Annotated in this window: 48 protein-coding genes, 2 tRNA genes, 3 rRNA genes and 2 pseudogenes (2 of these 55 running past the window's edge); 46 read left to right on the forward strand and 9 right to left on the reverse strand. The window is 37.0% G+C overall.

Annotated features, from left to right (window positions below; translation table 11 throughout):
• From rrf to rsmI, 10 genes are all read left to right on the forward strand, one after another.
• Positions 1-94 (forward strand): 5S ribosomal RNA (rrf, locus tag QN089_RS00155); it begins 22 nt to the left of the window's first position.
• A gap of 561 nt (positions 95-655) precedes the next feature.
• Positions 656-1,288 (forward strand): dTMP kinase, encoded by a 633-nt coding sequence (gene tmk / locus QN089_RS00160; RefSeq protein ID WP_087682564.1) that lies wholly within the window; start codon positions 656-658, stop codon positions 1,286-1,288.
• 66 nt (positions 1,289-1,354) lie between these two features.
• The gene (locus QN089_RS00165; protein ID WP_068456806.1) at positions 1,355-1,684 is read left to right on the forward strand and encodes a cyclic-di-AMP receptor; all 330 of its coding nucleotides are present in this window, start codon (positions 1,355-1,357) and stop codon (positions 1,682-1,684) included.
• Positions 1,685-1,701: 17 nt separating this feature from the next.
• Positions 1,702-2,139 carry a YaaR family protein gene (locus QN089_RS00170; RefSeq protein WP_068456804.1) on the forward strand — a complete coding sequence of 146 codons (438 nt, stop codon included), beginning with the start codon at positions 1,702-1,704 and terminating at the stop codon, positions 2,137-2,139.
• A gap of 54 nt (positions 2,140-2,193) precedes the next feature.
• Positions 2,194-3,198, forward strand: coding sequence for a DNA polymerase III subunit delta' C-terminal domain-containing protein (locus QN089_RS00175; RefSeq protein WP_285216395.1), 1,005 nt, complete (start codon positions 2,194-2,196; stop codon positions 3,196-3,198).
• Positions 3,191-4,009, forward strand: coding sequence for a PSP1 domain-containing protein (locus QN089_RS00180; protein ID WP_068456798.1), 819 nt, complete (start codon positions 3,191-3,193; stop codon positions 4,007-4,009). The genes QN089_RS00175 and QN089_RS00180 overlap by 8 nt, the downstream gene beginning before the upstream one ends.
• A gap of 21 nt (positions 4,010-4,030) precedes the next feature.
• Positions 4,031-4,408: a DNA replication initiation control protein YabA gene (gene yabA / locus QN089_RS00185; protein ID WP_068456793.1), complete on the forward strand. Its 378-nt coding sequence runs from the start codon at positions 4,031-4,033 to the stop codon at positions 4,406-4,408.
• A 61-nt stretch (positions 4,409-4,469) separates the two neighbouring features.
• A complete protein-coding gene (locus tag QN089_RS00190; protein ID WP_285215684.1) occupies positions 4,470-5,219 on the forward strand; it encodes a tRNA1(Val) (adenine(37)-N6)-methyltransferase in 750 nt (249 codons plus the stop codon).
• The gene (locus tag QN089_RS00195) at positions 5,203-5,490 is read left to right on the forward strand and encodes a GIY-YIG nuclease family protein (protein WP_068456787.1); all 288 of its coding nucleotides are present in this window, start codon (positions 5,203-5,205) and stop codon (positions 5,488-5,490) included. Before QN089_RS00190 ends, QN089_RS00195 begins: the two co-directional genes overlap by 17 nt.
• A complete protein-coding gene (gene rsmI / locus QN089_RS00200) occupies positions 5,471-6,343 on the forward strand; it encodes a 16S rRNA (cytidine(1402)-2'-O)-methyltransferase (RefSeq protein WP_068457602.1) in 873 nt (290 codons plus the stop codon). The genes QN089_RS00195 and rsmI overlap by 20 nt, the downstream gene beginning before the upstream one ends.
• 122 nt (positions 6,344-6,465) lie before the next feature.
• Here the strand turns inward: rsmI and QN089_RS00205 are convergent, their stop codons facing one another.
• Entirely contained in the window at positions 6,466-6,744 is a 279-nt protein-coding gene (locus QN089_RS00205) for a transition state genes transcriptional regulator AbrB (RefSeq protein WP_068456783.1), read from the reverse strand.
• A gap of 445 nt (positions 6,745-7,189) precedes the next feature.
• On the opposite strand from QN089_RS00205, the gene metG reads away from it, so the two are divergent.
• From metG to spoVG, 10 genes are all read left to right on the forward strand, one after another.
• The gene (gene metG, locus QN089_RS00210; protein ID WP_481810420.1) at positions 7,190-9,166 is read left to right on the forward strand and encodes a methionine--tRNA ligase; all 1,977 of its coding nucleotides are present in this window, start codon (positions 7,190-7,192) and stop codon (positions 9,164-9,166) included.
• A 283-nt stretch (positions 9,167-9,449) separates the two neighbouring features.
• Positions 9,450-10,223 carry a TatD family hydrolase gene (locus QN089_RS00215; RefSeq protein WP_285216396.1) on the forward strand — a complete coding sequence of 258 codons (774 nt, stop codon included), beginning with the start codon at positions 9,450-9,452 and terminating at the stop codon, positions 10,221-10,223.
• A gap of 130 nt (positions 10,224-10,353) precedes the next feature.
• A complete protein-coding gene (locus QN089_RS16050) occupies positions 10,354-11,076 on the forward strand; it encodes a 3D domain-containing protein (protein ID WP_087682567.1) in 723 nt (240 codons plus the stop codon).
• A gap of 133 nt (positions 11,077-11,209) precedes the next feature.
• Entirely contained in the window at positions 11,210-11,773 is a 564-nt protein-coding gene (gene rnmV / locus QN089_RS00230; RefSeq protein ID WP_068456771.1) for a ribonuclease M5, read from the forward strand.
• Entirely contained in the window at positions 11,766-12,647 is an 882-nt protein-coding gene (gene rsmA, locus QN089_RS00235) for a 16S rRNA (adenine(1518)-N(6)/adenine(1519)-N(6))-dimethyltransferase RsmA (protein ID WP_068456768.1), read from the forward strand. Before rnmV ends, rsmA begins: the two co-directional genes overlap by 8 nt.
• Positions 12,648-12,773: 126 nt before the next feature.
• Positions 12,774-13,034, forward strand: coding sequence for a biofilm formation stimulator Veg (gene veg / locus QN089_RS00240; RefSeq protein WP_068456765.1), 261 nt, complete (start codon positions 12,774-12,776; stop codon positions 13,032-13,034).
• Positions 13,035-13,200: 166 nt separating this feature from the next.
• Positions 13,201-14,067 (forward strand): 4-(cytidine 5'-diphospho)-2-C-methyl-D-erythritol kinase, encoded by an 867-nt coding sequence (gene ispE / locus QN089_RS00245; RefSeq protein WP_285215686.1) that lies wholly within the window; start codon positions 13,201-13,203, stop codon positions 14,065-14,067.
• A 56-nt stretch (positions 14,068-14,123) separates the two neighbouring features.
• Positions 14,124-14,951: a pur operon repressor gene (gene purR, locus QN089_RS00250; protein WP_068456758.1), complete on the forward strand. Its 828-nt coding sequence runs from the start codon at positions 14,124-14,126 to the stop codon at positions 14,949-14,951.
• A 1-nt stretch (position 14,952) separates the two neighbouring features.
• Positions 14,953-15,324 carry a RidA family protein gene (locus QN089_RS00255; protein ID WP_068456755.1) on the forward strand — a complete coding sequence of 124 codons (372 nt, stop codon included), beginning with the start codon at positions 14,953-14,955 and terminating at the stop codon, positions 15,322-15,324.
• A 215-nt stretch (positions 15,325-15,539) separates the two neighbouring features.
• A complete protein-coding gene (gene spoVG, locus QN089_RS00260) occupies positions 15,540-15,836 on the forward strand; it encodes a septation regulator SpoVG (protein WP_068456752.1) in 297 nt (98 codons plus the stop codon).
• Positions 15,837-15,939: 103 nt separating this feature from the next.
• Here spoVG and nadA read toward each other — a convergent pair whose 3' ends face one another.
• The 3 genes from nadA to nadB are packed head-to-tail and all read right to left on the reverse strand — an operon-like array spanning position 15,940 to position 19,407.
• A complete protein-coding gene (gene nadA / locus QN089_RS00265; protein ID WP_285215687.1) occupies positions 15,940-17,034 on the reverse strand; it encodes a quinolinate synthase NadA in 1,095 nt (364 codons plus the stop codon).
• A gap of 2 nt (positions 17,035-17,036) precedes the next feature.
• Positions 17,037-17,882 carry a carboxylating nicotinate-nucleotide diphosphorylase gene (gene nadC / locus QN089_RS00270; RefSeq protein ID WP_285215688.1) on the reverse strand — a complete coding sequence of 282 codons (846 nt, stop codon included), beginning with the start codon at positions 17,880-17,882 and terminating at the stop codon, positions 17,037-17,039.
• Positions 17,836-19,407: an L-aspartate oxidase gene (nadB, locus tag QN089_RS00275; RefSeq protein WP_285215689.1), complete on the reverse strand. Its 1,572-nt coding sequence runs from the start codon at positions 19,405-19,407 to the stop codon at positions 17,836-17,838. The genes nadC and nadB overlap by 47 nt, the downstream gene beginning before the upstream one ends.
• A 91-nt stretch (positions 19,408-19,498) precedes the next feature.
• On the opposite strand from nadB, the gene QN089_RS00280 reads away from it, so the two are divergent.
• The 11 genes from QN089_RS00280 (at position 19,499) to QN089_RS00330 (ending at position 33,005) form a co-directional block, all read left to right on the forward strand.
• Positions 19,499-20,626 (forward strand): IscS subfamily cysteine desulfurase, encoded by a 1,128-nt coding sequence (locus QN089_RS00280; RefSeq protein WP_068456739.1) that lies wholly within the window; start codon positions 19,499-19,501, stop codon positions 20,624-20,626.
• Between the two features lie 184 nt (positions 20,627-20,810).
• Positions 20,811-22,184 carry a bifunctional UDP-N-acetylglucosamine diphosphorylase/glucosamine-1-phosphate N-acetyltransferase GlmU gene (glmU, locus tag QN089_RS00285; RefSeq protein ID WP_068456736.1) on the forward strand — a complete coding sequence of 458 codons (1,374 nt, stop codon included), beginning with the start codon at positions 20,811-20,813 and terminating at the stop codon, positions 22,182-22,184.
• Between the two features lie 23 nt (positions 22,185-22,207).
• Entirely contained in the window at positions 22,208-23,167 is a 960-nt protein-coding gene (locus QN089_RS00290; RefSeq protein ID WP_068456734.1) for a ribose-phosphate diphosphokinase, read from the forward strand.
• Positions 23,168-23,348: 181 nt separating this feature from the next.
• A complete protein-coding gene (locus QN089_RS00295) occupies positions 23,349-23,987 on the forward strand; it encodes a 50S ribosomal protein L25/general stress protein Ctc (protein WP_068456731.1) in 639 nt (212 codons plus the stop codon).
• A gap of 153 nt (positions 23,988-24,140) precedes the next feature.
• On the forward strand, positions 24,141-24,704 hold the full coding sequence (pth, locus tag QN089_RS00300; protein WP_068456728.1) for an aminoacyl-tRNA hydrolase: 564 nt from the start codon (positions 24,141-24,143) through the stop codon (positions 24,702-24,704).
• A 73-nt stretch (positions 24,705-24,777) separates the two neighbouring features.
• Positions 24,778-28,299 (forward strand): transcription-repair coupling factor, encoded by a 3,522-nt coding sequence (gene mfd / locus QN089_RS00305; RefSeq protein ID WP_087682573.1) that lies wholly within the window; start codon positions 24,778-24,780, stop codon positions 28,297-28,299.
• Positions 28,300-28,384: 85 nt separating this feature from the next.
• On the forward strand, positions 28,385-29,974 hold the full coding sequence (locus QN089_RS00310; RefSeq protein WP_285215690.1) for a putative polysaccharide biosynthesis protein: 1,590 nt from the start codon (positions 28,385-28,387) through the stop codon (positions 29,972-29,974).
• An 11-nt stretch (positions 29,975-29,985) separates the two neighbouring features.
• Positions 29,986-31,446, forward strand: a complete 1,461-nt coding sequence (gene yabN / locus QN089_RS00315) for a bifunctional methyltransferase/pyrophosphohydrolase YabN (RefSeq protein ID WP_285215691.1) — start codon at positions 29,986-29,988, stop codon at positions 31,444-31,446.
• A complete protein-coding gene (locus QN089_RS00320) occupies positions 31,443-31,733 on the forward strand; it encodes an RNA-binding S4 domain-containing protein (protein ID WP_068456716.1) in 291 nt (96 codons plus the stop codon). Before yabN ends, QN089_RS00320 begins: the two co-directional genes overlap by 4 nt.
• Before the next feature lie 118 nt (positions 31,734-31,851).
• Positions 31,852-32,268 (forward strand): FtsB family cell division protein, encoded by a 417-nt coding sequence (locus tag QN089_RS00325; RefSeq protein ID WP_068456713.1) that lies wholly within the window; start codon positions 31,852-31,854, stop codon positions 32,266-32,268.
• A gap of 293 nt (positions 32,269-32,561) precedes the next feature.
• Positions 32,562-33,005, forward strand: coding sequence for a S1 domain-containing RNA-binding protein (locus QN089_RS00330; protein ID WP_285215692.1), 444 nt, complete (start codon positions 32,562-32,564; stop codon positions 33,003-33,005).
• Positions 33,006-33,235: 230 nt separating this feature from the next.
• On the opposite strand, the gene QN089_RS00335 is transcribed toward QN089_RS00330, so the two are convergent.
• Positions 33,236-33,307, reverse strand: a tRNA-Glu gene (locus QN089_RS00335).
• 5 nt (positions 33,308-33,312) lie between these two features.
• Positions 33,313-33,386, reverse strand: a tRNA-Met gene (locus QN089_RS00340).
• A 282-nt stretch (positions 33,387-33,668) separates the two neighbouring features.
• Here QN089_RS00340 and tilS point away from each other — a divergent pair.
• The 4 genes from tilS (at position 33,669) to hslO (ending at position 38,753) form a co-directional block, all read left to right on the forward strand.
• Positions 33,669-35,075, forward strand: coding sequence for a tRNA lysidine(34) synthetase TilS (tilS, locus tag QN089_RS00345; RefSeq protein WP_285215693.1), 1,407 nt, complete (start codon positions 33,669-33,671; stop codon positions 35,073-35,075).
• A gap of 28 nt (positions 35,076-35,103) precedes the next feature.
• Positions 35,104-35,646 (forward strand): hypoxanthine phosphoribosyltransferase, encoded by a 543-nt coding sequence (gene hpt / locus QN089_RS00350; protein WP_068456705.1) that lies wholly within the window; start codon positions 35,104-35,106, stop codon positions 35,644-35,646.
• A gap of 120 nt (positions 35,647-35,766) precedes the next feature.
• The gene (gene ftsH / locus QN089_RS00355; protein ID WP_068456702.1) at positions 35,767-37,755 is read left to right on the forward strand and encodes an ATP-dependent zinc metalloprotease FtsH; all 1,989 of its coding nucleotides are present in this window, start codon (positions 35,767-35,769) and stop codon (positions 37,753-37,755) included.
• A gap of 110 nt (positions 37,756-37,865) precedes the next feature.
• Entirely contained in the window at positions 37,866-38,753 is an 888-nt protein-coding gene (hslO, locus tag QN089_RS00360; RefSeq protein ID WP_285215694.1) for an Hsp33 family molecular chaperone HslO, read from the forward strand.
• A 55-nt stretch (positions 38,754-38,808) separates the two neighbouring features.
• On the opposite strand, the gene gabR is transcribed toward hslO, so the two are convergent.
• On the reverse strand, positions 38,809-40,206 hold the full coding sequence (gene gabR / locus QN089_RS00365; protein ID WP_285215695.1) for a MocR-like transcriptional regulator GabR: 1,398 nt from the start codon (positions 40,204-40,206) through the stop codon (positions 38,809-38,811).
• Positions 40,207-40,487: 281 nt separating this feature from the next.
• Here gabR and QN089_RS00370 point away from each other — a divergent pair.
• A pseudogene (locus QN089_RS00370) lies at positions 40,488-40,685 on the forward strand (aldehyde dehydrogenase family protein); the annotation flags it as partial.
• A 175-nt stretch (positions 40,686-40,860) separates the two neighbouring features.
• The gene (cysK, locus tag QN089_RS00375; RefSeq protein WP_068456684.1) at positions 40,861-41,799 is read left to right on the forward strand and encodes a cysteine synthase A; all 939 of its coding nucleotides are present in this window, start codon (positions 40,861-40,863) and stop codon (positions 41,797-41,799) included.
• A 160-nt stretch (positions 41,800-41,959) separates the two neighbouring features.
• Here the strand turns inward: cysK and QN089_RS00380 are convergent, their stop codons facing one another.
• Both QN089_RS00380 and QN089_RS00385 read right to left on the reverse strand, forming a co-directional pair.
• The gene (locus tag QN089_RS00380) at positions 41,960-42,460 is read right to left on the reverse strand and encodes an amino acid oxidase (RefSeq protein ID WP_285215696.1); all 501 of its coding nucleotides are present in this window, start codon (positions 42,458-42,460) and stop codon (positions 41,960-41,962) included.
• A gap of 104 nt (positions 42,461-42,564) precedes the next feature.
• Positions 42,565-43,502 (reverse strand): annotated as a pseudogene (locus QN089_RS00385) (IS1595 family transposase); the annotation flags it as partial.
• Positions 43,503-43,756: 254 nt separating this feature from the next.
• Here QN089_RS00385 and QN089_RS00390 point away from each other — a divergent pair.
• The 9 genes from QN089_RS00390 to QN089_RS00430 form a co-directional block, all read left to right on the forward strand.
• The gene (locus tag QN089_RS00390; RefSeq protein WP_285216397.1) at positions 43,757-45,115 is read left to right on the forward strand and encodes an anthranilate synthase component I family protein; all 1,359 of its coding nucleotides are present in this window, start codon (positions 43,757-43,759) and stop codon (positions 45,113-45,115) included.
• A complete protein-coding gene (gene pabA, locus QN089_RS00395; protein ID WP_285215697.1) occupies positions 45,112-45,681 on the forward strand; it encodes an aminodeoxychorismate/anthranilate synthase component II in 570 nt (189 codons plus the stop codon). Before QN089_RS00390 ends, pabA begins: the two co-directional genes overlap by 4 nt.
• Positions 45,682-45,692: 11 nt before the next feature.
• Positions 45,693-46,532, forward strand: coding sequence for an aminodeoxychorismate lyase (pabC, locus tag QN089_RS00400; protein WP_285215698.1), 840 nt, complete (start codon positions 45,693-45,695; stop codon positions 46,530-46,532).
• Complete coding sequence (folP, locus tag QN089_RS00405; RefSeq protein ID WP_481810421.1) at positions 46,529-47,359, forward strand: dihydropteroate synthase; 831 nt, start codon at positions 46,529-46,531, stop codon at positions 47,357-47,359. The genes pabC and folP overlap by 4 nt, the downstream gene beginning before the upstream one ends.
• 11 nt (positions 47,360-47,370) lie before the next feature.
• A complete protein-coding gene (gene folB, locus QN089_RS00410) occupies positions 47,371-47,739 on the forward strand; it encodes a dihydroneopterin aldolase (RefSeq protein WP_068456671.1) in 369 nt (122 codons plus the stop codon).
• Positions 47,736-48,227: a 2-amino-4-hydroxy-6-hydroxymethyldihydropteridine diphosphokinase gene (gene folK / locus QN089_RS00415; protein ID WP_068456669.1), complete on the forward strand. Its 492-nt coding sequence runs from the start codon at positions 47,736-47,738 to the stop codon at positions 48,225-48,227. The genes folB and folK overlap by 4 nt, the downstream gene beginning before the upstream one ends.
• A gap of 104 nt (positions 48,228-48,331) precedes the next feature.
• Positions 48,332-49,828, forward strand: coding sequence for a lysine--tRNA ligase (lysS, locus tag QN089_RS00420; RefSeq protein ID WP_197409925.1), 1,497 nt, complete (start codon positions 48,332-48,334; stop codon positions 49,826-49,828).
• A 517-nt stretch (positions 49,829-50,345) separates the two neighbouring features.
• Positions 50,346-51,893: ribosomal RNA gene (locus QN089_RS00425) — 16S ribosomal RNA — on the forward strand.
• Positions 51,894-52,221: 328 nt separating this feature from the next.
• Positions 52,222-52,500, forward strand: a 23S ribosomal RNA gene (locus QN089_RS00430) (it continues 2,650 nt past the right edge of the window).
• Together the 16S and 23S rRNA genes form the textbook arrangement of a ribosomal RNA operon.

Genomic DNA, 52,500 nt, shown 5'->3' on the forward strand with positions numbered 1-52,500 from the left:
TCACACCCGTTCCCATGCCGAACACGGAAGTTAAGCTCTTTAGCGCCGATGGTAGTTGGGGGTTTCCCCCTGTGAGAGTAGGACGTTGCTATGCAAACTAAAGTAATCACTCGTCTGAGTGGTTATTTTTTTATTTTCAAAAAGGGGAAACCCTGAAAAGATTTAAGGAGGATTGCCAAAGTACACGACATCCAGATCGCCAAAAACGCGACGTCCTGTCGCAAAGGCGATCCATCTACATCCATGTACAAGGCAAAGTCAATCCGCATCGCATCCAGCGACGCGCCTGTGAGAGTAGGACGTTGCTATGCAAGCTAAGATAATCAATCATTTGAGTGTTTGTTTTTTTGTGTTTTGAAATAGTAGTGTAATGAACAATTGCTTATCCAAGTTGATAGATAGTATTTTAAAAATCCTTATAATGACATTTTATTAACAGAAACATTACAAAGGTTTTATTTCGTGTTTAGTATGGTATTATATAAAGAACCAAGTAAGGAGTTGAATGTACATGAGAAAAAATTATCGTTGGATTGCAATCGCTGTAACAGTCATCTTTACTTTATTAAAACGTGCTAGAAAAGCTAAATGATCTCATTTAGCTTTTCTTTTTTGGTATAATAGATATTATTCGCTACAGAGGAGTTTACATAATATGAGTAAATCATTATTTATTACATTTGAAGGTCCAGAAGGTGCTGGTAAAACAACAATTTTAAAAAAAATTGTTGAAAGATTCCAAGAACAGGGAATAGATATACTAGCTACTCGTGAACCAGGTGGTAGTCATATTGCAGAGCAAATTCGTCAAGTTATTCTAAATCCAGCGCATACGGAAATGGATGCAAGAACAGAAGCTTTATTGTATGCAGCAGCTCGAAGTCAGCATTTTGCTGAAAAGATAGAACCAGCTTTAGCAGAGGGCAAAATTGTTTTATGTGATCGTTTTATTGACTCTTCCTTAGCTTATCAAGGTGTAGGTCGTTCTTTAGGTATTAATGAAGTATATGATATTAACGTATTCGCAATTGGTAATAAGATGCCAGATTGTACAATTTTATTTGATTTAGAACCTGAAGTTGGTTTAGCACGTATTCATGCGCATTCAGAACGTGAAATTAATCGTTTAGATGTTGAAAGTTTAGCCTTCCATCATAGTGTGCGTGAAGCGTATTTACAACTAGCTAATAAGTATTCAGAACGCATTCAAATTGTTGATGCAAATCGTCCAATTGAAGTGGTCGTTGAAGATGTATGGCGTATTTTACAAACATCTATAGCAAAGTAAAGGTCGTAAAATAATTCTTATGTTATAATTTAAAGAAAGAATCAATACCTAGTGAGGTGGATACGAATGAAATTAGTGGTAGCAGTAGTGCAAGACCAAGATAGCAATCGACTTTCCAATGCTTTAACGAAATATGATTTTCGTGCAACGAAGTTAGCCAGTACAGGTGGATTTCTTCGTTCTGGAAATACAACATTTTTAATAGGTACAGAAGATTCATTAGTTCCAAAAGTTTTAGATGTCATTCGAGAAAATTGTCGTGCAAGAGATCAAATGGTTGCACCAATTTCTCCAATGGGTGGTAATGCAGATTCATACATTCCTTACCCAGTAGAAGTAGAAGTTGGTGGAGCAACAGTATTCGTTCTACCAATTGAACAGTTCCATCATTTCTAGAGTGGAGGCGTTCGTCTTTGAAGATTAATCAAGATCTTCGAATCGGTAATAACCAAGCAAGAAAACCTTTGCCTATGCAGCAACCTAATACCCGTTTTGGTGATATGGTTGTTTCACAAGGTCAAAAAATGCAAACTGAGCAAATTACAAGGTTATTAGGCGATATTTCAACAGCAGGAGATCGTATAGCAAAGTCGCGTAATTTAAGAGATTTAGCAAAATTTAAAATGCTTGTAAAACGTTTTTTGAAAGAAGCTGTATCCTATGGTATGGAATTAAAACAATCTCATACATGGAATCGCTTCGGAGAAGGAAGACGTTTGAAAATTGTTGATACAATTGATGAAAAATTAGTTGAGTTAACAGAAGATATGTTAGATGAAGAAAAAAGTTCAGTTGATTTATTAGCTAAGATTGGTGAAATTAAAGGTTTATTAATTAACTTATACACGTAGCTCCCGTGTTTTTCGGTAGGACCGGAACACGGGTTTTTTAAAAGAGGTGAAATGATGCAAGTCGATTTAACAATGTTGGAACAGACTCAACCATATGTTTTAAAACAACTTCAAACAATTTTTGACCATCAAAAAGTAGGGCATGCCTATATTTTTGAAGGAACTAGAGGTTCTTTAGTAGAGGAAATGATGTTCTATTTTACGGAATTGTTACTTTGTGAACATCCAAATGGTCATGTTCCATGTGAAACATGCAGAAGTTGTGTGCGACTGCAATCAGGAAACCATCTGAATTTTCATGAAGTTTTTCCAGAAGGGCAGTTTATTAAGGTAGATGCAATTGAACGTTTACTAGATGAATTAAGTAAAAAAGGTGTCGAAGAAGGCAGAAAAATTTATGTAATTCATGATGCAGAACGTTTGAACGTAAAATCAGCTAATAAACTTTTAAAATATTTAGAAGAGCCGGATGGTACAGTCACAGCAATTTTTTTAACGAATAATATAAATGCGATTATTCCTACAATTCGTTCGCGCTGTCAGCAGATTAAATTCCAGCCAGCCTCTAAAAAACTTCTAGTAAAACAACTACAAGAACACCAAGTTACATATTCAAGTGCATCGACGTTAAGTATGATTACAGCTAATTTAGATGAGGCACTTCGTTTATCAAATGATGATGCGTTTGCACATGCAAGAAAAACAGTGTTAAAATTGGTAGAGGCAGTTTCAAAAAATGTACATGAGTCATTGTTAGTTGTACATGAAGAATGGTTGCCTGCCTTTAAAGAAAAAGAGCAGATGGAATTGGCATTAGACCTACTATTATTTGCAATTCGTGATATAGTAGCAATAAAGGCAAACCCAGAGGCAGAGCTAACTTACCCAGATCAAAAACAGTTGTGGAGTACGCTAGCTTTACGTTCATCGTATCAGCATTTATCTGTACAGTTGGAAGCCGTCCTACGTGCACGTCAACAGCTACAGAGTAATATGAATCGAACGTTGCTGATGGAGCAGTTAATGCTGAACCTTCAGGAGGGGAAATCCTTTGTATAAAGTTGTCGGTGTCCGCTTTAAGAAAGCGGGTAAAATATATTATTTTGACCCTGGTGCTTATCAAATCGAAAAAAATGATTATGTAATTGTAGAAACAGCAAGAGGCGTTGAGTATGGTAAGATTGTTGTGCCAATTCGCGAGGTAGGGGAAGATGATGTCGTACTTCCTTTAAAACAAGTGGTTCGACCAGCTGATGAACAAGATCGTTTTCAAGTAGAGGAGAACACAAGGGATTCAAGAAAAGCATTTGATTTAGCCACTGAAAAAATTGTGGAGCATCAATTAGATATGAAGCTTGTTGACGTTGAATATACGTTTGACCGCAATAAAATTATCTTTTATTTTACAGCGGAAGGTCGTGTTGATTTCCGTGAACTTGTAAAAGATTTAGCAGCTGTTTTCCGTACACGAATTGAATTAAGACAAATTGGTGTGCGTGATGAAGCAAAAATGTTGGGTGGTATCGGTCCCTGTGGTCGTATGTTATGTTGTTCAACATTCTTAGGCGATTTTGAGCCTGTTTCAATTAAGATGGCAAAAGATCAAAATTTATCATTAAATCCAACAAAAATTTCAGGCTTATGTGGTCGTTTGATGTGTTGTTTAAAATATGAAAACGATGAATACGAAGAAGTTCGTGAAAAAATGCCTGATATCGGTTATACAGTAAATACACCCGATGGAAAAGGGAAAGTAGTTGGCTTAAATATTCTTGAGAGAATGTTACAAATTGAATTATTTGAGCATAAACGTGTTTTAGATTACACATTGGACGAAATTTTACAAAGTATGGGTAAGAGCGTTCAATAGATCAATAATGAGGTGGCTTGAGTGAAGGACCGTAATTTTTTAGATACTGTTATGGAGTTCGAACAGCAGCTTGAGTTGATGCAAAAGCAATTTGAGGTCTTGAAAAATTCAGTAGCATCGATGATGGAGGAGCATCAAGCGCTCCAAATGGATAATCATCACCTACGTACAAGATTAGAAAAGGTTCTAGCGAGTAACGAATCCATTGAGATTCAAGAGAAGCCAGATCGTACAAAGAAAGAACTTTTTGATATTGGAGAGGGTTATGATAACTTAGCTCGTCTGTATCAAGAGGGTTATCATGTTTGTTCGTTAAATTTTGGAAGCTCAAGAAAAGGCGAAGAATGTTTATTCTGTCTTACGTTTTTTGATAAAAAAGGTGAGAAGCAAAACGGCTAAAAGACTGATTCCACATGTATGTGTGGCTCAGTCTTTTGCTATGTTGGAGGGATATTAAAGTATGGAAGAATGGTTAAAAGATGATGAGAGGTTAGATTATTTATTAGCAGAGGAATTGCGTATTATTCAGAGTCCGTCTGTTTTTTCATTCTCTTTAGATGCAGTTTTACTATCACAATTTGTGAATGTTCCACATCATAAAGGAAGTATAATTGATTTATGTGCTGGAAATGGAGCGATTCCTTTATTTTTAAGTAAACGAACAAAAGCGCATATCACAGCAGTAGAATTACAAGAAAAACTAGTAGATATGGCGACGCGTAGTGTTCAATATAACAAACTAGAAAATCAAATTAAAATCATGCAAGGTGATGTTAAAACAATCAGTGGTGTATTAGGAGTCGAAAAACATGATATTGTGACATGTAATCCACCTTATTTTTTAGCGCATGAAGCAAGTGATAAAAATTTAAAAGAGCATGTCGCAATCGCACGTCATGAAATTCATTTGAAATTAGATGAGATGATTTATACAACAGGAAAGTTATTAAAGCAAGGTGGTAAGGCAGCATTTGTACATCGGCCAGGACGTTTATTAGATATTGTGACAGCTATGCGTGCAAATCGAATTGAGCCAAAACGCATTCAGTTCGTCTATCCAAAACAAGGGAAAGAAGCCAATACACTTTTAATAGAAGGAATCAAAGATGGAAAACCAGATTTAAAAATTCTACCTCCTCTTTATGTATATGATGAGAATGGGGAATATACAAAAGAAGTACATGAGATGCTATATGGAAAAGAGTCTTAACCATTGTATGTATGTACTTCGTTGTGCAGATGGTACGTATTATACAGGTTATACCAATCGTTTAGAGCAGAGAATTAAAACACACAATGCAGGAAAAGGGGCGAAGTATACGCGATGTCGCTTGCCTGTGGAATGTATGTATTATGAAGTTTTTGAAACAAAGTCAGAAGCGATGTCTGCTGAGTATTATTTTAAAAAGAAAAGTAGATTAGAAAAAATAAAATATATGCGAGAAAGAGGTGTCGAATTTGATTCAGACACAGATGAGTAGCCAATACGAAAAAGGTCCATGTCTTTATTTAGTAGCTACACCGATTGGAAATTTAGAAGATATCACAATGCGCGCAATTCGTATTTTAAAAGAAGCAGATTACATTGCAGCAGAAGATACACGTAATACGAAAAAGTTATGTAATTACTTTGAAATCGACACACCACTTATTAGTTATCACGACCATAATCAAGAAGTTGGTGGTGAAAAGTTATTACAATTACTACGTGATGGAAAGACGATTGCACTTGTAAGTGATGCTGGTTTACCTGCAATTTCAGATCCAGGAGCAGATATTGCAATGAAAGCAATTCAAGAAGATTTTGCAGTTGTGCCACTTCCAGGTGCAAATGCAGCAATTACAGCGCTTATTGCTTCGGGATTACCAACACAACCTTTTTATTTTCATGGATTTTTAAGTCGTTATAAAAAAGAACGTCGTGAGGGGCTAGAGACTTTACGTAATAAGCAAGAGACTATTTTGTTTTATGAAGCACCACATCGTTTAAAAGAGATGTTAAAAGATGTTCAACTTGTTTTAGGGAATCGTCAAATTGTATTAGCTCGTGAACTGACAAAGAAATTTGAAGAATTTATTCGTGGAACAGTAGAAGAAGCACTTGAATGGGCAAATACGAATGAAGTACGCGGCGAGTTTGTAGTTATAATAGAAGGAACTCAAGAAGAAATTGTAGAAGAAGCTGCAACTTGGGAAGCTTTATCGATTAAAGAGCATGTACAACAATTAATAGATGAACAAGCAATGAGCTCAAAAGAGGCGATTAAAGAAGTATCAAAATTACGCAAGTTATCAAAGCGTGAAGTGTACCAAGAGTATCATATAGAAGCATAAAGAAGAAAAGCCCTATGAAACGGCGAAATTTCATAAGGGCTTTTCTATATATTATAGATCACATATTAAAACAAGGTTAGGTTTATGGTTTAATAAATCGTTACTCTACACTACTGAAATGATTATTTTGAAATTTTAGATTGAATTTCTTTTACTAAAATTTGTGCGCCTTCTGGGCTAAGAATTAAGTTACCGCCAGCAAGACGGAAGTTATCATCTGATACTTCACCTGTTACCATGCAAGTCATGTTAGGCATATATTTTTTTAAGATGATTTTATCATCATCAACATAAATTTCTAAAGCGTCCTTCTCTGCAATACCTAATGTGCGGCGAAGTTCGATCGGAATAACCACGCGGCCTAGTTCATCAACTTTACGTACAATACCTGTAGATTTCATTAATAATCTACCTCCTAATTTAAATTTTATATATTATATATTTCGTCAAAATTCGACATTAATTCTTCATCTGTGACTTATCATACCAACTAATTACATATACGTCAATTATTTTACCTGATTATTTTAATATTTTTTTGAAAAAAAATCCATTTTACAAGTGAAATAAGCATATGTTTTTGATTTAAATAGCCAAAACGTGTTGAAAAATACAGTTTTCACGTCTGAAATAGTGTTTTAAAGTTAAAGTATTTTTTTCGACAAAATAAGACAAAAAGACAAATTTCGCTTTTACTAAGATTTACAAAAATGTTGAACTACAGATAAATACCCTGAATTCAAGGGAATTAAGCTGGATTCTTTTTCTGTTAGAAAATAAGTCTTGTAGAGTTCACTTGAAAGGAGTAGGGTACTCCTATAAAATAAGGTTTAAACAAATTAGACAATGGAGGAAGTTTTCGTGAATAATGAAAAGAAAACGTTCTATATAACTACACCTATTTATTACCCGAGTGGTCGTTTCCATATCGGTACAGCTTATACAACAGTAGCAGCAGATACAATGGCTCGCTATAAAAGATTAAGAGGCTTCGATGTTCGTTTCCAAACAGGAATGGATGAGCATGGTCAAAAGATTCAAGAAAAAGCACAAGAAGCAAATAAATCACCTAAAGATTATGTAGACGAGATTGCGGCGTCTGCAAAAGAACTTTGGAAGATGATGGACATCTCGTATGATGACTTCATTCAAACAACAGAAAAACGTCATACTGAAGCGGTTGAGAAAATTTTCCAAAAGTTTTTAGATAATGGCGATATTTATAAAGGTGAATATGAAGGATGGTACTGTACGCCTTGTGAATCATTCTTTACAGAAATGCAATTAGTAGATGGCAACTGTCCAGATTGTGGTCGCCCAGTAAATAAAGTAAAAGAAGAATCATACTTCTTTAATATGAAGAAGTATGCGGATCGATTATTACAATACTATGAAGCAAATCCAGAATTCATTGAGCCAGAATCACGCAAAAATGAAATGGTAAATAACTTCATCAAACCAGGACTAGAAGATTTATCTGTATCACGTGCTTCATTCGACTGGGGTATTCGTGTTCCTGGAGACCCACGTCACGTTATTTACGTATGGGTAGATGCACTAACAAACTATATTACAACTTTAGGATATCCAACAGATGAGAATGGTGACTTCAGTAAATACTGGCCAGCAGACGTACATGTAGTAGGTAAGGATATCGTGCGATTCCACACAATTTACTGGCCAATCTTCTTAATGGCACTAGATTTACCATTACCGAGAAAAGTATTTGCGCATGGTTTCATTATGATGAAAGACGGCAAAATGTCTAAATCAAAAGGAAATGTTGTGTATCCTGAAATGTTAATTGAACGTTATGGACTTGATGCAACACGTTATTTCTTATTGCGTGAGTTACCATTCGGTTCAGATGGCGTATTCTCTCCAGAATCATTCGTAGAGCGTACAAACTTTGATTTAGCCAATGACTTAGGAAACTTATTAAACCGTACAATTTCGATGATGAATAAATACTTCGATGGTGTGATTCCAACAGAAAATTTACAAGCCACTGAATTTGATGCTGCATTACAAGCACAAGCAGATGAAACGATTGCGAAGTACGAAAAAAATATGGATCAAATGCAATTTAGCGTCGTGTTATCGGATGTTTGGGCACTTGTATCACGTACAAATAAATATATTGATGAAACATCACCTTGGGTTCTTGCAAAAGATGAAGCTTTAAAACCACAGCTTGCAATGGTTATGTATAATTTAGCAGAGAATTTACGTCGTGTGGCAGTATTATTACAACCATTCATGACAAAATCACCTGTGGAAATTATTCGTCAATTAGGCTTATCAACAGATGTACTGGCTTGGGAGACATTAACACAAACGCATGTTATTCCAGCAGGTACAAAAGTGATTGAAAAAGGTGAACCAATCTTCCCTCGTCTTGAACAAGAGGTAGAAGTAGAATATATTCGTGAACAAATGAGAGGTTCTGTTAAAACATTAGAAGTAACAGAAGAAGCAGATGTCTATGATGAAGAAGCACCTGAAATCTCAATTGATGATTTTATGAAAGTAGATTTACGTGTAGCAACAGTAACTGCAGCAGAAAAAATGCCAAAAGCAGACAAGTTAATGAAGTTACAAGTAGATTTAGGTTATGAACAACGTCAAGTTGTATCGGGGATTGCAAAATTCTATACAGCTGAAGAATTAGTTGGACGAAAAGTGATTGTTGTTGCAAACTTAAAACCTGTGAAACTTCGTGGTGAATTATCACAAGGAATGATTTTAGCAGGAAGTAAAGATGACGTACTTGTTTTAGCTAGTGTAGATGAAAAATTAGCAAATGGTGCAAAAGTAAAATAAGAAAATACAAAAACTGGAGATGATTTTATAACATTTCCAGTTTTTTTATGAAAAAACATTCTTTTTTATTTGGTAATTATAGAAAAAGTTAGAATTTCATGATAGTTAAATTTACTACTTAAACACTATTTAAAGAGGACTAATTCCAATTTAATATGCAATTAGTATTATATTAATAAATTTTAAATTGGAAAAATTAATTTATGTAATAAATTTGTAATATACAGGTTATATATGAAATATTAAAACGGATAAAATAAGTACAGTGAAGGAGGAAGCCATGATGTTAATGGATACACATGTGCACCTAAACGCAGAACAATATGACGAAGACATAACAGAAGTAATTCAACGAGCTTTGGATGCGAATGTTCAAAAAATGATTGTAGTCGGATTTGATCGTCCGACTATTACGCGCGCCATGGAGTTAGTTGAAGAATACAAATTTTTATACGCAGCAATTGGTTGGCATCCAGTCGATGCAATTGATTGCACAGACGAAGATTTGCAGTGGATTGAAACACTTGCCACGCATCCAAAAGTGGTTGCCATTGGTGAAACTGGACTGGATTATCATTGGGATAAATCACCGAAGGATGTTCAAAAAGAGATCTTCCGAAAACAAATTGCTCTAGCAAAAAGAGTAAAACTACCGATTGTCATCCATAACCGTGATGCAACAGAAGATTGTATTTCAATCTTGGATGAAGAAAATGCGAAAGAAGTCGGTGGTGTTATGCATAGTTTTAGTGGAAGCGTGGAAACAGCCGAATTTTGTATTAATAAACTTAATTTTATTATCAGTTTAGGCGGTCCTGTTACATTTAAAAATGCGAAAACACCGAAAAAAGTTGCTGAAGAAATTCCGCTGAAATACATCATGTTAGAAACAGATGCACCATATCTTACACCACATCCATATCGTGGTAAGAGAAATGAGCCTTCTTACATCCCTCTCATTGCAGAGCAAATCGCAGCATTGAAAGGCATTACAGTGGAAGAAGTAGCGAAAATTACAACAGAGAATGCACATCGTCTTTTTTATAAAATTAAGTAGAAAGCCCTAATTTCCTTATGAACTCAAATGATTGATTCTACAGGATTTGTTAAAAATAGGTATTTTTTCTACTATTGACAGTCCAAAAAAGAGTCTTTATAATCCAACGAGTGAATAAGGAGGTATTTTCATGTCAAATCATTCCATGAAAAAACTGTTCCCGGAATCATTAAAAAATTCGAAAGTGAAAATTGTTTTTACAACTCTTTCACTGATGATTGCGTTTGTAGTAGCTGCAGTATTTGGCTCTACAACTAACGAACAGGCAAGTAACACAGAAGCGAAATCAACGACTTCAAATACATCAGTAGATGCAAATCGTTTTGCAGGTGAAAAAATTGCAACAGTCGCATCTAAGAAATACAGAACAACAGCAGCATTAAATATGCGTAAAGGTGCAAGTACAAAATATAAGCGCATTGCGGTATTACCAAAAGGTGCTACAGTCACATATGTAAGTAAAAAAGGTGGCTGGTATAAAGTTTCGTACAAAGGTAAAAAAGGTTATGTATCATCAAAATATTTAAGCCGTACGAAAAAAGCATCAGGTTCAAATTATAGTTCAGGTCGTACAATGTATGTAGAAGCAACAGCCTATACAGCATATTGCTACGGATGTTCAGGTATTACAGCGACAGGTATCAACTTACGTAAAAATCCGAATAGGAAAGTAATCGCAGTTGATCCTCGTGTCATTCCTTTAGGTTCTAAAGTATATGTACAAGGTTATGGTGTAGCGATTGCAGGAGATACAGGTGGCGCAATTCGCGGTAACCGTATTGATGTATTCTTAAAATCAAAAACAGCGATGCGTAACTGGGGTCGCCGTACAGTGAAAATTACTGTATTATAAATAATAAAGAGGGAAGCATAGATATAATATGCCCCCTCTTTTTTTTCGAGAAAAACGCATATTTTCACTATAGTTCAACTTCGTGTATAATAGGAATATTGCAAACTGAGATGAAAAGAGGATTTGAACGTACGTGAAAATCAAAGAAGTCATTGTAGTAGAAGGAAAAGACGATACAACAGCGATTCGAAAAGCAGTAGAGGCTGATACGATTGAAACAAATGGTTCAGCTATTTCAAAAGAATGTTTAGAAAGGATTCAACATGCGCATGAAGTAAGAGGCGTGATTGTTTTAACGGATCCAGACTATCCAGGTCGTCGTATTCGCGCTTTAATCGAACAACAGATTCCAAATGTTAAACACGCTTTTTTACCTAAAAAACAAACGATTGCGAAGAATGGCAAAGGGTTGGGGATTGAACATGCTAGTCCTGAAGACATTAGAACAGCTTTGCAAAACGTTTATACAGTTGCAGATGATAAGTTTGTTTCGACAATTACATTAGAGGATTTAATCGCAGCTCAATTATTATCACATCCAGCTGCCAAAAAGCGTCGTGAACGTTTAGGTGAACTTTTAAATATTGGTCCAACGAATGGAAAACAACTAGTAAAAAGACTAGAAATGTTCCAAATCACAGAAGAACAGTTTGGTGCAGCAATTGCACAAATGAATCAGGAGGAAAAACATGCATAAAGATATTGCGACACCCGTTCGCACACAGGAGATTTTAAAAAAGTATGGCTTTTCATTTAAAAAGAGTTTAGGGCAGAACTTTTTAATCGATCCAAATATTTTAAGAAACATTGTAGGACATGCAGATTTAACGAAGGATAGCGCAGCCATTGAGGTGGGTCCTGGGATCGGTGCTTTAACAGAACACTTAGCACGCCAAGCAGGTAAAGTGGTATCATTTGAGATTGACCAGCGTCTATTACCTGTATTAGAAGATACACTTTCTCCATACGATAATGTCGAAATCATTCATTCAGACATTTTAAAAGCAAATGTAAAAGAAGTGATTGATACACAATTAGCAGGTTATGAGGATATTATGGTTGTAGCGAACTTACCATACTATGTAACAACACCAATTCTTATGAAATTATTAATGGAAGGTCTACCGTTACGCGGAATGGTTGTCATGATGCAAAAAGAAGTAGCAGACCGTATTTCTGCAAAACCAGGTACAAAAGCGTATGGTTCACTTTCAATCGCTGTACAGTATTATATGCAAGCTGAGATTGCGATGATTGTACCGAAAACGGTATTTATGCCACAACCGAATGTTGACTCGGCTGTATTGCGTCTGATTCGTCATGATGCACCACCTGTACAAGTAAAGGATGAGGACTTCTTCTTTACAGTTACGAAAGCTGCATTTGCACAACGTCGTAAAACGCTATTGAATAATTTACAATCGCAATTGCCAAATGGAAAAGCACGCAAAGAAGAAATTTTAGTTGCGCTTGAAGAAGCAGGTATTGAGCCGACAAGACGCGGTGAAACCTTATCAATAGAAGAATTTGGGAAGTTGTCAGACCATTTGTTACCAATTTTTCATTCTTAGAAAAAAATATAGAAAATCATATAAAAAAGAATTGACATAAGAATTGCTGCTTGATAAAATATTTATTTATGTATTGACAAACGTAGGTATTTTTGCTATGCTTGTATCTAGTGAGGTGTAAGCGAAATGCCAAAAACATTAGCCGACATTAAAAAGTCGTTAGATTGTCATTTGGGTAAACGTCTGCAATTAAGAGCAAACGGTGGACGCAAGAAGACCATTGAGCGCGTTGGAACATTACGTGAGACTTATCGCGCAGTATTTGTAGTGGACTTAGATCAAGATGAAAATGCGTTTGAACGCGTTTCATACAGCTATACAGATATTTTGACAGAGGCAGTAGAAATTACATTCGATGAAGAACCTAAAACTGCAGTAATTGATTAGTATTTATAATTTTTATGATTTTTTGAACACTTATCTTATAACTAGATAAGTGTTTTTGTTATGACAAATTTCTAACTCTCCTACTTATGTGGTAGTTATGATAAAATATAAAACAGTAATCAATTGAGCGAAATTCGCAACAAGGAAAGAAGTGGAGGATCTTTATATGCTTTATGTAAAAGCACCCGCTAAGATTAACTTAACATTAGATGTTTTAAATAAGCGTCCTGATGGCTATCATGAGGTAGAAATGATTATGACAACGGTAGATTTAGCCGATCGTATTGGACTAGAATTACGTGAAGATGATGGGATTCATATTTATTCTTCAAATAACTTTGTACCAAATGACCATCGCAATCTAGCTTATCAAGCAGCAGCTATTTTAAAAGAGCGTTTTAATATTCAAGAAGGCGTAAATATTACAATTGATAAACAAGTACCGATTGCGGCTGGTTTAGCTGGTGGTAGTAGTGACGCAGCAGCTACATTAAAAGGTTTAAATGATTTATGGAATTTACAGCTTACATTAGATGAAATTGCAGAAATCGGTTCAGAAATTGGCTCAGATGTTCCATATTGTGTATATGGGGGGACAGCTATTGCAAGAGGTCGTGGTGAAAAGATTGAGCATATTGAGGCACCACCGAATTGTTGGGTTGTATTAGCGAAGCCATCAATTGGCGTTTCAACAGGTTCAGTATATGGTGGTTTACAATTAGATTCGATTGAGCATCCAGATACACAGAGAATGAGGGATGCGATTGCAAATGGTAGTTATGAGGAAATGTGCGCGAGTGTGGGGAATGTTTTAGAGAGCGTTACATTAAAGCTTCATCCAGAAGTATCGAGCATTAAGGAACAAATGAAGCGTTTTGGTGCAGATGCGGTATTGATGAGTGGAAGTGGCCCGACAGTATTCGGACTTGTATCAAATGAAACGCGTACAACACGCATTGTAAATGGTTTAAGAGGTTTTTGTGACGAAGTATATGCGATACGAATGTTAGGCGAACGCGAGTTGCTTGATTAAAGGCGTATGTTTATGGTAAATTTTGTATAGAATATTCGTGTTCAGGAGTGAATCACATGAAATGGAAGCGTAGTGAGCGTCTTGTAGATATGACGCATTATTTAATGGAGCATCCACAACAATTAATTCCACTTACTTTCTTTGCGGAATCATATCAATCAGCTAAATCTTCAATTAGTGAAGACTTATCGATTGTGAAAGAAACGTTTGAAGAAAGAGGAATTGGTTTATTGGTAACTGTTCCAGGAGCAGCTGGTGGCGTAAAGTATATTCCAAAAGTGCCGGATACTGCAGTGAAGAAGATTATTGAAGAATTAAAACAAGAATTAGGGCATTCGGATCGTTTATTACCGGGTGGCTATCTGTTTATGACAGATTTATTGGGCAATCCAGATTTGATGAATCGTGTAGGAAAAGTATTTGCATCTGCATTTTGTGACCAAAAAATCGATGTTATTATGACAGTAGCAACAAAAGGTATTTCGATTGCTCATGCAATTGCACGACACTTGAACGTACCTGTTGTTGTCGTACGACGCGATAATAAGGTAACAGAAGGTTCTACCGTAAGTATTAACTATGTGTCAGGGTCTTCTCGTCGTATTCAAACGATGGTATTATCAAAACGTAGTATGCAAAGCGGTCAACGCGTACTTATTACAGACGACTTCATGAAAGTTGGCGGTACGATGAATGGTATGAAGAATCTTTTAGAAGAATTCGACTGTACATTAGCAGGGTGTGCTGTGTTAGTTGAAGCAGAGCATCCAGATGAGCGTCTAGTCGACGATTACTATTCACTTGTGAAGCTAAAAGAAGTGAACGAAAAAGACCGTACAATTGTTTTAACAGAGGGAAATTACTTTACGAAGGGTGGAAATTAGGGTGAAAGAAGTTTCGACAGCAAAGGCTCCAGCAGCGATTGGACCATATGTACAAGGTATGATTGTAAACAATATGTTTTACAGTTCAGGTCAAATTCCATTGACTGCAGAAGGTGTTATGGTTGAAGGTGACATTGTCGCACAAACACAACAAGTTTTTGAAAATTTAAAAGCTGTACTTGCAGAGGCGGGTACATCATTAGATCGTGTTGTGAAAACAACTGTTTTTATGGCAGACATGAATGATTTTGCAGAAATGAACGTGATTTATGCAAACTATTTTGGAGAGCATAAGCCAGCACGTAGCGCAGTAGAAGTAGCACGCCTACCAAAAGATGCGCGCATTGAAATTGAAGTAATCGCATTAGTATAATCTTATAAAATAAAGCACTTCTTAGTATTCTTTTATACTAAGAGGTGTTTTTTGATTTAAAAAAACAAATAAATGAACTTTTCGACATATATTTCTTTTATACATAAAATAAATTCTAAAAATTTAAAAAAAATAAGAAGGAATTGGGTAATTTTTGAAGAATAAAGAAAGTGGATAGGATTAGTTATGCAACTAAGATGAGAGGTGGTGAAAAAATGGAAGTTACAGACGTGAGATTGCGCCGTGTTCAAACAGACGGTCGTATGAGAGCAATCGCTTCCATCACACTGGACAACGAATTCGTCGTACATGATATTCGTGTAATCGATGGGAATACAGGGTTATTCGTAGCAATGCCAAGTAAACGTACGCCAGATGGTGAGTTCCGAGATATTGCACATCCAATTAACTCTGGTACAAGAACAAAGATTCAAGAATCAGTGTTAAAAGCTTACGAGGAATCAAGCGAGGAAGAAGCTGTTGTACTAAATGAAGTCGAAGTTGAAGTATAAGACGTAAGCGCGGAGCCACCTAATTCACCATAGGCAGGCTCTTTTTTTATGGGGAAAATAATAAAGAGATTTCGGTATGTCAAACGACCGAAATCTCTTTAATTTATGTGTTTTGTAACATGCGTTCTAGCGACTGTAAGGCATATTTCGTTGTTTCATCATCTACTGTAATTTGATGCATCGTCTCACCTGCCACGACTTGATCTAATTGCCAAAGTAGATGCGGTAAGTCAATTCGGTTCATTGTTAAACAAGGACACATGTTTTCGTTCAATGAGATGATGTGACGTTCTGGATATTGTTTGATGATTCGTTTGACTAAATTCATCTCTGTTCCAATTGCGAAACTTATATGGGGATCAGCCTGTGCAATTGTATCAATAATGTATTTTGTCGAACCGGCATCATCGGAAGCTTGTACGACTTCATGGCTGCATTCTGGATGAACAATTACTTTCATATCAGGATAATTTTCGCGTACTTGTTCAATATGTTGAACAGTAAAACCTTCATGTACAGAGCAATGCCCTTTCCATAAGATGACACGTATATCTTGTTTGTCGCCTTCAAAAACTAACGCACGTTTAATCGGGTCCCAAATTGCCATTTGTTCTAATGGAATACCCAAGTCGAACGCAGTATTTCGACCAAGATGTTGATCTGGTAAAAAGAATAGACGTTGTTTTTGTGTAAATGCCCATTCGACCATTTTTTTAGCATTTGAAGAAGTCACACAAGCTCCACCGTGACGACCTGTAAATTCTTTAATGGCGGCAGTTGAGTTCACATATGTTAATGGGATAATCGTATCATCAAAAATCTCCTGTAAAACATCCCAAGCCTGTTCGGTTTGATGAATGTTTGCCATATCAGCCATTGAACATCCCGCGCGTAAATCCGGTAGGTAAACACGCTGATGTGCTGACGTCAACATGTCAGCTGTTTCTGCCATAAAATGTACGCCGCAAAAGACAATATGCTCCGCTTCGGTATTTGCTGCACATATTTGAGCTAGTTGTAAAGAATCTCCTGTCACATCAGCAAACTGAATTACTTCGTCTTTTTGATAATGATGCCCTGGAATTAAAAGCTTTGTACCAAGTTCTTTTTTAATTTTATGAATACGATTTTCAATTTCTACAGTTGATAAAGTTAAATATGTTTCCGGTATTTTTGAGATTTGTGTTAATAAATTCACGTTTAAACTCCTTTCAATTGAACGAGTGCACTCATATCTAATGAATGAATCGAATGTGTTAAAGCACCGAGTGAGATGTAATGTACTTCAGTAGCTGCATATTCAGGTAAGGTATCAAGCGTAATACCACCAGAAGCTTCCGTTATGATGTGAGGTGGAATAAGTGTTAACCACGACTCAATTTCTGCTGGCGTACGATTATCAAGTAGTAGAAGGTCAACACTTGCTTCAATCGCTTCAATTAATTGTTCCTTTGTTTCGACTTCGACTTCAATTTTGGTTGTGTGACCTAATTTTTGTTTTACATGGTTCACAGCTTTTGAAATACTTCCGGCAAATTCAATATGGTTATCTTTTAACATGACACAGTCATACAGTCCACTGCGATGGTTAAAGCCGCCTCCTACACGTACAGCATATTTTTCAAACATACGTAAGCCAGGTGTTGTTTTACGTGTATCACAAATACGTGTACGCGAATTTGTAGTTGCGGCTACTGCTAGAGCTGTTTTGGTGGAAATCGCTGACATACGCTGAATTAGATTCAAAATGACGCGCTCTCCACTGAGAAGTGTGCGAATAGGTCCTTCAATACGTGCAATTAAATCGCCTTTTTGAATTACTGTACCATCTTGAATCAATTCATGAACTTGAATTGATTCATCGGTTAGTAATTGAAAACCGATTTGAATAATTTTTTCGCCACAAAAGATCCCATCCTCCTTTGCGTAAAGTGAAAATTCACCTCTTTGTTTCTCATCGAATAGTAATTCAGAAGATAGATCTGTATCACCGATGTCTTCATTGAAAAATTCCGTAAGTTGTTGTTTGAGTTTGAGTAAATTCATACCATGTCCCCCTATAAATTGGCTGGTCTTTTTGTTGAATAAATAATGTTTGTGTTAAAGAATTATCACTTTGTGGATAGTCACTTCGAATATGCCCCCCACGTGATTCTTTTCTTGCAAGGGCAGCTTGTACAATTAATTGAGCGGTTACGTGCATAAAATAGTGTTCTATATCTAGTTGCGTCAAGTGGCGAACATCTTGTAGAAGTGGTTGTTGTAACTGCGTGCTTAATTGATCTAAATCATGTTCATTTCGAATGATACCTACTGCATGCATCATATGTTGTTGCAATACACTCGGTGTCATGAGTGATGGAAGTTGCTTCTTCTGTGTTGTAATTACATTTTCTGTGTAGTCAATCTCGCATGATGTATGTAAGTGCTTCGCTAAACGTTTTCCAAAAGCTAACCCTTCTAATAGAGAATTACTAGCTAATCGATTGGCACCATGAATGCCATTACAAGCAACTTCCCCAATTGCATACAATCCGGGCAACGATGTTTCACTATTTACATTAGTCATAATTCCACCCATTAAAAAATGACTTCCTACAGTAATCGGAATACGTTGAGTTTCTAAAGAAATGCTCAAATCACTACATTTTTTAGCGATGCTCGGAAATTGAGTTGTGAAATTTTCAACGCATGAAATATCTAAAAAAACGGTATGCCCTTGTTTTATTTGATCGTAAACTGCTTTTGCTGTAATGTGTCGCGGTGCTAAATCACGTTGTGAATAATCTTCCATAAAATAATGTTGCTGTTCATTAACGAAACGTGCACCAGCACCTCTCACAGCTTCTGATACAAGACCATGCGTCTTTCCTTCCTGGAAAAGTAGCGTAGGATGAAATTGAATAAATTCTAAATCAGCTACAGTTGCACCAGCCAAGTAAGCCAAAGCAATCCCATCGCCAAAGCTATTTTCGCAATTTGAAGTTTGCGGGTACAGTGATCCAATGCCTCCTGTTGCTAGAATGACAGCTTCACCTGTGTAACGACATAATGCACCCTCCACATTCTTTGTATAAACACCGATTACACGTTGTTCTGGATTCTTAATTAATTGAATTGCACATTCTTGTTCATGCACGATGACGTTTGATGGGAGTGTTTTGTATAAAAATTCAATTGTATTTTTGCCTGTCGCATCACCGCCACTATGGATAATTCTGTGATGTGAATGGGCGCCTTCTAAACCAAGTGAAACCTCACCATCGCTTGTCCGGTCTACAGGTAAACCAGCTTGAATTAATTCTTTCGTAGCGATGTGACCTTCTCTTACGAGGAGTTGTACCATCTCATGGTTCGTATGATTAACACCTGCTTCATGTGTATCTTGTTCATGTGAGGAGAAGGAGTCTTCATGATGCCAAACCGTTGCAATGCCACCTTGTGCATAATAAGAACTGCTTTCATAAATTTCTCTTTTTGTAATGAGGTGAATTGTTTTATGAGAGGGTAATAGGCGGGCGCATTGAAGTGCGGCAATCCCGCTACCGATAATCAAAATATGATTTTTCATTTTACTTAACCTTCTTTACAGTTGTCTTGTCACATATATTTACATAAAATATGAAATAAAACAAGTTTTGTTTATAGAAAGAGGTTTTCGTATGGTGTACCTAGATTATGCTGCTACAGCGCCTATGAGCGATGAAGCCATTCGTATGTACGGGGAAGTTGCAACTACTTATTATGGAAATGCGTCTAGTTTACATGAAGCGGGTTGGTATGCGGCACAAATTTTACAACTAACTAGAGAGCAAATTGCTTCAATTTTATCAGTTTCTTCAGATGGTATTTATTTTACAGGTAGTGGTACGGAAGGGAACTTAATCGCAATCCTATCCATTATATTAGGGCAAAAAAAGCGGCAAATTATTACAACGATGGCAGAACACACTTCTGTTCATGCTGCGATGAATACATTGACAAGATGGGGCTATGAAGTCATCAAATTACCTTTAATGCCATGTGGACAAATTAATTTAGAAGAGTTAGAAATGCTGATTACAGAAGATACTGCACTTATTAGTGTGCAACATATCAATGCAGAAATTGGTGTCATTCAGCCAATTGAAGAAATATGTGAAATCGCGAAAAAATATCAAATCCCTGTGCATACAGATTGCGTGCAATCCTTTGGAAAGGTACCTTTACATGAACTTGCGAAAATGGTTGATAGTTTGACCGTTTCGGCGCATAAAATCGGTGGCCCGAAAGGAATGGGGGCAATTTATATTCATCCTAAAAGAATCATTGAACCTTTATTTCCTGGTGTAACACATGAGAAGGGAATGCGTGGTGGTACAGTAGATATTCCATCTGTAGCTGCTTTTTCAGCGGCGATGAATCAGTTATTTACAGAGCAAGATCTTGTAAAGTTAACGCAATTACGACAGTACATGTTAGCAGAACTTCGTACACTACCGATTGAAGTAGTTGAATCGTCAAAAGAGCAATATTCTGGAATTATTGGCATGATGGCGAAAGGGATGGAAGGTCAATTGATGATGTTGGAATTAAGTGAGAGAGGCTTTTATATTTCAACGGGAAGTGCGTGTGATGTAGAGCAAGATGAAGGTACAAAAACAGTTCTTGCAATGGGTTATACACCATCACAAGCGCGTCAGTTTTTCCGTGTATCATTACATCCTAAAAATACATTGGAAGAAATAGAAGAATTCGTAGAAGAAATGGGTAATATTATAAAAAAACATGAATTTTCTATGAACAAGTAAATGTGATTTTTCGAGCAGAATAAAGAGGAACTGTCTAAACAATAGCTTTTATGCGAATAAAAAAGGCAAAGATTTCTAATCATAAGTTGTATGACCTCTTTTTGTCAAGTCATGTACCCTTGAAAAATGCTTACATTTACTATATAGTCATAATAGAAAATCAGCTAAATGGAGGACTTGCGAAATGACAAAAATTTATGCGGTAGTTTTGGCTGCTGGTCAAGGAACGCGTATGAAGTCCAAATTATATAAAGTTCTTCATCCGGTTTGTGGGAAGCCAATGGTTGAGCACGTTGTCGATCATATTCGTGATTTAGACGTAACAAAGATTGTATCAATTGTTGGTCACGGCGCTGAGAAAGTAAAAGAGCAGTTAGGTGACAAAAGTGAGTATGTGTTACAAGAAGAACAACTTGGAACAGCTCATGCAGTTCAGCAAGCTGAAACTTTACTAGGCGACCTAGAAGGCACAACCATCGTTATTTGTGGAGATACACCATTAATCCGCCCTGAAACGATGAAGGCATTACTAGAGCACCACCAGCAACAAGCTGCAAAAGCAACTATCTTAACAGCTGTCGCTGAAAATCCTACAGGTTATGGTCGTATTCTTCGTAATGAAGAAGGACATGTTGAACAGATTGTAGAGCAAAAAGATGCAACAGTTGAACAACAAAAAGTAACCGAAATTAATACAGGCACATATTGTTTCGATAATAAAGCACTATTTGAAACATTAAAACTTGTTAAAAACGATAATGCACAGGGTGAATACTATTTACCAGATGTCATTGAAATTTTAAAACAACAAGGCGAAATCGTATCTGCATATATTTCAGACGATTTCTCTGAAAATTTAGGAGTCAATGATCGTGTAGCACTTTCTCAAGCAGAAGAAATTATGCGTGCGCGTATTAACGAAACACATATGAGAAATGGTGTAACAATCATTAATCCAGCAAATACGTATATCGGTGCAGATGTTACAATTGGTAGCGATACAATTGTTTACCCAGGTACTTTACTTGAAGGTCAAACGGTGATTGGTGAGGATTGCTATATTGGCCCGAACAGCCATATTGTAGATAGCCAAATCGGTCATCGTACAAAAATTGATGCATCTGTTGTGGAAGAAAGTATGATTGGTGAAGATGTCACAGTCGGACCTTATGCACACATTCGTCCAGCTTCAAATGTTTTAAATCGCGCAAAAGTAGGCAACTTTGTTGAGTTGAAGAAAACAACTTTAGGTGAAGGAAGCAAAGCTTCACATTTAACTTACTTAGGTGACGCTGAAATCGGTGCAGACGTTAATATTGGCTGCGGGACGATTACAGTAAATTATGACGGTGTTAATAAATTTAAAACGACAATCGGTGATCGTTCATTCATCGGCTGTAACGCAAATTTAGTAGCACCTGTAACAATTCATTCAGACACATATGTAGCGGCTGGAACAACAGTTACAAAAGAAGTTCCGCCATTCGCACTTGCCATTGGACGTTCTCGTCAAGAGAACAAAGAGAATTACGTTAACAAATTAAATTCTAATAAATAATTAATATTTAACAGGAGGCCATCATGCCGTATCAATATGCTAACTCAAAATTAAAAATCTTTTCTCTGAATTCTAACGAACCACTTGCAGCTTCGATTGCAAAAGAAATGGGAGTAGAACTTGGTAAAAGTTCTGTAAAACACTTCAGTGATGGAGAAATTCAAATCAGTATTGAGGAAAGTATTCGTGGTTGTGACGTATTCATCGTGCAGTCAACTTCAGCTCCAGTAAACGAAAACTTAATGGAGTTATTAATTATGATTGATGCTGTTAAACGTGCTTCAGCTCGTACAGTAAACGTAGTAATGCCATACTATGGTTATGCTCGTCAAGATCGTAAAGCACGCTCACGTGAACCAATTACGGCTAAATTAGTGGCTAACCTACTAGAAACAGCAGGTGCAACACGCGTTGTACTTCTTGATTTACATGCTCCACAAATTCAAGGTTTCTTTGATATCTTAATCGACCACCTTGTTGGTGTTCCATTAATCTCTGATTACTTCAGCCAAAAAGGTTGGAACCCAGAAGATATTGTAGTAGTATCACCAGATCACGGTGGTGTAACACGTGCACGTAAAATGGCAGAACGCTTAAAAGCACCAATCGCGATTATCGATAAGCGTCGTCCAAAACCAAACGTTGCAGAAGTTATGAACATCGTTGGTAATGTAGAAGGTAAAATTTGTATCTTAATCGATGATATCATCGATACAGCTGGTACAATTACAATCGGTGCGGATGCATTATTAAAATCAGGTGCAAAAGAAGTATATGCTTCTTGTACACACCCTGTATTATCAGGCCCAGCAATCGAGCGTATCGATAACTCTGTAATTAAAGAGTTAGTAATTACAGATTCAATCCAATTACCAGAAGAAAAGAAAATCGCGAAAATTACACAACTATCAGTTGCAAAATTGTTAGCAGATGCAATCGTTCGCATTTACGAAAACAAATCAGTATCAAAATTATTCGATTAATCATTCGAATGAGAGCAGGTGGGGTTCATCCTCATCTGTTCTTTTTTTATGCAACAAATTATCATGTGAAGCGTCCTAGTATTGTAAGAATGCCAAACGCATTCATTTGCTCCATGTTTATAGCACTTAAAACAGGGTATGTGTATTAGGTGTAACTATGAGACGGAAGGGGAAATGAAACATGCCAGAAACTTTACAAGTAAAGAAAAGACAAGCACATAAGAATTCAGTTTTAAGAGAATTAAGACAGGATGGTTTTGTGCCAGCAGTTGTGTACGGCTATCAAGTAAATACCACTCCAATCGCAGTAAACGAACGAGATCTTGAGAAGAAATTACGTGAAGAAGGCAGAAATGCAGTCTTATCTTTAGAATTAGATGGGAAACACGTAAATGCTGTATTATCAGAAGTTCAGAAAGATCCATTAAAAGACACATTGATTCATTTAGACTTTTTAGCAGTTAATATGAATCGTAAAATTGAGATGGAAGTGCCAATTCTGATTGTTGGTGAATCAGTGGGTGTAAAAGAGGGCGGCTCATTACAACAGCCAAATCGCGAAATTACTTTATTCGTTGAACCTTCAAATATTCCAGAATCAATTGAAGTAGACATTACAGAGCTTGGTATTGGTGATTCACTTGCTGTAGTAGATATTCGTGAACAAGTAGACTTTGATGTCCTACATGAAGACGATTTTGTACTTGCTACAGTTTTACCGCCAGTATCTGACAAAGACTTAGAACCTTCATTAGAAGAAGGAGAAGTAGAAGCAGATAATGGTAAGGAAGCTGAAGATCCATCACCACTAGAAAATTAAATAGATATGAATTAAATAAAAACAAAACGCAACGATTTCAACAGAGTCGTTGCGTTTTGTTTCTGTTTAAACGTTCGAAGTATTCGTATTTTGTTTAAAAAGATGGGGTATGTTAAAATAACAAGGATTAGTATAGAAAAGGATGTAGTAGATATGAAATTAATCATTGGATTAGGGAATCCAGGTAAGCCATATGAACATACACATCATAACGTAGGTTTTGACACAATTGATGTATTGGCAGACCGCATGGGAATTACATTAAATCAAACGAAATTTAATGGTGTCTATGGTACGGTACATCGTCCAGAGGGTAAAGTCATTTTATTAAAACCATTAACATATATGAATCTATCAGGAGAATGTGTACGACCACTGATGGATTATTTTGATATTGATATAGAAGATATTGTCGTAATATATGATGACCTTGATTTAGAAAAAGGTAAATTACGTTTACGTCAAAAAGGTAGTGCAGGTGGACATAATGGGATTAAGTCGTTAATTCAACATTTAGGAACACAGGAATTTAATCGCATCCGCATTGGCATTAATCGCCCACCACAAGGTATGAAGGTGTCAGATTATGTACTAGCACGTTTTTCAAAAGAAGATCAGCCATTAATGCAAGAGTCCTTTGAAAAAGCAGCCGATGCAAGCATGTATTGGTTAGAGAAGCCATTCGTAGAAGTCATGAATAAATTTAATCAAAAGTAAACAGAATAGATGCGTGTAGCTTTGGTAAACAACTTACCAAAGCCTTTTTCTATATGAAGAATAGGAGGAAAACATGGAAATCTTACGTCGGTTATTGATGAAAGACATGGAAGTAGCAGCATTAATTGAAGATATAAGAAGAGAACAACCTGCACAACTTGTAACAGGATTATCCGGAAGCGCAAGATCGGCTTTCATCGCTACAATGTATGCAGAAACAAAAAAATCAATCTACATGATTGCACCGAATATGTTGCAAGCACAGTCTTTGTATGAGGACTTATCAAAATTAATTGGTAGTGATGAAGTACATTACTACCCAGCAGATGAGTTTATCGCGGCAGATATGGCTTTAGCAAGTCCCGAATTACGTGCACAGCGTATCGCAACGCTGGATCATATGATTCATGATGTACAAGGCATCTATATTATTCCTGCTGCTGGTATGCGTAAAGTAATGACACCGAAAGAGCAGTGGTCATCACTTCGTTATACGTTAAAACTCGGCGATGATTTAGATACACAGGAACTATTGAAGCAATTAGTCATGATGGGCTATACGCGAAATGGTATGGTGACAACTCCCGGCGAGTTCGCTGTTCGAGGTGGAATTATCGATATTTATCCGCCATATGATGATCATCCTGTTCGAATTGAGCTGTTTGATACTGAGATTGATTCGATTCGTACGTTCTCAGCAGATGATCAGCGCTCAATTGCGAAATTACAAGAGATGGTGATCTTACCAGCGATGGAGTTTGTATTATCTACAGATGAACGACACGCCCTTGCAGAACGTTTAGAAGCTGGTTTAAGTGAAAGTTTAAAAAAGGTAAAAACAGATGCAGTAAAAACAGCACTTTATGAAAATGTACAAGCAGATATTGCGCTATTACAACAAGGTGAATTACCTGAGTATGTAAATCGCTATGGCTCTTTATTATATGAAAATCCAACTTTTTTAGGTGATTATTTCAAACGAGATGGCATTGTAATTTTTGATGAATTAACACGTATTCAAGAAACAATGGAAGCGTGGGATTCAGAGGAAAAAGAATGGCTGCTTGAGATGATTGAACTCGGTAAGATGTTGCACAGTGTGAAACCATCTTTCAGCTTTAAAGAATTACTTGCGAATATCGAGCAACAAAAAATCTTCTTTGCTTTATTTGCGCGCGGATTTAAAGGAATGACGTTTACAACCACACGTAATTTTTCATGTAAACCGATGCAACATTTTCACGGGCAGATTGCTCTGTTGAATAGTGAAATTGAACGTTGGGTGTCAAGTGACTTTACAACGCTCTTTTTAACAGAGAATGAAGAACGAATCGATGTATTACAAAATCTATTGGCAGACCACGGTGTAGAAGTACAACTCGGTGAACCGAATGGACCGGGTGTTTTCATTATGTCTGGTGCTTTAACTAATGGTTTTGAGATGCCAATTCCGAAATTAGCAATCGTGACAGAAGATGAGCTATTTAAGCAACAAAAGAAACGTAAAGCACGTCCTAAAACGATGACCAATGCGGAACGAATTAAAAGCTATACAGAGATTAAACCAGGGGACTATATTGTCCATGTACATCATGGTATTGGTAAATATATTGGCATTGAAACACTCGAAATTAACGGGAACTATAAAGATTATTTGCATATTCGTTATCGTGCAGATGATAAGTTATATGTACCAGTCGATCAAATTGACTTAGTTCAAAAATATGTGGGTTCAGAAGACAAAGAGCCAAAGCTTCACAAATTAGGCGGAGCAGAGTGGAAAAAGACGAAAACCAAAGTATCAAAAGCAGTTCAAGATATTGCGGATGATTTAATTAAGCTATACGCTGAACGCGAAGCAGCAAAAGGTTTTGCCTTCTCTCCTGATGGCGATGAGATGCATCAATTTGAAGCTGCCTTCCCATATGAGGAAACAGAAGACCAACTACGCACAATTCAAGAAGTGAAAATGGATATGGAGCGTGAACGTCCAATGGATCGTCTTGTTTGTGGAGATGTAGGTTATGGTAAAACAGAAGTAGCCATTCGTGCAGCGCATAAAGCGATTTTAGATGGTAAACAAGTCGCTTTCTTAGTGCCAACAACGATTTTAGCGCAACAACATTATGAAACAATGCTTGATAGATTCCAAGATCTTCCGGTTAATATCGGTTTACTTAGCCGCTTCCGTACGCGTAAACAGCAAACGGAAACATTAAAAGCCTTGAAAGATGGACAAGTAGACATTTTAATCGGGACACATCGCATTTTATCAAAAGATGTGATTTATAAAGATTTAGGCTTATTAATTGTTGATGAAGAGCAGCGTTTTGGTGTCACACATAAAGAGAAAATTAAGACATTGAAAACAAATATTGACGTGCTAACGTTAACCGCAACACCGATTCCACGTACGCTTCATATGTCGATGGTCGGTGTGCGTGATTTATCGGTTATTGAAACACCTCCTGCAAACCGTTTCCCTGTACAAACGTATGTCATGGAACATAATGGCGCACTTGTACGAGAAGCGATTGAGCGTGAGATGTCGCGTGGTGGACAAGTCTTCTACTTACACAATCGTGTAGAGGATATGGCAAAACAAGTCGATCAAATTCAATCACTCGTACCTGAAGCGCGTGTTGCGTATGCGCATGGGAAGATGACGGAGAATGAGTTAGAATCAATCATTTTAGGCTTCTTGGAGGGCGAATTTGATGTATTAGTTACAACAACGATTATTGAGACAGGAATTGATATTCCAAATGTTAATACGCTGATTGTGAACAATGCAGACCGTATGGGATTATCACAACTTTACCAATTACGTGGACGTGTAGGACGTTCTAATCGTGTTGCTTATGCATACTTCATGTATCAACGTGATAAAGTACTGACAGAAGTTGCGGAACAACGTTTACAAGCGGTAAAAGAATTTACGGAGCTTGGTTCTGGTTTTAAAATTGCGATGCGCGATTTATCCATTCGCGGCGCAGGGAATTTACTTGGTGCGCAACAACATGGCTTTATTGATTCAGTTGGTTTCGACTTGTATTCACAAATGCTTGAAGATGCCGTAACTGAAAAACAAACAGGTGAGAAAAAGACCGAAGAAAAAGGAATCGAGATTCTTCTTCCGTATGATGCATATTTACCGGATACGTATATTCCAGACGGTTATCAAAAAATTCAAATGTATAAGCGTATTAAAGCGATTGAAACAGAAGAAGCTTATCACGAAATTTCAGAAGAATTAGTAGACCGTTTTGGTGACTTGCCAATCGAAGTGGATCGCTTAATGCGTATTGCACGTATGAAAGCATGGGGATTAGAAGTTGGCTTAGAGTCCATCAAACTAAAAAATAAAATGTACCGTATTACGCTATCAATGGATGGTACACAACGAATTGATGGTAGTAAGATGGTTTCTGATTCGATGGTTTTAGGGCGAGCAGTTGGCTTTACATTGGAAGATGGAAAACTTGTTTTAACAATTGATGAACGAAAGATGTCAAAAGATCAAGATGTCTTTGATTTGGTTGAAGCGGTTGTTCAATTATTGCCAGCTTCACTAAAAGAAGAAAATCCTGCATAATTTTTGTGAAAGGAGGAACTAAAGAAGTAGTTTCTCCTTTTTACATAAGTATTCAAAAAAATGTAGTAATGGAAAGAGGATGCGAATGACAAAAGTAAAAGGCTATGCAAAAGGAGTTGCCCTTTTAACAATGGCAGCACTTTTTGTAAAAGTATTAAGTATGGTCTATCGTGTCCCCTTTCAAAACTTAGTGGGGGACCAAGGATTCTTTATTTATCAACAAGTCTATCCATTTGTGGCTGTTTTCATGACATGGACATCGAGTGGTCTAGCGATTGCTGTTTCGAAGATGATTGCAGATGAACTTGGTCAACCATTGAAAAGGCAACAAGCAATATCGCAATTGTTATATCGCGCGCTATGGGTATTTTCAATTCTTTTATTTATTGGCATGTATAGTGCTTCTGATTTTTTTGCGCGTGCAATGGGTGATGAACAGCTAGGCTTTTTATTGAAAATCGGTTCACTTGTTATTTTTACAGTACCGACATTATCTATGTATAAAGGAAAGTTACAAGCACATGGCAATCTACAAACTGTTGCTGTGATGCAAGTGATTGAACAAGTTGTACGGGTAACTGTTATTTTAGGCGGTACAGCATATGTTATGGCTACTTCACAGTCATTATATACAGCTGGAGCAGTCGCTGTTTTAGGGACAGTTAGTGGCGAATGGATTGGTGTCCTACTTCTAATGTTATACATGAGAAAAAAGCGCCAGTCGATTTATTTACTTAACAAAGAAAATACAGTTGTTCGAAAGCGTGAATTTTTGAAAAAGATGCTCGTTGTGAGTATAAGTGCGAGTATGAGTAGTCTACTGTTGATTTTCTTTCAAATTGTCGATGCATTTACCGTATTTGATACGCTCGTTCAGTATATTGAACAACCTATTGATGCGATGAAAGAGAAAGGGATTTATGACCGTGGTCAACCACTTGTACAAGTTGGATTAGTGATTGCTACATCATTCTCTATGGCCATTGTACCGATGATTGCAAGCGCGATGAAAAAAAGAAAAGGCGAGCAAATGCGCCAACTCATTCGTGTTACTTTTCAAGCAACACTTCTTTTTGGTGTAGCAGCAACAGTTGGTTTAATGCTCGTTATGCCTTATTTGAATAAAGCTTTATTTGAAACAGCAGATTTATCAGATGTACTGTCGGTCTATGTTATTCAAATTATTATGCTTTCAATGATTATGGCAATTACAGCGATTTTACAAGGTTTAGGGTATCGTAAAGGCCCTACGTACATTTTAGCCATCAGCTTGTTGATCAAAATACTAATTACAAAACCATTTGTACACTATTTTGGAATAGTAGGTGCAGCATGGTCGAGTAATCTAGCTCTAATCGTAGGTGCATGTAGTTTAGTGTATTATTTAAAAAAGAAACAAGATATTCAGTTAGCCAGTCGTCTGTTTTATCAAATCACAGGTTACGCAACAGTTTGTATGGTATTTGTTGTAGGTGGTATTCGCATATTTGATGAGATTTTAGCAATTGATAGTCGTTTATATGCAGCAATTATGATGCTTTTCTTAGTCATCATTGGTGGGAGTATCTTTATTTTATGTATTACACGTTATCGAATTTTTACAGTAAAAGAATGGTTGTTATTACCGCTTGGCAGTAAGATGGCGGCATTACAATTATTTTTAAATCGAAAATAGGTGGGTTAAAAATGAAAGAAATTACAGTTGTAGGTTTAGGTGCAGGTGACTTTGAACAGTTACCGATGGGTGTTTACCGAACATTAAAAAATGCAAAAGAAGTATATATGCGTACATTAGATCATCCTGTTGTCGCGGAATTACAAAAAGAAGGTGTATCATTTATCAGTTTTGATGAAGTGTATGAAAAACATGATGAATTTTTACCCGTATATCAAGAAATCGCTTCTACATTAATTGAAAAAGCTGAAAAGGAACCTGTTCTTTATGCAGTTCCAGGTCATCCACTTGTTGCAGAGATGACGATTCAACTATTAATTGAAGCGGAGAAAAAAGGTGAGATTCAGTTATCGATTGAAGGTGGGCAGAGCTTTTTAGATGCGATGTTTACAACGCTTAAAATTGATCCGATTGACGGCTTCCAAATGGTAGATGGTGCAACGTTTTCCGTTCATCACGTGCATATGCAAAATCATTTATTAATTGCACAAGTGTATGACCAAATTAGCGCCTCACACGTAAAATTAACATTGATGGAGAAGTATCCAGATAATTATGAAGTAACAATCGTAACAGCAGCAGGTTCAAAAGAGGAAGTCATTAAAACGGTACCGTTATATGAATTAGATCACGTTGCGGAAATTAATAATTTAACAACTGTCTATGTTCCACCTGTTCAAGATGCAAAAGAGGCATTAAAGGAGTTTTCAACATTACGTGAAATCATTGCCACACTTCGTAGTCCAGAAGGTTGCGAATGGGACCGTGCGCAAACACATGAAAGTTTAACACGTTATTTACTTGAAGAAGCACATGAAGCAATCCAGGCAGTAAATGAACAAGATGATGACCATATGATTGAGGAATTTGGCGATTTGTTAATGCTTGTTTTAATGAATGCACAAATTGGAGAAGATGAAGGCTATTTCAACTTAGAAGATATTATTCAAGCGATTAACGAAAAAATGATTCGTCGTCATCCGCATGTTTTCGGTGATGTACACGTTGAAAGTGTTGAGGAAATTAATGCGAATTGGGAAAAAATTAAAAAAGAAGAACACCAGAACCATGAAGATGAACCTGTACTAAAAGGTGAGTATCGTGCAGCTTCATCGTTACAAACTTCATATAATTATCAAAAAAAAGCAGCGAAATTAGGGTTTGAATGGGGTACAACTGAAGCATTTTGGGGTAAAGTGGAAGAAGAGTTAGCTGAATTAAAAGAAGCAATCGAAAAAGGAACAAAAGAAGAGCAAATCGAAGAATTCGGCGATGTACTAACGACTCTTGTGAATGTAGCACGTCATTACAAGATTTCTGCTGAAGAAGCGATGGTATTAGCGAATGCGAAATTTGCAAAACGTTTCGGATATGTAGAGCAACAAGTAAAAGGTAGTTGGGAAGACTACTCTGTAGAAGCATTATTACAATTTTGGAGAGAAGCCAAAGAAAAAGAAGGAGAATCATTATGAGATTAGATAAATTTTTGAAACTCTCACGTTTAATCAAACGTCGTACATTAGCAAAAGAGGTAGCTGATCAAGGGCGTATTGAAATCAACGGGAAAGTGGTAAAAGCAGCGAGTAAAGTAAAAGTGGGCGATGAATTAGCGATTCGCTTCGGTCAAAAAATTGTAACAGTACGAGTAGAGTTATTAAAAGATGTTGTGCGTAAAGAAGAAGCAAGTACAATGTACACAATTTTAAAAGAAGAAAGACTGGAAAAAATCGAGCCACAATTCATTGACGATGAAGAATAGGTAGAAAAAAGAACTATTTTTTGTTAATTTATTGCAAAAATGTGGTTTGACAATACAATATTTGTCGATTTTCCTTTATAATGAACAAATAGATTGGTCAAAAAAAGGAGGAGAGATTGTGTCTGAAAGAAAGCGTAATACAGTAAGTCGTATTCATACAGAATTTGCAAAACAAGAAGAGCTTCGTGAAAAAAGACTACATAATAAAAAAGTTTCGCTGTATCGAAATCTCGCTATTATGGGTACAGTTTTCTTCTTAATTATGGGTACATTAGTATTTACAATTATAAATCAGCATCAAGTATTGAAAAAAGAACAACAAGAACAAGTAGCATTAAAAAAAGAAAAGTTAGAACAAAAGCAATATAAGAAAGAATTAAATGCGCAACTCGTAAAATTAGATGATGATGATTACATCGCTAAGATTGTACGAAAAGACTTATTTTTATCTAAAAAAGGTGAGAAAATATTCCATTTACCAGAAGACTCAGAAGACGACGAAGGAATAGATCTTACGGAAAATGAAAAGAAGTAGTGTTGTTGACACGTGTTTTTTCATCGTTATAATAAGAGTAAGTCATAAGCAAGCTTAAAGTCATTGGAACTTTAAATATGTTCATCTGACGCGTCTTATTGTAAAATAAGAATAAGCAATACAGATGAATGAGCGATTGCGTATCATTCCCGTCGGACTACGGCTGAATTACTTGCAGTGGATATTCATATAGTGTATATGGGTAGAACAATGAAGTATTGAAGAAAAGTACCAAACAATATGGTTATTGACTAGAAATAGTCGCTTAAATTCTAAGGAGGAGCATTTTTTTTATGGCAATTGAAGTAGGCAGCAAAGTGCAAGGTAAAGTAACAGGTATTACAAATTTTGGAGCATTCGTTGAATTACCAGATAACTCAACAGGTCTTGTGCATATTAGTGAAGTTGCTGATAACTATGTAAAAGATATTAACGATCATTTAAAAGTTGGAGAAATGGTTGAAGTTAAGGTAATGAATGTGGAAGCTGATGGTAAAATTGGACTTTCAATTCGTAAAGCAAAACCTCAAGCAGAATGTCCAGAGCGTCCAGAACGCCCGCAACGTCCTCGTCATAACAATAATCGTGGTGGCGGAAATCGTGGCGAGAGTCGTCAACCGCAAGAGAACTTCGAACAAAAAATGGCACGTTTCTTAAAAGACAGTGAAGACCGTCTAACAACATTAAAGCGTGCAACTGAATCAAAACGCGGTGGCCGTGGAGCAAAAAGAGGTTAATTTGCAAACTCTTTGGTCATAGAAAAAGTGTTTGAATAGATCTTAAAAGGTGAGAGAATTCTTGGTTAAGAATTCTCTCACCTTTTTATAGTTATCGAAAATAGCCATTTTTAAAAAGATTGTTTATAATAATTGTAATAAATTCCTTATATAGCATGATTCAATTAGTTTATTATTATCGTAAAAAAACAAAAAAAGAAACTTTCCTAATTGGAAAGCTTCTTTTAATATGACCCCTACGGGATTCGAACCCGTGTTACCGCCGTGAAAGGGCGGTGTCTTAACCGCTTGACCAAGGGGCCGATTATGGCGACCGAGGGGATCGAACCCCCGACCTTTCGGGTATGAACCGAACGCTCTAGCCAGCTGAGCTAGGTCGCCGTTAGTTGCTGTCTTTTTGACAACATAGATTATATTACAAGAGGATTGCGATACCGTCAACCCATTTTTGAAAAAAAAATAATACTTTGCAAAAGTATTTGTTTTTCCACGATATTTATAGCATTTTTTAGAAAAAATTGGGGTATTAAATAAGGAATGAAAAATAATACCATCTTATTTGGTATTGATTTATAAAATATTTGATAAGGAGGGGGTTTCAACACTTTATTCTATTACTTCTACCTCTGTAAAATGCTATGATAAAGCTAAGAGGTGAAAGAGATGGTCAAATTTGAGCAGGAAGTGAATGAATATATTCAAACTCATGCGTTGATTCAATCTGGAGATCGCATTTTAGTTGCATGTTCAGGTGGAATTGATTCGATTGTCCTTTTACACTTTCTACACACTTATCAAAAACATTATGCAATTGATTTAGCAGCTGTACATGTAAACCATATGTTACGCGGTGAAGCGTCGTATGAAGATCGACAGTTTGTAGAAGATTTTTGTAAGGAAAGAGAAATCCCTGTTTTCTCTACAGATATTCCAATTTCTGAAATTTTGAAAAGAGAGAATGGTAATTTACAAGACACTTGTAGAAGAGAACGGTATCACTATTTTGAACAAGTGATGAAGCAACATCATTACAATAAATTAGCTGTGGCACACCATGCTGATGACCAAATGGAGACGGTATTAATGGCTCTTATAAAAGGAGCTCATATCCAAGGGGTTCTAGGTATGTCTGCTGAGAAATCTTGGCGCTCATTTAAAATTATTCGCCCTTTTCTAAGTGTAACAAGAGAACAACTCGTCGCGTATTTAAATAGTCAATCTTTAATATATAGAGAAGATGCAAGTAATGCAAAAGACGATTATTTACGAAATCGTATACGCCACCATGTCGTTCCTTTTATGAAGAAAGAGAATCCACAAGTTGCAGCAGCTTTTCAGTATTTTACCGAAAAAGAGCAAGCAGAAGATGTTTATTTAAACGAGCAAGCAGAAAGTGTTTTAAAACAGTGTGAAATACAAAAAAGTGATGATGAGATTTATCTGCGTATTCTTCCGTTTCAAAAGCAGTCACTTGCTTTACAAAGAAGAGCCATTCTACTACTATTAAAATATCTTTACAAAGATACAATCGTTGCGCAAAGTCATGCACTTTGGACAGCTATTTTAGAGCTTATTCAAAAAACAGATGGACATAACGAAATTTCACTGCCTTTAGGAGGAAGAGCGATTCGCACATATGATGTTTTGGTTTTAACAAAACGTCCACAAGTACAGCAAGTCGTCCAACCACTTCAGCTGCAATTAGGTGAATGGGTCACCTTAATAAATGGTTGTAAAATAGGAGTGTTCCAAAAAAGTTCAGCGCCACAAGTAAGTAAATACGTTAAAAGTTACATACTGTCTACACAACAACTTCCTTTAACCATTCGAACAAAAGAAGTTGGTGATCGTATGTACTTACCAGGTGTGAATGGTTCTAAAAAGGTATCACGCATTTTAATTGATGCGAAAATACCGCAGTCAAAAAGAAGTACATGGCCTATTCTTGTGGATGCAAAGAATCAAATTTTAGCGATTCTAGATTTACGAGTGAGTCGTCTTTTACAAGACGATATGCGTTCAATAGATGATGGTGTAGTATTAATGATAGATACCGCTCCAAAGCAGTAATCTATTTATATTTAAGGAGGATACAAATATGCTTCAAAAGGACATCGAAGAAGTATTAATTTCTGAAGAACAATTACAAGAAAAAATGAAAGAACTTGGTGCACAGTTAACAGCTGATTATCAAGACAAATTCCCATTATTAGTGGGTGTTTTAAAAGGTGCTATGCCTTTTATGGCAGATTTAATGAAGCGTATTGATGCATACATCGAAATTGATTTCATGGATGTAACAAGCTATGGTAACGCAACGGTATCTTCAGGTGAAGTAAAAATCGTAAAAGATTTGAATACAAGTGTTGAAGGTCGCGATATTATCATCATTGAAGATATCATCGATTCAGGTTTAACACTAAGCTATCTAGTAGATTTATTTAAATATCGTAAAGCAAAATCAATTAAAATCGTAACATTATTAGATAAGCCATCAGGACGTAAAGTGAAGCTAGAAGCAGACTATGTAGGCTTCGACGTACCAGATGCGTTCGTTGTTGGTTATGGTTTAGACTACGCAGAAAAATATCGTAACTTACCATATATTGGCGTGCTGAAAAAATCAGTTTATTCATTTTAAAATAATGTGACAAATTTCACTTGAAATTTGTTTAAAACAAAGCTTTTAAATTGTACGCGCAAATAGTCATATGATAAGATTTATTATAGTTTTTCTGTTTACCTTGTGAGGAGGCTGGGGATGAATCGAGTATTTCGATACGCCATATTGTATTTATTGATTTTCCTCGTGATTGTAGGGATTTTTGGCACATTCAATGGCAAAAATAAACCGACAAAAGAATTGAATTATCACGAGTTTGTAACAGCGTTAGAAGATGGACAAATTACAGAGGCGGATATTCAACCTGAACGGTTAGTATTCGTTGTAAAAGGTAAGTTAGAAGGTTATAAACAAGATGAATCGTTTATTACGAATGTACCACAAGATGATCAGGAATTATTAAACTTAATTCGTAAAGCAGCGCAAGATAATAAGAACAATATTAATTTCTTACCTGCACAAGAATCAAATGGTTGGTTATCGTTATTAACAGGGATTATCCCATTCATCATTATTTTCATTCTCTTCTTCTTCTTATTAAATCAATCTCAGGGCGGTGGAAACCGTGTAATGAGTTTTGGTAAGAGTAAAGCAAAATTGTATGATGACCAAAAGAAACGTGTACGCTTCACAGATGTAGCTGGTGCTGATGAAGAAAAGCAAGAGCTTGTAGAAGTAGTAGACTTCTTGAAGGATCATACGAAATTTGAAGAGATTGGTGCACGCATTCCGAAGGGGATTCTATTAGTAGGTCCTCCAGGAACAGGTAAAACATTATTAGCACGTGCGGTAGCCGGTGAAGCGGGCGTACCATTCTTCTCGATTTCAGGTTCTGATTTCGTAGAGATGTTTGTCGGTGTCGGTGCGTCACGTGTACGTGATTTATTTGAAAATGCGAAGAAAAATGCGCCATGTATCATTTTCATCGATGAAATTGATGCAGTAGGTCGTCAACGTGGAGCTGGTGTTGGTGGTGGTCACGATGAACGTGAACAAACATTAAACCAATTACTTGTTGAGATGGATGGTTTCGGAGCAAATGAAGGTATTATTATCATTGCTGCCACAAACCGCCCAGATATTTTAGACCCTGCATTGTTACGTCCAGGTCGTTTTGACCGTCAAATTACAGTAGGTCGTCCAGATGTTAAAGGTCGTGAAGCTGTATTAAAAGTTCATGCACGTAAAAAACCATTAGATGAATCAGTAGATTTAAAAGCAATCGCACAACGTACACCAGGATTCTCTGGTGCCGATTTAGAAAACTTATTAAATGAAGCTGCACTTGTTGCTGCTCGTTCAAATAAGAAGAAAATCGATATGGGTGATATTGATGAAGCAACAGACCGTGTAATCGCGGGTGTTGCGAAAACAAGCCGCGTAATCTCTGAGAAAGAACGTAACATCGTTGCTTATCATGAAGCAGGTCACGTTGTTGTTGGTTTAACACTTGATGAAGCTGAAAAGGTTCATAAAGTAACCATCGTACCACGTGGACAAGCAGGTGGTTATGCAGTAATGCTTCCAAAAGAAGATCGTTACTTCATGACAAAACCAGAGCTTCTTGATAAAGTAGCGGGCTTACTTGGTGGACGTGTAGCAGAAGATGTCGTATTTGGTGAAGTATCAACAGGTGCGCATAATGACTTCCAACGTGTTACAAGTATTGTTCGTTCAATGGTTACAGAATACGGTATGAGTGATAAGTTAGGTCAATTACAATTCGGCGCAAATCAAGGTGGTAATGTATTCTTAGGACGCGATATGTCTTCAGAACAAAATTACTCTGATAAAATCGCATATGAAATTGATCAAGAGATGCAATCAATGGTTGCAGAACAATATCAACGTACAAAAGATATTCTGACTGAACGTCGTGAATTATTAAATCTAATCGCACAAACGCTATTAGAAGTTGAAACACTAGATGCAGAACAAATCGAACACTTAGAGAAGTATGGTAAGTTACCAGAACGCTCATATGAAAAGAAAAAAGTAGACGATGATCCAGAAGCACTTGTGTTAGATGAAACATTTGGAGGAGACCCTGATCCATCGACAGCGGATCTTCCAAAACCAGATTCATTAAGTAAAAATAAAGACGGTATTCAAGAAGAACGTGAATAAAAAATTTTGACCGACTCTCCGAGTCGGTCAACTTTTTTTTATAGGAGTACCTGTGTTATGATGTCGAAAGATGTTTTAATTATGCTTATAAAGAAAAGAGGATATAATACATGTCAGATTATTTAGTAAGAGCAATTGGTTTTAACGGAAGTGTGCGTGCATTTGCTGTAAGCTCAACAGAAACAGTAGGTGAAGCACAACGTCGACACGATACATGGCCAACAGCTTCAGCAGCACTTGGACGTACAATGACTGCTGGTGTCATGATGGGTGCTATGCAAAAAGGTGACGACCAATTAACAATTAAAGTTCAAGGTGACGGTCCTATTGGTGCGATTATCGTTGACGCAAACGCAAAAGGTGAAGTACGTGGTTATACAATGAACCCGCACGTGGATTTTGAATTAAATCAATTCGGTAAATTAGATGTACGCCGTGCTGTAGGTACACAAGGTTCGTTATCTGTTGTAAAAGATGCTGGATTACGTGATTACTTTACAGGACAAGTTGAATTAGTATCAGGTGAATTAGGTGAAGATTTCGCATATTACTTCACAAAATCGGAACAAACACCGTCAGCAGTTGGTTTAGGCGTACTTGTTAATCCAGATTATACAATTAAAGCAGCAGGGGGCTTCATTGTCCAAGTTATGCCAGGTGTAGATGATGAAACCATTACACAAATCGAAGAAGCACTATCAAAAATTGAACCTGTTTCAAAAATGATTGAAAAAGGCTTCACACCAGAAGAAATTTTAGAAGCAGTGTTAGGTAAAGAACATGTCGAAATTTTAGATCGCCAAGATGTTACATTCTCATGTAACTGTTCAAAAGATCGTTTTTCAAATGCTTTAATTGGACTAGGTGAAGAAGAATTACAGGCGATGATTGATGAAGATCATGGTGCAGAAGCTGAATGTCATTTCTGTATGGAAAAATACAGTTATTCAGAAGACGAATTACGCGATATTATCGAAGAAGTACGCGCTCAAAAATAATACAAAAAAGCTTTCCGCTCAAGTTTGGAGTGGAAAGCTTTTTTATTTATGTCATTTAACGATTTAAAATATTTTTTAATTTTTTCACTGCATAGGGGATTTCATGCAATTGTAAGCTAGCAAACCCTAGAATAAAATAACGCCCATCATCCTCATCCTCTACAGGTATAAGGTAAAAGCGTTCTAAACTAAAAATTTCAAGACTTTCATTTTTAGCACATTCTAAAATCTCTGCATAAGATCTTTCTGTATTGTAATGAATAATAAAATGTAGTCCAGCTGGCACATCGATAATATTTAAGTCCTCGTCAAAAGCCTCTTCTAGTGTATGAATTAAACATTTGCGTACTTCTTCAAAGTGTTCAGTCATGGTTGATAAGTGTTTTTGGTAATAACCATCTTTCATAAAAAAATGTAAAGTATATAAGTTTAATGTGTTACAAGATGGAATTAAATGATTGAATTTTTCTTTATACTTTTTTAAAAGGTTAGGTGGCAGTACCATATAACTAATACGAATACCAGGAAACAATGTTTTGGAGAATGTACCCATGTAGATAGTACGTTGACTACGATCCAAACTTTGTAGCGAGGGAATATGCGCTGTTTCATATTTATATTCACTATCATAATCATCTTCAATAATATAACGCTCTTGCGGAACGTTGACCCAGTTTAATAATTCAAATCTTCTAGAGATCGGCATAATCATCCCCATAGGAAATTGATGTGCAGGTGTGACACATACGAGTTGGACATCTTGATTTTGAAGTCGTTCTACATCAAACCCCTTTTCATCAAGAGGTACCGTTAATACATCCCATCCATAATCTTCAATTAACGCTTTATAACGTGCGTAACCTGGATTTTCTAATGCGATGGTATGCGGTGCATCATCAAATAATTCGAGTAGTTGGCTCATTAAAGCCTGACTAGAAGAATGAAGCACTACTTGCTCTGGCTCACAACGTACACCTCGTTTAAAGTTCAAATGTTGTGCTAAAGTCTGACGCACAATGTAAGGTCCTTGCTGGTGAGATAAGTGAGATAGCTCATTATTGAATTGCTGAATCGCTTTTTGCTCACACTTTAACCATTCGTTATAAGGAAACAGGCTCATATTCGAAGCCATATGTGAAAATGAAGTCTGGTAAGGGCGTTCAATCGGCTGCTCTTTTAATTCAGCTGGTAGCCCACTCCATTCTTGATCATCTAAATCATACCTTGTAATGTCCTCTACAAAATATCCTTTTCTTTCTAAACTATAAACATACCCTTCTACAATAAGTTGATCGAGTGCGACAATGACGGAGTTAATACTCACGTTGAATTGCTCGGAAATTTTTCTTTTAGATAATAATTTCTCATGAGGTTGATAATTCCCAGCTAAAATTTGTTCTTTGATGCGTTCATATACAAGTTGATATTTATATTTTTTATCTTTTAGCATCATATGTCACAACTCCTTTTTGAAAAGTGGTTCTTTTCTTTTTTTCTATAAATTGGCATACTTTTAATAAGTTAGAAAATTAAGAATGTTTGTAGCGTAAAATTGAATAAGCGAGAATAATTTATATGTGTAAAAATATGTATATTTTAATCGCGCTGAAAACTCTCAGAATAAGTGTAACATATTCTTACTTTTCTGAAAACGTATGGAGTGTACCTGAAAAATGGATATCCATAAGTAAATCAATCATTCTTGATCAATTAAAGAACATGAAGGAGGGACTTCTTATTAAAAAGGTACGTGCAGGTATCACATGGGTGAATGATTATCACCCAACATATGTGGAAGCGCCATGGGGTGGATATAAACAATCGGGTATTGGTCGTAGTTTAGGTAAATACAGTTTGGAAGAATTCCAAGAAGTAAAACAGATTAATATTCGTTTAAATGTAGAGCCAAATGGTTGGTTCCCAACGAATTAAATAAAAGAAAGGGAGTCGCTTCATAATAAGGAGTGGCTCTTTTTTTTACGAAAATTTAGAAAAATACATTTTTTGTCACATTTTAGGGTATCTTTTGATTGACATTCATAAAATGCGCGCGTATTATTAAATTAATAAAACATACAAATTTACTAGGGATTAGGAGTGGGATTGCATGACAAATCAAATTGTACAATCAGTAACAGATTTAGTAGGTAATACACCAATCGTTAAATTAAATAACTTAACAGGACCAAATGACGCAAACGTATATGTGAAATTAGAATATATGAACCCAGGAAGTTCTGTAAAAGATCGTCTAGCTTTAGGTATGGTAGAACAAGCTGAAAAAGACGGTATTTTAAAAGAAGGTAGCACATTAATTGAGCCAACTTCAGGTAATACAGGAATCGGTTTAGCGATGATTGCTGCTGCAAAAGGTTATAAATCAGTCATCGTAATGCCAGATACAATGTCAATGGAACGTCGTAACTTATTACGTGCATATGGTGCAGAATTAATCTTAACACCAGGTGCAGAAGGTATGAAAGGCGCTATTGCAAAAGCAGAAGAACTTGCAAAAGAAAATGGCTGGTTCTTACCGCAACAATTCGAAAACCCTGTAAATGCTGTTGTTCACCGCGAAACAACAGGTCCAGAAATCGTTGATGCATTCGAACAAGCTGGTTTAACATTGGATGCGTTCATCGCAGGTGTTGGTACAGGCGGTACAATTACAGGTGCAGGTGAAGTATTAAAAGCAAAATTCCCTGAACTAGAAGTAATCGCTGTAGAACCAAAAGATTCACCTGTATTAGAAGGTGGAAAACCAGGTCCACATAAAATCCAAGGTATTGGTGCTGGTTTCGTACCAAAAGTATTAAACACAGAAGTATATGGCTCTGTTTTCCCAGTAGAAAATGAAGCAGCATTTGATACAGCACGTAAAGTAGCAAAAGAAGAAGGTATTCTAGGTGGTATTTCTTCTGGAGCAGCTGTCTATGCAGCACTTGAAACAGCAAAACGTCTTGGAAAAGGCAAAAACGTACTAGCAGTTCTTGCTTCAAACGGAGAACGTTACCTATCAACACCACTTTATCACTTTGATGACTAATCAATAGATGATTGAATAAGAGGAATTGTGCTTTGGCGCAATTCCTTTTTTGTGTTTGGCTCTGTTTAACTTGATTGTTGTTTTTCTTCAAATTAAAAGCGTATTCGGGAAATTTCGAATACGCTGGTTTGCGAGTGGCAAATACATAAAAATCTACCCTTTATAACGTTTCAATCTTTTGAAAAATCTCTTTGTAAAGGATATCCAACTCTTTTTCATCTTTCAAATAGAAATACCAAGCATCTTCTCTATTTGCATCAATATCAGATAAATAAATTGTCGTATGCGAACCATTATTTAATGATTCCCAATGAGCCGTTTTAAAGGTAATCCCTTCTCTTGTAAATGGAAAATGACGTTTTGTTGAATCGAAAAAAATAATAGGCATTTTAGAATGATCATAAACTTTAATAAATCTATCATCTGATGCTTCTTCAAACATCACTGGTGTTATCATAACCGCATCAAAATTTGTTGAAATACGCAATGTATCTTCACTAAATTCATCTAATAGAATTTGTTCGAATTGAATTTTTTCGTTATTCAATTCAGGAATATCACCAACCACAGCAATTTTTAAAGGTACTCCATCATATTTAACTTCATCATTTGAACACGCAACTAATAATAACAAACTTATTATTAATAAAATTTTTCTCAAATTTATCCCTCCTTCTTTTTTCGTAATCCTGTTCTTTTATAGCTAAGGCTACTTGTTTTTCATTCATTATACAGTATCGTTCTACAAATATTCCCAAAACATTTTTATGCTATCATTTTTCTTAATAGTATCGTTGCGTTTGTTTTGTTTATTGGGTATAAGCAACTTTCCACCGCAAATGCACGAATACTACGTTCATTAGAATCAAACGAAAGTGTATCCAAGAAATTAAACCATGCCAAATACTGTTGCAAATATTTTGTAGCAACTCCTTTAAAACGTATTATCCATTGTTTTAAGCGTTGATGAAAATTGTTTACATTTTGTATATGAAAAATCCCCTTAGTTCATTCTGCACCTGTTTTAAAACGATAGTGTGTAAATCCTTTATCATTTGCATACGTTTTAAACGCTCGCCAAGCATCGGTGCATAGTACGGTTGAAGAATTCAATTTATCACCAATCGCTTTATCTAATTGTTTTTTCGTTATACGACCACGACCAAGTAACCCAACAAAAGTATTTTTTGTTCGGTCACGAGCCACTAATACACATACTTGTTCGTGACTAATCCCTTTAAATTGAGATTTACCACCCCGTTTGCGAGGTTTTCTTCCTGCGATTTTACGCTTTCCTTTTTCAGAGTATAAGAAGTAAGTTTCGTCCATTTCAACAATTTCTTCGAATGAATTGATTTTAATTTGTGATAAGGCAGAAAGGATTTTATGTCGCCAAAAAATAACGTAGTATGTGAAATTCCCTTCATCTTTTTAGCGGATTCATGAAGGCTTAATCCACTTAACATACATTCGATAAATTCTAACCAACGATTTGATTTTCTTGTTCGATAAATAGGCGTAGCAGTTGATTCTGTAAATGTTTTTTGACAGTTTTTACAACGATATCGTTGACGCTTTACCGTTTTTAACCCATTTTTCACTTCAAATGTCCCAAAACGAACAACATTTGAAGCAGTACTATGAACACAACACAGCCCATTCTTTGCTTTCGTTTCACTTACTTCTTGAAAAACAGGTCGAGTACCGTGAAGGAGCATTAATAATCTCAACTACCTTCATAACTTCGCCCCTCCGAACAGATATTCTTAACAGTGTTTTAGAATGAATGTTCGTAATAGTCAAATATCAACAACTTAATTAAACAGAGCCTTGTGTTTAAAATGTAGTCACTTTTGCGAAAACTTCCAACATTTCATATACTAGGGACAACAGTGAAAATACATACAGTGGGGGAATTACTTTGACGAATCAGCTTTTTCAAACAGATGCGTTTCCGATGACGAAGGACGCATTTTTTTATCGCTATAAACGACAGATACAGCAAGAAGCACATCATATTTTATTAGAGAGTGGACGAGGGGGAAAGCAGTCGATTGCTGCTTGGAATCCACTAGCAATTATTTCATCACAAGATAATGGTATTCGTATTGAGTGGCGAGATGGTTCAGTAGAAGAACGTGTGGGGGAATCACTTCATTTAATAGAAGAACTAACAAAAGAATATGCAGTGACATCGAATAGTGAATTTTTTACAGGTGGTGTAATAGGGACAGTTTCATATGACTACACGCGTAAAATTGAAAAATTAGCTGAAACAGCAGAAGCAGATGTACGATTACCAGATCAGTATATGTATTTAGTGGATGCTTGGGCAGTATATGATGAAGCAAATCAAAATGTGACATTGATGAAGACTTCAACAAGTAAAGTAGATTTAGAAAAGTGGCAAGAAGAATGGGAAGTAGAAGGTTCTGAACGAATCTTTTCTGCAGATACATTAAGTGTGCAACATCAGATGGAGCCGCGAGATGTATCGATGACAGGGGAACAGTTCGAACAAGCTGTACGAAAGATTCAAGAATATATTGCACAAGGTGATGTATTCCAAGTGAACTTATCTGTGCGTCAGTCGAAAGAATTCACAACAGATGCGATTGTTTTATATGAGGCGCTTCGTACATTTAATCCTTCACCATACATGGCATTCATTCAATCACCAGATTTTGCGATTGTATCAGGCTCACCAGAATTACTTGTGAAAAAAGAAGGAACAGCTCTCTCAACACGTCCGATTGCAGGAACGCGTCCACGTGGTGCAAATGATGCGGAAGATTTAGCACTTGCAAATGAACTAATAGAACATCCAAAAGAACGTGCAGAACATGTTATGTTAGTTGACTTAGAACGCAATGATTTAGGAAAAGTATCAGCTTACGGTACTGTTCATGTCGATGAATTTATGGTTATCGAGAAGTATTCACATGTGCAGCATATCGTATCTAATGTTCGAAGTGAATTAGATCCTTCTAAATCGAATGCCGATGTAGTACGTGCGATGTTCCCAGGCGGTACAATTACAGGTGCCCCGAAAATTCGTACGATGGAAATTATTGAAGAACTGGAGCCTGTTCGACGCGGTATTTATACAGGATCAATCGGTTGGATGGGATATAATGGCGATTTAGATTTCAATATTGTGATTCGAACAGCTTTCATTCAAGATGAGCGTGTTCATATTCAAGCAGGAGCAGGGATTGTTATTGATTCGATTCCAGAAAAAGAATATGAAGAATCGCTGAATAAAGCAAAATCAATGTGGCAAGCAGTTCAGATGGTGGAGGAGTTGACGAAATGATTTTAATGATTGATAACTACGATTCATTTATCTACAATATCGTGCAATATTTTGGTGAATTAGGCGAGGAATTGTTTGTAAAACGAAATGATGAAGTAAGCATTGCTGAAATTGAAGAATGGAATCCCAAAATGATTGTCATCTCTCCAGGACCATGTTCACCGAATGAAGCAGGCATGAGTTTAAAAATCATCCAGCATTTTGCAGGGGAAATTCCTATTTTGGGTGTGTGTTTAGGACACCAATCAATTGCGCAAGTCTTCGGTGGAGATGTCATTCGTGCCGAACGTCTTATGCATGGCAAAACGTCACCTGTCTATCATGAGAACAAAGGGATGAACCAGAATATGCCGAACCCATATATCGCTACACGTTATCATTCTTTAATTGTTGACCCAAAAACATTACCTAACTGTTTAGAAGTTACATCTTGGACAGAGGAAGGCGAAATTATGGGATTACGTCATAAAGAATATGCTGTAGAAGGTGTCCAGTTCCATCCTGAATCGATTATGACTGAAAAAGGGCTTATGTTATTAGAAAACTTCATTAAAACATATTGCTAGGAGGAAAGTGTATGTGGTGCTTTAAAGATGGTGAATTTGTACGAGCAGAAGATTTACGTATTTCACCTTTTGATCATGGTTATTTATACGGGCTTGGTTTTTTTGAGACGTTTCGTACATATAATGGAGAACCATTCCTATTCGCAGAGCATATGCAGCGTATGAGAGCAGCACTTGCTACGTATCGCATTCAATTACCTTATACAGATGTGGAATTAAAAGAAGTCATTCGAGAGTTAACAGCTAAATCGAACGGTGAAGACGGTTATTTTCGTTTGAATGTCTCTGCTGGAGATGAAGGACTTGGATTACAAGCGAGAACATATGAAAATCCAACAGTTATCATTTTTCGTAAGGAACTACCACCTGTTTGCCGAGAAAAGTCGGCTGTTTGGCTTGATACAATCAGAAGTCAACCAGAACAGGCAATGCGCTTTAAATCACATCACTACGCCAATAATATTTTAGCGCGCCAAGAAGTACCTTCATTAAAAGATTTAGAAGGTTTTTATGTGACAGAACAGGGCAATGTAGCGGAAGGGATTACATCAAATATCTTTTGGGTAACCAATGGTCGAATCTATACACCTTCTTTGGAAACGGGTATTTTAAACGGGATTACAAGACAATTTGTAATGGAAATAGCGCGTAGCTTGGAAATTCCTTTAATTGAAGGTCTCTATCAAAAAGAAGAGGTAGAACAAGCAGATGAATGTTTTGTAACGACTTCTATTCAAGAAATTGTAGCGATACGAAAGTTGGGTGCGAAGGAATTTAAAGGTTGTGATGGTGAAGTGTATCAACAATTATACGAAGCTTATCAAAAGAGAATTGAGGGATTACGTCTATGATGTTAGAACATTATAAAGAAAAGCCAATCGGGAACCATACATTATATTTTGGAAAAGAAACATATGTGATGGGTATTTTAAATGTGACACCAGATTCATTTTCAGATGGTGGGCAATTTAATTCGGTAGAACGTGCAGTTGCTCATGCAAAAGAGATGGTAGCAGATGGCGCTAAGATTATCGACATTGGCGGTGAATCAACACGACCAGGTTATACACCTGTTGTATCAATTGAAGAGGAGATTCAACGTGTTGTGCCTGTTATTCGTGCCATTCGAGAAGAATTAGATGTCTTGATTTCGATTGACACATTCAAATCAGAAGTAGCAGAGGCGGCTTTAGAAGCAGGAGCACATATTGTGAATGATATCTGGGGAGCGAAGCATGATCCGAATATTGCGAAGGTAGCAGCTAAGTGGGATGCGCCGATTATTCTGATGCATAACCGACAAGAAGAATATGTAGGGGATGCTTTTTTCCAAGCAGTACGTGAAGATTTAGAAGAAAGTATTCGAGTTGCTTTGGAAGCAGGAGTTCCACATGAAAACATTTGGCTCGACCCGGGTATTGGTTTTGGAAAAACACATGAGCAAAATATTGAGATGATGCGTCATTTAGCTGAACTTGTTGATTATGGTTATCCTGTACTACTTGCGACTTCAAGAAAGCGCATGATTGGTCATATTTTAGATTTACCGGTAGAGGAACGCATGGAAGGAACGGGTGCAAGCTGTTGTTACGGTGTAGATAAGGGCTGTCATATGGTACGTGTACATGATGTGAAGCCGATTGCCCGTATGATGAAAACAATGGACGCTTTACGATAGGAGAGAGAGAATTGGATTATATTCATTTAAGAGATGTAGAGTTTTATGGCTATCATGGTGTATTAGAAGCAGAAACAACATTAGGACAACGTTTCCGAGTGACATTAAAATTAGCTGTGGATTTAAAAGAAGCAGGTCAAACAGATGATTTAAACAAAACAGTGAGTTATGCAGAAGTATATGAGTTAACAAAAGAAATTGTAGAAGGCAAACCATACAAACTAATTGAGGCTGTAGCAGAGAAAATTGCACAAACAATTTTAAGTACATTTACGAATCAAGTAAAAGGCGTGCAAGTCGAAGTGATTAAACCAGACCCACCAATTCCAGGGCATTATCGTGAAGTGGCTGTTGAAATTACACGAGGTGAGGGAATATGACGCGCGCTTATATCTCATTAGGTTCGAATATGGGGGATAAAGTAGCGTCTCTAAAGCAAGCAGTTGAACTTTTACAAGCACATGAACACATCCAAGTTATTCGAGTTTCTTCTATATATGATACGGATCCTGTTGGATATGAAGATCAGGATGTATTTATGAATATTGTAGCGGAAGTAGAGACTGAGCTAACAGGAGAAGAATTACTAACTGTCTGCCAATCAATTGAACAAGAATTGAAGCGCGTAAGAGTAGTGCGTTGGGGCCCACGTACGATGGATTTAGATATTATATTATATGGTGATGAAGTAATCGATACACCCATACTGACTGTGCCGCACCCACGAATGCATGAGCGAGCTTTCGTATTAGTTCCATTGGTTGAACTGAACGCAGAAGTTATACATCCTGTACAACGAAAAAGTGCAGAAGAACTCCTTTCTGAGAATGGACATGATGGTGTACGATTGTTTGAAAAATGGACATAGGCACTTTCAATCAAAAGAAAATGAGAGGAAAGGCATGAATTGTATGCTAAAATTGTGTACAATAAATACATTATGGACTGCTATGAGCGGAACAATTATAAGGAGTGAAAGATGTGTCAGAAGAATTAAATGACCAAGTTTTGGTGAGACGCCAAAAGATGGATTCAATCAGAGAAGCTGGCTTAGATCCATTCGGTCAACGCTTTGAAAGAACGCACTTAACAAATGAATTACATGAACAATTTGAAGCTGTTTCAAAAGAAGAGTTAGAAGAAAGAGAAGCAGTAGAGGTAGTTGTAGCTGGTCGTATTATGACGAAGCGTAGTAAAGGTAAAGTAGGCTTCGCAAACATTCAAGATTTAGGTGGCCAAATTCAAATTTATGTACGTAAAGATGCGATTGGTGAAGAAGCTTATGAAATCTTTAAACGTGCAGACTTAGGTGACATTGTTGGGATTAAAGGAACGCTCTTTAAAACAAACGTGGGTGAATTAACAATCAAAGCATTAGAGTTCACTTTCTTAACAAAGTCATTACGTCCAATGCCTGAAAAATTCCATGGTTTACAAGACGTTGAACAACGTTACCGTCAACGTTACTTAGATCTAATGACAAATGATGAAAGCAAAAAAGCATTCATTACACGTAGCCAAATCATTCGTTCAATCCGTAACTTCTTAGATAACAAAGGTTACTTAGAAGTAGAAACACCAATGCTAAACTCTGTAGCAGGTGGAGCAGCAGCACGCCCATTCGTTACACACCATAATGCATTAGATGCACAAATGTATATGCGTATTGCGATTGAGCTTTACTTAAAACGTTTAATCGTAGGTGGATTAGAGAAAGTATATGAAATCGGTCGCGTATTCCGTAATGAAGGTGTATCAACTCGTCATAACCCTGAATTTACATTATTAGAGTTATATGAAGCATATGCCGATTACGAAGATATCATGAATTTAACTGAAGACTTATTCGTTCACGTAGCACAAGAAGTTCTTGGTACAACACAAGTTCAGTACGGTGAAGATGTAATTGATTTATCTAAAGGCTGGAAACGTATGCACATGGTAGATGCTGTTAAAGAAGCAACAGGTGTAGACTTCTGGAAAGAAATGACGAAAGAAGAAGCACAAGCTCTAGCAAAAGAACACCATGTAGAAATCAAAGATACAATGGAAGTAGGACATATCATTAATGAATTCTTCGAACAAAAAATTGAAGAATCATTAGTTCAACCTACATTTGTATACGGTCACCCAGTTGAAATCTCACCATTAGCGAAGAAAAATCCAGAAGATCCTCGTTTCACAGATCGTTTTGAGTTATTCATCGTACGTCGTGAGCATGCAAATGCGTTCACAGAGTTAAATGATCCAATCGATCAACGCGAGCGTTTTGAATCTCAAATGGTTGAGAAGGAACAAGGAAATGATGAAGCACATGAGATGGACGAAGACTTCTTAGAAGCTTTAGAGTATGGTATGGCTCCAACAGGTGGTTTAGGTATTGGTATTGACCGTCTAATTATGTTATTAACAAACTCTCAATCAATTCGTGATGTATTATTATTCCCATTAATGCGTCAACGCGATTAATTATTTCTATATAATATTAAAAGGTATCGATCTTGAATCGATACCTTTTTTATATCCCGTACATTTACTACTTGTAATTTAAAAAGAGAAGATATACAATATAAAACATGTTGTTACGAAGAAGTAATTACATCAAATAATGTAAATAATCTTTTTTAAAAAAGGTGCTTGCAATATTTAAAGTATAGTGATATACTAATTAAGTCGTTAAGAGCTGACGAGAAAAACAAATAAAACTTTTCTAAAAAAGTTCTTGACTATAAATAAACAACTTGATATAATAACTAAGTCGCTAACGAGTGACTGAGAAAATATCTTGAAAAAAAGAATTTTAAAAAGTTCTTGACAAGATAAAATATCGTGTTATAATAATAAAGTCGCTAAGGCAACTTAGTGAATGAACCTTGAAAACTAAACAAGCAAGAAGATAATCACAAACAAGTCTTATCACATTAAGTGAATAAGCAATTGTTATCAAAAGATAACGCTAGCAAAGCAAATGAGCTTTCAAACTACTTTTATGGAGAGTTTGATCCTGGCTCAGGACGAACGCTGGCGGCGTGCCTAATACATGCAAGTCGAGCGAATGACGAGAAGCTTGCTTCTCTGATTTAGCGGCGGACGGGTGAGTAACACGTGGGCAACCTGCCCTACAGATCGGGATAACTCAGGGAAACCTGGGCTAATACCGGATAATCCTTCGAATCACATGTTTTGAAGTTGAAAGGCGCTTCGGCGTCACTGTAGGATGGGCCCGCGGTGCATTAGCTAGTTGGTGGGGTAACGGCCTACCAAGGCAACGATGCATAGCCGACCTGAGAGGGTGATCGGCCACATTGGGACTGAGACACGGCCCAAACTCCTACGGGAGGCAGCAGTAGGGAATCTTCCACAATGGACGAAAGTCTGATGGAGCAACGCCGCGTGAGTGATGAAGGTTTTCGGATCGTAAAACTCTGTTGTAAGGGAAGAACAAGTACGTTAGGAAATGAACGTACCTTGACGGTACCTTATTAGAAAGCCACGGCTAACTACGTGCCAGCAGCCGCGGTAATACGTAGGTGGCAAGCGTTGTCCGGATTTATTGGGCGTAAAGCGCGCGCAGGTGGTTTCTTAAGTCTGATGTGAAAGCCCACGGCTCAACCGTGGAGGGTCATTGGAAACTGGGGAACTTGAGTGCAGAAGAGGATAGTGGAATTCCAAGTGTAGCGGTGAAATGCGTAGAGATTTGGAGGAACACCAGTGGCGAAGGCGACTGTCTGGTCTGTAACTGACACTGAGGCGCGAAAGCGTGGGGAGCAAACAGGATTAGATACCCTGGTAGTCCACGCCGTAAACGATGAGTGCTAAGTGTTAGGGGGTTTCCGCCCCTTAGTGCTGCAGCTAACGCATTAAGCACTCCGCCTGGGGAGTACGACCGCAAGGTTGAAACTCAAAGGAATTGACGGGGGCCCGCACAAGCGGTGGAGCATGTGGTTTAATTCGAAGCAACGCGAAGAACCTTACCAGGTCTTGACATCCCAATGACCGTCCTAGAGATAGGATTTTCCCTTCGGGGACATTGGTGACAGGTGGTGCATGGTTGTCGTCAGCTCGTGTCGTGAGATGTTGGGTTAAGTCCCGCAACGAGCGCAACCCTTATTCTTAGTTGCCATCATTTAGTTGGGCACTCTAAGGAGACTGCCGGTGACAAACCGGAGGAAGGTGGGGATGACGTCAAATCATCATGCCCCTTATGACCTGGGCTACACACGTGCTACAATGGACGATACAAAGAGTCGCAAACTCGCGAGGGTAAGCTAATCTCATAAAATCGTTCTCAGTTCGGATTGTAGGCTGCAACTCGCCTGCATGAAGCCGGAATCGCTAGTAATCGCGGATCAGCATGCCGCGGTGAATACGTTCCCGGGCCTTGTACACACCGCCCGTCACACCACGAGAGTTTGTAACACCCGAAGTCGGTGGGGTAACCGTAAGGAGCCAGCCGCCTAAGGTGGGATAGATGATTGGGGTGAAGTCGTAACAAGGTAGCCGTATCGGAAGGTGCGGCTGGATCACCTCCTTTCTAAGGAATATAACGGAAAAGACCTTTGGTCTTCTACAGATTATCTTACTTGCTGTTTAGTTTTGAAGGCTCATGCAAATGATCTTCAAACCTTGTTCTTTGAAAACTGGATAAAACGACATTGAAAGTAACACAAACACAAATTTCTTTTATAGATTTTGAATTATTAAGTTTTAATTTTTTAGGCTTAATAACTTATGTGAAAATTATTTCAAGATGCAAGTAAGACGCGAAAGCAAACGCAGTGAGAAGCGGAGTGTACATACGTACATGAGCATTCGAACAAGTGTAGCTGACAAAGTATTACGCAGCAGATTGGAATCAATTAGGTTAAGTTATTAAGGGCGCATGGCGGATGCCTTGGCACTAGAAGCCGATGAAGGACGGCACTAACACCGATATGCTTCGGGGAGCTGTAAGTAAGCTTTGATCCGGAGATTTCCGAATGGGGGAACCCACTGTTTTTAATCGAACAGTATCCTAACGTGAATTCATAGCGTTTTGATGGCAGACTCAGGGAACTGAAACATCTAAGTACCTGAAGGAAGAGAAAGAAAATTCGATTCCCTTAGTAGCGGCGAGCGAAACGGGAAGAGCCCAAACCAAG

Origin of the sequence: Kurthia sp. YJT4, from assembly GCF_030219945.1 — a bacterium.
GTDB classification, from domain to species: domain Bacteria; phylum Bacillota; class Bacilli; order Bacillales_A; family Planococcaceae; genus Kurthia; species Kurthia gibsonii.

What these genes read in the sequence shown, in the direction of transcription:
- QN089_RS16050 (WP_087682567.1), top strand. Translation starts at nt 10,354, where the DNA reads ATGTCAAATCATTCCATGAAAAAACTGTTCCCGGAATCATTAAAAAAT.
- QN089_RS00310 (WP_285215690.1), top strand. Translation starts at nt 28,385, where the DNA reads ATGACAAAAGTAAAAGGCTATGCAAAAGGAGTTGCCCTTTTAACAATG.
- purR (WP_068456758.1), top strand. Translation starts at nt 14,124, where the DNA reads ATGAAATGGAAGCGTAGTGAGCGTCTTGTAGATATGACGCATTATTTA.
- tilS (WP_285215693.1), top strand. Translation starts at nt 33,669, where the DNA reads ATGGTCAAATTTGAGCAGGAAGTGAATGAATATATTCAAACTCATGCG.
- QN089_RS00190 (WP_285215684.1), top strand. Translation starts at nt 4,470, where the DNA reads ATGGAAGAATGGTTAAAAGATGATGAGAGGTTAGATTATTTATTAGCA.
- cysK (WP_068456684.1), top strand. Translation starts at nt 40,861, where the DNA reads ATGACAAATCAAATTGTACAATCAGTAACAGATTTAGTAGGTAATACA.
- hslO (WP_285215694.1), top strand. Translation starts at nt 37,866, where the DNA reads ATGTCAGATTATTTAGTAAGAGCAATTGGTTTTAACGGAAGTGTGCGT.
- yabN (WP_285215691.1), top strand. Translation starts at nt 29,986, where the DNA reads ATGAAAGAAATTACAGTTGTAGGTTTAGGTGCAGGTGACTTTGAACAG.
- gabR (WP_285215695.1), bottom strand. Translation starts at nt 40,206, where the DNA reads ATGATGCTAAAAGATAAAAAATATAAATATCAACTTGTATATGAACGC.
- folK (WP_068456669.1), top strand. Translation starts at nt 47,736, where the DNA reads ATGACGCGCGCTTATATCTCATTAGGTTCGAATATGGGGGATAAAGTA.
- mfd (WP_087682573.1), top strand. Translation starts at nt 24,778, where the DNA reads ATGGAAATCTTACGTCGGTTATTGATGAAAGACATGGAAGTAGCAGCA.
- QN089_RS00165 (WP_068456806.1), top strand. Translation starts at nt 1,355, where the DNA reads ATGAAATTAGTGGTAGCAGTAGTGCAAGACCAAGATAGCAATCGACTT.
- nadB (WP_285215689.1), bottom strand. Translation starts at nt 19,407, where the DNA reads ATGAAAAATCATATTTTGATTATCGGTAGCGGGATTGCCGCACTTCAA.
- QN089_RS00320 (WP_068456716.1), top strand. Translation starts at nt 31,443, where the DNA reads ATGAGATTAGATAAATTTTTGAAACTCTCACGTTTAATCAAACGTCGT.
- QN089_RS00215 (WP_285216396.1), top strand. Translation starts at nt 9,450, where the DNA reads ATGTTAATGGATACACATGTGCACCTAAACGCAGAACAATATGACGAA.
- spoVG (WP_068456752.1), top strand. Translation starts at nt 15,540, where the DNA reads ATGGAAGTTACAGACGTGAGATTGCGCCGTGTTCAAACAGACGGTCGT.
- folP (WP_481810421.1), top strand. Translation starts at nt 46,529, where the DNA reads ATGATGTTAGAACATTATAAAGAAAAGCCAATCGGGAACCATACATTA.
- tmk (WP_087682564.1), top strand. Translation starts at nt 656, where the DNA reads ATGAGTAAATCATTATTTATTACATTTGAAGGTCCAGAAGGTGCTGGT.
- ftsH (WP_068456702.1), top strand. Translation starts at nt 35,767, where the DNA reads ATGAATCGAGTATTTCGATACGCCATATTGTATTTATTGATTTTCCTC.
- pabC (WP_285215698.1), top strand. Translation starts at nt 45,693, where the DNA reads ATGTGGTGCTTTAAAGATGGTGAATTTGTACGAGCAGAAGATTTACGT.
- pabA (WP_285215697.1), top strand. Translation starts at nt 45,112, where the DNA reads ATGATTTTAATGATTGATAACTACGATTCATTTATCTACAATATCGTG.
- ispE (WP_285215686.1), top strand. Translation starts at nt 13,201, where the DNA reads ATGCTTTATGTAAAAGCACCCGCTAAGATTAACTTAACATTAGATGTT.
- QN089_RS00290 (WP_068456734.1), top strand. Translation starts at nt 22,208, where the DNA reads ATGCCGTATCAATATGCTAACTCAAAATTAAAAATCTTTTCTCTGAAT.
- glmU (WP_068456736.1), top strand. Translation starts at nt 20,811, where the DNA reads ATGACAAAAATTTATGCGGTAGTTTTGGCTGCTGGTCAAGGAACGCGT.
- metG (WP_481810420.1), top strand. Translation starts at nt 7,190, where the DNA reads ATGGAGGAAGTTTTCGTGAATAATGAAAAGAAAACGTTCTATATAACT.
- veg (WP_068456765.1), top strand. Translation starts at nt 12,774, where the DNA reads ATGCCAAAAACATTAGCCGACATTAAAAAGTCGTTAGATTGTCATTTG.
- hpt (WP_068456705.1), top strand. Translation starts at nt 35,104, where the DNA reads ATGCTTCAAAAGGACATCGAAGAAGTATTAATTTCTGAAGAACAATTA.
- nadC (WP_285215688.1), bottom strand. Translation starts at nt 17,882, where the DNA reads ATGAATTTACTCAAACTCAAACAACAACTTACGGAATTTTTCAATGAA.
- QN089_RS00390 (WP_285216397.1), top strand. Translation starts at nt 43,757, where the DNA reads ATGACGAAGGACGCATTTTTTTATCGCTATAAACGACAGATACAGCAA.
- QN089_RS00280 (WP_068456739.1), top strand. Translation starts at nt 19,499, where the DNA reads ATGGTGTACCTAGATTATGCTGCTACAGCGCCTATGAGCGATGAAGCC.
- QN089_RS00205 (WP_068456783.1), bottom strand. Translation starts at nt 6,744, where the DNA reads ATGAAATCTACAGGTATTGTACGTAAAGTTGATGAACTAGGCCGCGTG.
- QN089_RS00175 (WP_285216395.1), top strand. Translation starts at nt 2,194, where the DNA reads ATGCAAGTCGATTTAACAATGTTGGAACAGACTCAACCATATGTTTTA.
- QN089_RS00330 (WP_285215692.1), top strand. Translation starts at nt 32,562, where the DNA reads ATGGCAATTGAAGTAGGCAGCAAAGTGCAAGGTAAAGTAACAGGTATT.
- rsmA (WP_068456768.1), top strand. Translation starts at nt 11,766, where the DNA reads ATGCATAAAGATATTGCGACACCCGTTCGCACACAGGAGATTTTAAAA.
- pth (WP_068456728.1), top strand. Translation starts at nt 24,141, where the DNA reads ATGAAATTAATCATTGGATTAGGGAATCCAGGTAAGCCATATGAACAT.
- QN089_RS00195 (WP_068456787.1), top strand. Translation starts at nt 5,203, where the DNA reads ATGGAAAAGAGTCTTAACCATTGTATGTATGTACTTCGTTGTGCAGAT.
- QN089_RS00295 (WP_068456731.1), top strand. Translation starts at nt 23,349, where the DNA reads ATGCCAGAAACTTTACAAGTAAAGAAAAGACAAGCACATAAGAATTCA.